General features: G+C 51.1%; 49 protein-coding genes, 3 tRNA genes and 3 rRNA genes (1 of these 55 running past the window's edge). 32 read left to right on the top strand and 23 right to left on the bottom strand.

Features of this window, described 5'->3' with window-relative positions; translation table 11 throughout:
- The 3 genes in view from xerD to Q9L42_RS00630 are tightly spaced (at most 39 nt apart) and all read left to right on the top strand, a layout consistent with a single transcriptional unit that may run on beyond the window.
- Window positions 1-216, top strand: the 3' portion of a protein-coding gene (gene xerD, locus Q9L42_RS00640) for a site-specific tyrosine recombinase XerD (RefSeq protein ID WP_305906564.1). The gene continues 675 nt to the left of window position 1, outside the view; only the last 216 of its 891 coding nucleotides appear in the window; its start codon lies beyond the left edge, outside the window; it ends in the stop codon at window positions 214-216.
- A gap of 3 nt (window positions 217-219) precedes the next feature.
- Entirely contained in the window at window positions 220-1,002 is a 783-nt protein-coding gene (gene lpxA, locus Q9L42_RS00635; RefSeq protein ID WP_305906565.1) for an acyl-ACP--UDP-N-acetylglucosamine O-acyltransferase, read from the top strand.
- Between the two features lie 39 nt (window positions 1,003-1,041).
- A complete protein-coding gene (locus Q9L42_RS00630) occupies window positions 1,042-1,302 on the top strand; it encodes a hypothetical protein (RefSeq protein ID WP_305906566.1) in 261 nt (86 codons plus the stop codon).
- 698 nt (window positions 1,303-2,000) lie between these two features.
- Here the strand turns inward: Q9L42_RS00630 and Q9L42_RS00625 are convergent.
- The 13 genes from Q9L42_RS00625 to flgA all read right to left on the bottom strand — a co-directional run bounded on the left by Q9L42_RS00625 (window position 2,001) and on the right by flgA (window position 14,906).
- The gene (locus tag Q9L42_RS00625) at window positions 2,001-2,156 is read right to left on the bottom strand and encodes a hypothetical protein (RefSeq protein ID WP_305906567.1); all 156 of its coding nucleotides are present in this window, start codon (window positions 2,154-2,156) and stop codon (window positions 2,001-2,003) included.
- Between the two features lie 271 nt (window positions 2,157-2,427).
- The gene (locus tag Q9L42_RS00620) at window positions 2,428-2,649 is read right to left on the bottom strand and encodes a hypothetical protein (RefSeq protein ID WP_349431722.1); all 222 of its coding nucleotides are present in this window, start codon (window positions 2,647-2,649) and stop codon (window positions 2,428-2,430) included.
- A gap of 25 nt (window positions 2,650-2,674) precedes the next feature.
- The gene (locus tag Q9L42_RS00615) at window positions 2,675-4,177 is read right to left on the bottom strand and encodes a restriction endonuclease subunit S (RefSeq protein ID WP_305906568.1); all 1,503 of its coding nucleotides are present in this window, start codon (window positions 4,175-4,177) and stop codon (window positions 2,675-2,677) included.
- 3 nt (window positions 4,178-4,180) lie between these two features.
- A complete protein-coding gene (locus tag Q9L42_RS00610; RefSeq protein ID WP_349431721.1) occupies window positions 4,181-4,774 on the bottom strand; it encodes an endonuclease domain-containing protein in 594 nt (197 codons plus the stop codon).
- Entirely contained in the window at window positions 4,771-6,465 is a 1,695-nt protein-coding gene (locus tag Q9L42_RS00605; protein ID WP_349431720.1) for an N-6 DNA methylase, read from the bottom strand. The genes Q9L42_RS00610 and Q9L42_RS00605 overlap by 4 nt, the downstream gene beginning before the upstream one ends.
- Before the next feature lie 79 nt (window positions 6,466-6,544).
- Window positions 6,545-7,243, bottom strand: coding sequence for a nucleotidyl transferase AbiEii/AbiGii toxin family protein (locus tag Q9L42_RS00600; RefSeq protein WP_305906573.1), 699 nt, complete (start codon window positions 7,241-7,243; stop codon window positions 6,545-6,547).
- Window positions 7,240-7,872, bottom strand: a complete 633-nt coding sequence (locus Q9L42_RS00595; protein ID WP_305906574.1) for a hypothetical protein — start codon at window positions 7,870-7,872, stop codon at window positions 7,240-7,242. Before Q9L42_RS00595 ends, Q9L42_RS00600 begins: the two co-directional genes overlap by 4 nt.
- A gap of 185 nt (window positions 7,873-8,057) precedes the next feature.
- Complete coding sequence (gene hsdR / locus Q9L42_RS00590; RefSeq protein WP_305906575.1) at window positions 8,058-11,585, bottom strand: type I restriction-modification system endonuclease; 3,528 nt, start codon at window positions 11,583-11,585, stop codon at window positions 8,058-8,060.
- Between the two features lie 475 nt (window positions 11,586-12,060).
- A tRNA-Arg gene (locus Q9L42_RS00585) sits at window positions 12,061-12,137 on the bottom strand.
- 365 nt (window positions 12,138-12,502) lie between these two features.
- Entirely contained in the window at window positions 12,503-13,291 is a 789-nt protein-coding gene (locus tag Q9L42_RS00580; protein ID WP_305906576.1) for a flagellar brake protein, read from the bottom strand.
- 33 nt (window positions 13,292-13,324) lie between these two features.
- Window positions 13,325-13,819: a flagella synthesis protein FlgN gene (locus Q9L42_RS00575; RefSeq protein WP_305906577.1), complete on the bottom strand. Its 495-nt coding sequence runs from the start codon at window positions 13,817-13,819 to the stop codon at window positions 13,325-13,327.
- A gap of 2 nt (window positions 13,820-13,821) precedes the next feature.
- Window positions 13,822-14,127 carry a flagellar biosynthesis anti-sigma factor FlgM gene (gene flgM, locus Q9L42_RS00570; RefSeq protein ID WP_305906578.1) on the bottom strand — a complete coding sequence of 102 codons (306 nt, stop codon included), beginning with the start codon at window positions 14,125-14,127 and terminating at the stop codon, window positions 13,822-13,824.
- A gap of 77 nt (window positions 14,128-14,204) precedes the next feature.
- Window positions 14,205-14,906 carry a flagellar basal body P-ring formation chaperone FlgA gene (flgA, locus tag Q9L42_RS00565; protein WP_305906579.1) on the bottom strand — a complete coding sequence of 234 codons (702 nt, stop codon included), beginning with the start codon at window positions 14,904-14,906 and terminating at the stop codon, window positions 14,205-14,207.
- Between the two features lie 299 nt (window positions 14,907-15,205).
- Between flgA and Q9L42_RS00560 the strand changes: the two genes are divergently transcribed.
- The 13 genes from Q9L42_RS00560 (at window position 15,206) to flgL (ending at window position 28,256) form a co-directional block, all read left to right on the top strand.
- Window positions 15,206-16,141: a chemotaxis protein CheV gene (locus Q9L42_RS00560; protein WP_305906580.1), complete on the top strand. Its 936-nt coding sequence runs from the start codon at window positions 15,206-15,208 to the stop codon at window positions 16,139-16,141.
- Window positions 16,142-16,406: 265 nt separating this feature from the next.
- Window positions 16,407-17,228, top strand: a complete 822-nt coding sequence (locus tag Q9L42_RS00555; protein WP_349431719.1) for a CheR family methyltransferase — start codon at window positions 16,407-16,409, stop codon at window positions 17,226-17,228.
- A 334-nt stretch (window positions 17,229-17,562) separates the two neighbouring features.
- Window positions 17,563-17,958 (top strand): flagellar basal body rod protein FlgB, encoded by a 396-nt coding sequence (flgB, locus tag Q9L42_RS00550; RefSeq protein ID WP_305906582.1) that lies wholly within the window; start codon window positions 17,563-17,565, stop codon window positions 17,956-17,958.
- 2 nt (window positions 17,959-17,960) lie between these two features.
- On the top strand, window positions 17,961-18,377 hold the full coding sequence (gene flgC, locus Q9L42_RS00545; protein WP_305906583.1) for a flagellar basal body rod protein FlgC: 417 nt from the start codon (window positions 17,961-17,963) through the stop codon (window positions 18,375-18,377).
- A 9-nt stretch (window positions 18,378-18,386) separates the two neighbouring features.
- Window positions 18,387-19,061 (top strand): flagellar hook assembly protein FlgD, encoded by a 675-nt coding sequence (locus tag Q9L42_RS00540; protein ID WP_305906584.1) that lies wholly within the window; start codon window positions 18,387-18,389, stop codon window positions 19,059-19,061.
- A 14-nt stretch (window positions 19,062-19,075) separates the two neighbouring features.
- Window positions 19,076-20,419, top strand: coding sequence for a flagellar hook protein FlgE (gene flgE, locus Q9L42_RS00535; protein ID WP_349431718.1), 1,344 nt, complete (start codon window positions 19,076-19,078; stop codon window positions 20,417-20,419).
- Between the two features lie 104 nt (window positions 20,420-20,523).
- Entirely contained in the window at window positions 20,524-21,264 is a 741-nt protein-coding gene (flgF, locus tag Q9L42_RS00530; protein WP_305906585.1) for a flagellar basal-body rod protein FlgF, read from the top strand.
- A gap of 49 nt (window positions 21,265-21,313) precedes the next feature.
- Window positions 21,314-22,102 carry a flagellar basal-body rod protein FlgG gene (gene flgG / locus Q9L42_RS00525; protein WP_305906586.1) on the top strand — a complete coding sequence of 263 codons (789 nt, stop codon included), beginning with the start codon at window positions 21,314-21,316 and terminating at the stop codon, window positions 22,100-22,102.
- A gap of 14 nt (window positions 22,103-22,116) precedes the next feature.
- Window positions 22,117-22,788 (top strand): flagellar basal body L-ring protein FlgH, encoded by a 672-nt coding sequence (locus tag Q9L42_RS00520; protein ID WP_305906587.1) that lies wholly within the window; start codon window positions 22,117-22,119, stop codon window positions 22,786-22,788.
- A 4-nt stretch (window positions 22,789-22,792) separates the two neighbouring features.
- Window positions 22,793-23,890, top strand: a complete 1,098-nt coding sequence (locus Q9L42_RS00515) for a flagellar basal body P-ring protein FlgI (protein WP_305906588.1) — start codon at window positions 22,793-22,795, stop codon at window positions 23,888-23,890.
- A gap of 12 nt (window positions 23,891-23,902) precedes the next feature.
- A complete protein-coding gene (gene flgJ, locus Q9L42_RS00510) occupies window positions 23,903-24,850 on the top strand; it encodes a flagellar assembly peptidoglycan hydrolase FlgJ (RefSeq protein ID WP_349431716.1) in 948 nt (315 codons plus the stop codon).
- Window positions 24,851-24,906: 56 nt separating this feature from the next.
- Window positions 24,907-26,610, top strand: a complete 1,704-nt coding sequence (gene flgK / locus Q9L42_RS00505) for a flagellar hook-associated protein FlgK (protein ID WP_305906589.1) — start codon at window positions 24,907-24,909, stop codon at window positions 26,608-26,610.
- A gap of 8 nt (window positions 26,611-26,618) precedes the next feature.
- Window positions 26,619-28,256: a flagellar hook-associated protein FlgL gene (gene flgL / locus Q9L42_RS00500; RefSeq protein ID WP_305906590.1), complete on the top strand. Its 1,638-nt coding sequence runs from the start codon at window positions 26,619-26,621 to the stop codon at window positions 28,254-28,256.
- A gap of 4 nt (window positions 28,257-28,260) precedes the next feature.
- Here flgL and Q9L42_RS00495 read toward each other — a convergent pair whose 3' ends face one another.
- Window positions 28,261-28,995 (bottom strand): flagellar brake protein, encoded by a 735-nt coding sequence (locus Q9L42_RS00495; protein WP_349431715.1) that lies wholly within the window; start codon window positions 28,993-28,995, stop codon window positions 28,261-28,263.
- Between the two features lie 84 nt (window positions 28,996-29,079).
- On the opposite strand from Q9L42_RS00495, the gene Q9L42_RS00490 reads away from it, so the two are divergent.
- The 4 genes from Q9L42_RS00490 (at window position 29,080) to rimO (ending at window position 32,037) form a co-directional block, all read left to right on the top strand.
- Window positions 29,080-29,400, top strand: a complete 321-nt coding sequence (locus Q9L42_RS00490) for a DMT family transporter (RefSeq protein ID WP_305906592.1) — start codon at window positions 29,080-29,082, stop codon at window positions 29,398-29,400.
- Window positions 29,400-29,693: a sulfurtransferase complex subunit TusB gene (gene tusB / locus Q9L42_RS00485; RefSeq protein WP_305906593.1), complete on the top strand. Its 294-nt coding sequence runs from the start codon at window positions 29,400-29,402 to the stop codon at window positions 29,691-29,693. The genes Q9L42_RS00490 and tusB overlap by 1 nt, the downstream gene beginning before the upstream one ends.
- The gene (locus Q9L42_RS00480) at window positions 29,684-30,016 is read left to right on the top strand and encodes a TusE/DsrC/DsvC family sulfur relay protein (RefSeq protein ID WP_305906594.1); all 333 of its coding nucleotides are present in this window, start codon (window positions 29,684-29,686) and stop codon (window positions 30,014-30,016) included. Before tusB ends, Q9L42_RS00480 begins: the two co-directional genes overlap by 10 nt.
- 710 nt (window positions 30,017-30,726) lie before the next feature.
- Window positions 30,727-32,037, top strand: coding sequence for a 30S ribosomal protein S12 methylthiotransferase RimO (gene rimO / locus Q9L42_RS00475; RefSeq protein ID WP_305906596.1), 1,311 nt, complete (start codon window positions 30,727-30,729; stop codon window positions 32,035-32,037).
- Window positions 32,038-32,090: 53 nt separating this feature from the next.
- On the opposite strand, the gene Q9L42_RS00470 is transcribed toward rimO, so the two are convergent.
- The 5 genes from Q9L42_RS00470 to hypF form a co-directional block, all read right to left on the bottom strand.
- Window positions 32,091-32,300, bottom strand: coding sequence for a cold-shock protein (locus Q9L42_RS00470; protein ID WP_305906597.1), 210 nt, complete (start codon window positions 32,298-32,300; stop codon window positions 32,091-32,093).
- Between the two features lie 458 nt (window positions 32,301-32,758).
- A complete protein-coding gene (hypE, locus tag Q9L42_RS00465) occupies window positions 32,759-33,805 on the bottom strand; it encodes a hydrogenase expression/formation protein HypE (protein WP_305906598.1) in 1,047 nt (348 codons plus the stop codon).
- Window positions 33,798-34,886 carry a hydrogenase formation protein HypD gene (hypD, locus tag Q9L42_RS00460; protein ID WP_305906599.1) on the bottom strand — a complete coding sequence of 363 codons (1,089 nt, stop codon included), beginning with the start codon at window positions 34,884-34,886 and terminating at the stop codon, window positions 33,798-33,800. The genes hypE and hypD overlap by 8 nt, the downstream gene beginning before the upstream one ends.
- Window positions 34,883-35,125, bottom strand: coding sequence for a HypC/HybG/HupF family hydrogenase formation chaperone (locus tag Q9L42_RS00455; protein WP_305906600.1), 243 nt, complete (start codon window positions 35,123-35,125; stop codon window positions 34,883-34,885). The genes hypD and Q9L42_RS00455 overlap by 4 nt, the downstream gene beginning before the upstream one ends.
- Before the next feature lie 23 nt (window positions 35,126-35,148).
- A complete protein-coding gene (gene hypF / locus Q9L42_RS00450) occupies window positions 35,149-37,425 on the bottom strand; it encodes a carbamoyltransferase HypF (RefSeq protein WP_349431714.1) in 2,277 nt (758 codons plus the stop codon).
- A 100-nt stretch (window positions 37,426-37,525) separates the two neighbouring features.
- Here hypF and secA point away from each other — a divergent pair, with 100 nt between their 5' ends.
- The 3 genes from secA (at window position 37,526) to trmL (ending at window position 43,390) form a co-directional block, all read left to right on the top strand.
- Entirely contained in the window at window positions 37,526-40,279 is a 2,754-nt protein-coding gene (gene secA, locus Q9L42_RS00445) for a preprotein translocase subunit SecA (protein WP_349431713.1), read from the top strand.
- Between the two features lie 127 nt (window positions 40,280-40,406).
- Complete coding sequence (locus tag Q9L42_RS00440; protein WP_305906602.1) at window positions 40,407-42,908, top strand: glycogen/starch/alpha-glucan phosphorylase; 2,502 nt, start codon at window positions 40,407-40,409, stop codon at window positions 42,906-42,908.
- Window positions 42,908-43,390 carry a tRNA (uridine(34)/cytosine(34)/5-carboxymethylaminomethyluridine(34)-2'-O)-methyltransferase TrmL gene (gene trmL, locus Q9L42_RS00435; protein WP_305906603.1) on the top strand — a complete coding sequence of 161 codons (483 nt, stop codon included), beginning with the start codon at window positions 42,908-42,910 and terminating at the stop codon, window positions 43,388-43,390. Before Q9L42_RS00440 ends, trmL begins: the two co-directional genes overlap by 1 nt.
- Before the next feature lie 56 nt (window positions 43,391-43,446).
- Here trmL and Q9L42_RS00430 read toward each other — a convergent pair whose 3' ends face one another.
- Window positions 43,447-44,304 carry a sulfurtransferase gene (locus Q9L42_RS00430; RefSeq protein ID WP_305906604.1) on the bottom strand — a complete coding sequence of 286 codons (858 nt, stop codon included), beginning with the start codon at window positions 44,302-44,304 and terminating at the stop codon, window positions 43,447-43,449.
- Window positions 44,305-44,306: 2 nt separating this feature from the next.
- Window positions 44,307-45,284, bottom strand: a complete 978-nt coding sequence (locus Q9L42_RS00425; protein WP_305906605.1) for an NAD(P)H-quinone oxidoreductase — start codon at window positions 45,282-45,284, stop codon at window positions 44,307-44,309.
- Between the two features lie 88 nt (window positions 45,285-45,372).
- Between Q9L42_RS00425 and argC the strand changes: the two genes are divergently transcribed.
- Window positions 45,373-46,404 (top strand): N-acetyl-gamma-glutamyl-phosphate reductase, encoded by a 1,032-nt coding sequence (gene argC, locus Q9L42_RS00420; RefSeq protein WP_305906606.1) that lies wholly within the window; start codon window positions 45,373-45,375, stop codon window positions 46,402-46,404.
- Window positions 46,405-46,776: 372 nt separating this feature from the next.
- Complete coding sequence (gene erpA, locus Q9L42_RS00415) at window positions 46,777-47,109, top strand: iron-sulfur cluster insertion protein ErpA (protein WP_305906607.1); 333 nt, start codon at window positions 46,777-46,779, stop codon at window positions 47,107-47,109.
- On the opposite strand, the gene Q9L42_RS00410 is transcribed toward erpA, so the two are convergent.
- Together Q9L42_RS00410 and Q9L42_RS00405 are read right to left on the bottom strand one after the other, a co-directional pair.
- A complete protein-coding gene (locus Q9L42_RS00410) occupies window positions 47,092-48,216 on the bottom strand; it encodes an anhydro-N-acetylmuramic acid kinase (RefSeq protein ID WP_349431712.1) in 1,125 nt (374 codons plus the stop codon). The two genes, erpA and Q9L42_RS00410, sit on opposite strands and share 18 nt — an antisense overlap.
- Before the next feature lie 3 nt (window positions 48,217-48,219).
- Window positions 48,220-49,548 (bottom strand): OapA family protein, encoded by a 1,329-nt coding sequence (locus tag Q9L42_RS00405; RefSeq protein WP_305906610.1) that lies wholly within the window; start codon window positions 49,546-49,548, stop codon window positions 48,220-48,222.
- Window positions 49,549-49,716: 168 nt separating this feature from the next.
- Between Q9L42_RS00405 and tyrS the strand changes: the two genes are divergently transcribed.
- From tyrS to rrf, 7 genes are all read left to right on the top strand, one after another.
- Entirely contained in the window at window positions 49,717-50,901 is a 1,185-nt protein-coding gene (gene tyrS / locus Q9L42_RS00400) for a tyrosine--tRNA ligase (RefSeq protein ID WP_305910130.1), read from the top strand.
- A gap of 167 nt (window positions 50,902-51,068) precedes the next feature.
- Window positions 51,069-51,263: a hypothetical protein gene (locus Q9L42_RS00395; protein WP_349431711.1), complete on the top strand. Its 195-nt coding sequence runs from the start codon at window positions 51,069-51,071 to the stop codon at window positions 51,261-51,263.
- Between the two features lie 147 nt (window positions 51,264-51,410).
- Window positions 51,411-52,949 (top strand): 16S ribosomal RNA (locus Q9L42_RS00390).
- A 64-nt stretch (window positions 52,950-53,013) separates the two neighbouring features.
- Window positions 53,014-53,090, top strand: a tRNA-Ile gene (locus Q9L42_RS00385).
- Window positions 53,091-53,348: 258 nt separating this feature from the next.
- Window positions 53,349-53,424: transfer RNA gene (locus Q9L42_RS00380), tRNA-Ala, on the top strand.
- Between the two features lie 278 nt (window positions 53,425-53,702).
- Window positions 53,703-57,382 (top strand): 23S ribosomal RNA (locus Q9L42_RS00375).
- Window positions 57,383-57,544: 162 nt separating this feature from the next.
- Window positions 57,545-57,660: ribosomal RNA gene (rrf, locus tag Q9L42_RS00370) — 5S ribosomal RNA — on the top strand.
- The 16S, 23S and 5S rRNA genes sit together here with 2 tRNA genes alongside, the layout of an rRNA operon.
- The last annotated feature ends 11 nt before the right edge of the window (window positions 57,661-57,671 follow it).

Raw genomic sequence — 57,671 nt, 5'->3', positions numbered from 1 at the left:
ATCAAGCGCTACGCCAAAAAAGCCGGCATCGACAAGGAAATGTCGCCGCATACCCTGCGCCACGCCTTCGCCACCCATCTGCTCAATCATGGCGCCGATTTGCGCGTGGTGCAATTGTTGTTGGGCCATTCAGATTTGTCGACCACGCAGATATATACTCATATCGCCCAGGAAAGGTTAAAAGATTTGCATGCAAAATTTCACCCGAGAGGATAAAACATGACTCGAAACATTCATCCGACTGCTTACATCGCCGACGGTGCGATATTGGGGGAGCATGTCAAAGTCGGTCCGTTTGCCGTGATTGAAGATGATGTGACGATCGGTGACCACTGTCAGATCGGCGCTCATGCCGTGGTGCAGCGTTATGTCAAGATGGGGGAGGGCAACATCCTGCATCCTCACGCGGTCCTCGGCGGCTTGCCGCAAGATGTCGGTTTCGACCCGGAGTCGGTGTCCTGGCTGGAGGTTGGAGATGGGAATGCCTTCCGCGAAGGCTTCACCGCGCACCGGGCGACACAAATTGGCGGCGCCACTCGGATCGGCTCCGGCTGTTTTTTCATGAACAACAGCCATGTCGCCCATGATTGTGTGATCGGCGATAAAACCATTTTCGCCAATAATGTCGCAATCGGCGGTTTTGTCGAAGTCGGCAGCAATGTGTTCATGGGCGGTGGCGTCGTCGTGCACCAATTTTGCCGCGTCGGTTCCTATGCCATCGTTCAGGGAACGACCGGTTTAAATAAGGATGTCATACCATTCATGTTGATCGGCGGTAGGCCCGCCAAGCATTATCGCTTGAATACGGTCGGTTTGAAACGCGCCGGGATTAACGGAGCGCGTTACAAAGTCTTATCTTCCGCCTTTCGTCTGCTGAAAAAGAAAGCCAGCCTCGATGAGCTGGAGCAGACCGAAGAGTTGGAATTGCTGAAACAATGGCTGGCGGTAGACAGCAAACGCGGTTTGCATGGTTTCATCGATGTGAAGCGAATCGAAGACTGATCGTGTAATAGTGGTGCTGGTTTCTGCCTGGAGATAAAAATGGATAACGACACGTTAATCAATCAGGCCCGACGTCTTTATACGGCATTGTCCGTCGAACAGTATCTACGGTCCTTGGAAAATAAAGATAAGTTTAATCGTCTGGACCGGCTGGTGATCTGGGCTTATTGTCGTTACCAGCGCCGCCTTAACCGTTGCGTTTTATGCTATCAACACCGGAAAGAGGACTGTTCCCGGGAGCCTGAACAAAACAAACGGCGTTTATGTCCGGCCCTCAATAACAATCGCTCATCGCGATAGCCTGGTAAATGCAGTTAATCATCTCAGGTTTGGACTCAACTGCATATCCATTTTTCCCTTCATTGAATTATTCGTCGTGAGGTTCCGATTAGGAATCAGAAGTCTCAGGTTTTATGCTATTCGTCATGTATGCCTGTCGGCTATCCGTGGGACTCTGTGGGAATGCTAATGTTAATTTCTGTTCATCAACGAGTTCTGTCAAATACTGCTGTCTAAGTCAGTACGGGTCCCGCTTAACAAGTTGTGCAAGACATTGGCGAGTGATGAACTGATCTTTACATAGATCTATCAATACCTGCCGCATTACCTCTTTGGGCAAGCGTTTTTTTGTTCAGGGTTCCCTTGCTCTAGCTTCAAGTCGATCCCGAAACTCCGGCGTCAACTTGGCCAGGTCATGCACGACTGGTGCAGAAAGCAAGTGGCTCAGCAAGCGGCCAAATTCATCCATATCTTCGGAGCTCAAAGACAAATCTTCGGAGCTTGGTGGCAAATCTTCGGAGCACGAAGTTAAATATTCGGAGCTAGGGCGCAAATCTTCGGAGCCACTTTTCCCCAATAAATCAAATAGCACAGATTCTCCAAAAACCTGTTCTGGGGAAATGGGTGTGGGGAAATGGGGACAGATTTATTTATCGGCCCTCCAGAAAATAAATCTGTCCCCTTTTCTGAATCTGTCCCCTTTTCTGCATACTTTGGGATTAAATCCAGCCCTCATCGACCCTTTTTGTCGATGCAAACATCCAGTCGTCTTTATCAATGTCTCCGCTGCCATGCGCCAGTAGCGTAGCCCGTATGTAGTGTAGCGAAATACGGGGATAGGCAAACCACGCCATCCCGGATTCCGCAAGCTTCATCCGGGCTACTTCGTTGCGGGAATAAAGTGGTAGAAGTGGTCATGCCGTCATTTTCCTCTCACGGGGTTTCTTTTTTGGCCGTATGGTTTCTCGCTCGGCTTTGATTTTTGCCAATAAGGATTCAGCGCTGTTGTCGCCGCTGATCAGGTCGGGGTTGTCTTTGCGCCATTGCTCGGTGAGTTCGCCCCGGAAGGCTTTGGCGAGGATAGCTTGGCTTAGGTTATTGACCCGCGCCAGGGCGTTTTGTACTGGGAAATGGGGACAGATTTATTTATCGGCCCTCCAGAAAATAAATCTGTCCCCTTTTCTGAATAAAATTCGATTTGCCAGCGCCGTTGGCTCCGATCAACACATTGAGGCAACCCATTTTTAGTTCGCACTTTGAGATAGATTTATATCCTTCAATGACTATCCAGCTTAATTGATCACTACTATTTACTGGTTTCATGCCGTTACCTTTTGTATTTTTGGTGTTGCAGCCGGATTCCTGCATTGTCGTAATGAAATGCTAAAAAGCCTCATGCCGTCACCTTCCTCGCACGGGTTTTCTTTTTCGTCGGTTGCATGGCTTCGCGTTCGGCTTTGATTTTTGCTAATAGGGCTTCGGCGCTGTTATCGCCGCTGATCAGGTCGGGATTTTCTTGGCGCCATTGTTCGGTGAGTTCGCCACGGAAGGCTTTGGCGAGGATGGATTGGCTTAGCTTGTTGACCCGCATTAAGGCGTTTTGCACTTGTTGTTCTATGGTGTCGGCGTAGGCGAATAATTGTTCGACACGGTTGACGATTTCGGTTTGTTCTTCGGTTGATGGTAATGGCAATACAAATGCACCAAGTTTTTGAGCATTGATATTTGATTGGCTAACCCCATCAGATTTAACTTGTCGACAATAGTCTTTACCATAAAAACTATTCAGAGCATAGTTTAGATAATCAGGTAAAAGTAGCTCTAAGCAACGAGCCTTTATCAAGTAACCTGCATAAATAGCTTTTCTTTCACCTTTATATATTGCTGTTTTACCAACTAGCTCCGGGCTATTTGTACGATTGAAAAGCACATCACCACTGGACAGCTTATATTTTTCAATTTCTTGCTTATCAGACGTATAAACAAGATTACTCCAATCAAGCTGCCCATTTTGCAAATTACCCATTCTCAGAACAGGAATTTCACCATCCGATTTTGACTTAGCAGAAGTACCATAGCTAAAAGGTTCGCAAAGTTTTGCTAGATTACAAATTATCCAGTTCTTAGGTACATTAACAGTAAGTAAAATTGGTTTCTCTATTTCAGAGTAAACTTTCGACAGTTTTATTTTCTGTGCATTTGTTGGGGCATTTGCAACGACACTGTCTGCTACTCGGTGTAATTCGTCAACGAGATTGGGGTAGTGATTTTGCGCCTCTCTCCACTCCTCCGTCAACTTTCCGCTCACCGCATCAGCGAGGACGGATTGACGGAAGCGTTTGAGGATTTTAGGGATGCGTTCGAGGCGGGCTTTGCTGCTTTCCACCTGCGCCAGCAGGATGTCGAGTTTGTCGGCGATGACTTTTTGTTCGGCGAGAGGAGCTACCGGAAATTCCAATGCCTTAATATTCTCAAGCCTGATGCCTTTAACAGTCGTACCTGTACCTAATTGTTCGATTTGCCTAGTAATTGAACGATACCAATAAACCAAGTAATCACTAGATGTACTCGCTGAAGGAAATAATGCCTTTAGATCTTGGTTAATAGCCGAATCAAACTTAGCCATAACAATTTTCCCAAGGCTCATACGCGTTGCAATTATTGGCGTACCTGCTGGAATTACATTCGTGCTACTGTTATCAACGGCTTCTTGACTGATATGATCAATTGTATCCACAAGGATATTTTTATTCATATCCTTAACACTCATCCAAGGAATATTTCCCTGATAGTAACTTAGGTTTGATTTGCTTGGTGTACCGCCACCAACGATGCACAGCAAAATACTGTTCAAATCAGAAACTATCCAACTTTTCGGCAATTTCACCTCCGCCATTATCTATTCCCATCCAGTGTATTTATCAATCGAATCTTCATTTTTAGGCTGGTCGTTGGTCGGGCTATGGTTTTGTTTAATCCCCCCTAACCCCCCTTTTTCAAAGGGGGGGACTGGGTTTTGGGTTTCTTCGGTTGGGAGAGGCGAGGCTTGGTTTGTTGCCAAAGGATAAGCATGGTTATCGACAGATGATGGTATCGATGATAAATCAGTGGCGTTATCTCCCCCCTTTGAAAAAGGGGGGCTGGGGGGGATTCGTCTAATAACTTCCAATACAGCCTCAGTTTCCGCTAACACTTGCCGATTATCAAACCGTAAAACCGTTAGACCCAAGCTGCGCAAATATTCATCCCGATTCTGGTCAGCTTCCCGGTGTTGAGCTTCAAAATGCTGGCTACCGTCGAGCTCCACAACCAATCGAGCGGCTGCACAATAAAAATCGACGATATAAGGTCCTATGGGTTTTTGCCGGTAAAACTGCCAGCCGTTGATTTGTTTACGGCGTAGGCCTTGCCAGAGTTTTTGCTCGGCGTCGGTCAGGTTGCTGCGCAACGCACGACTATTGGCTTTAAGTGCTTTGTCGTAAGGAAGAATCATATCTCGTTACCAGTGTCCAGAATTTCGGCCAACGGGTTTTTTTGTACTTGTGCTTGACCGCCAGCCCCTAACGCCAACATCAACCCATCCAATTCCCGTAAAGCTTCGGTCAGTTCGCTCATCGCTTCACCAGCCAACACGGCAGGTTCAGGCAAATTGGCGGCATCGACACTGTCGGCATCTTTCAGCCAACTGATATCCAGCGAATCGCCTTTGTGTTCGGCTATCCATTGGCGGCTAAAGCAGCGCCAGCGGCTGTGGGCTAGGCGGTCGTCGACGTTTTGGTTTTCGTCGGTTTTTGGCGTTTCAATTTTTTGCGCGTCGAATGACCATTCGCCTTCTTTTCTTTGTTTAAGAAAGTCCGTGGCGTATTCACCCTCTCCCCCGGCCCCTATCCCTTCTAGGGAGAGGGGAGTGTAGGCTTTTTCAAACGGTTTTAAATGCTGTTCGCCGAAGGGGTTTCGTTTGCCGAAGCTGGGCATATTGGTGCGCAGGTCGTAGACCCAGACCTTCTCGGTGCAGTTTTCTTCCTGGTGCTTGTCGCCGGCCGAACCTTTGCTGAAAAACAGCACATTGGTTTTGACGCCCTGGGCGTAGAAGATGCCGGTCGGCAGGCGCAATATGGTGTGCAGGTTGCACTTGTTCATTAAATCACGGCGAATCTGTGTGCCTTGTCCGGCCTCGAACAAGACGTTGTCCGGCAACACCACCGCGGCGCGTCCGCCGGGTTTCAGGTTGCGGTAGATGTGCTGCAAAAAGGCCAGCTGTTTGTTACTGGTTTTATAGGTCAGGTCATCGCGGGTGATGCTGGCTTCGCCACCCTTGGCGGTGCCGAACGGCGGATTGGCCAGAATCACGTCGGCCTTGGCCAATCCTGCACCGGCTAGGCCCAAGGCATTGCCCAAATGCACGACGCCTTCGTCGTCGCCTTCCATGCCGTGCAGCAAACAGTTCATCAACGCCAGACGCCGGGTGGAGGGCACCAGTTCGACGCCGATGAAGGCCTTGTTTTTTTGGAACTGTTGCTGTTGGGCATTCAGATCGAACAAGTCGTCGGTTTGCTGTTTGATGTATTGGTCGGCGGCGATTAAAAAGCCGGCGGTGCCGGCGGCCGGGTCCTGTATCAGTTCGCCGGCCTGCGGCTTGATGCAGCGCACCATGCTGTTGATCAGGGCGCGCGGGGTGAAGTATTGGCCCGCGCCGGATTTGGTCTCGGAGGCGTTTTTTTCCAGCAAGCCTTCATACAAATCGCCCAGGCCGTCTTTTTGTGCACTGAACCAGTCGATCTGGTCCAGGGTTTTGATCATTTGTTCCAAGTGGCGCGGTTCGCGCAGGCGGGTTTGCGCATCGGTGTAGATGGCGCTGATCAGCGGGTCGTCATGCACTTGCACCTCTACAGTTTTGCCTTGTTCGTCCGGGTCGGCTTCGGTGCGCTTGCCGGTTGAAAGAGCCAGTAATATTGCTTTGTAATCATTAAGCAAGTTGATGCCGGATTTAGAGTTCAAATCGGTCCAGCGACAGCCTTGGGGCAACGGGTGTTTTTTCAGCGTACCGGCTTCGGTGTTTTCATGCACCATCTTGATAAACAAGAGCAGCACCAGCTCGGTGACGTAATCGCTGTAGTTAATACCGTCGTCGCGCAGTACGTCGCACAGGTTCCAGAGTTTTTGGACAATATCGTTGTTAGTCATTGTTGTTCTCGTTATGTATAGAAAATCCCGTTTTCTATATGTGTTGCATCTGTCATGTATAAATTATGCTGTTTTCTGCTTATTTGAGGGCGGCAATTTGTTCCCAGCGGTCAAAAAACAGTTCGCTTCGGCCGGCGTCCTGCAGGTTTCCCAGAACAGCATATTCAAAGTCGGGGTGTTGTAGCAGTCCGGCAAACTGTTTTGCAATATAATGCCGCACGTTTTCTTCTGCCTGCTGAAGTTCATTCAATAGTTCGATGCGGCCATCCACAAGATTGATGATGTCTTCCAAATCGTGGCTGCCCATCGGGTCGTTATTGCCCCGACCATGGTAGGCTTCCAACTTAGTAGCAATGAAATATTCCGGAGCCAGCAGATTTATGGTGATCTGATCCGTTAGTGGATAGGGACGCGCATTGGTCAATGCGGCATGATACCAACAATTAGTAAAGCCAAGGATAGAGGCGTCAGCAGGCATGAAGTCGACCTTTAGCGCTCCCAGCATCATGCGGCAGGTGAGGTTTTCCTCCATGCTTTCTTTAAAGCCACGTTCACGCAGTTGCTGCTGAAAGCGATGCCATTGGGCGCGGCCATCGATGTCGAGTATCAGATCCACGTCTTCGGTAAACCGTACCGCATGACGGGTTATGGGATCACTAATTAAAAGCGCCGTGGTACTGCCACCGACAAAGGCAACATAAGGTAATAGTTCATCCCCCAACGCTTCGGCAACAGGGACCAGCATTTGCAGCATCTTTTGTGGAATATCCGCAGTCATGCTTTTAGTCTCTTTTCTAATAAATGCCGGGCCAACCCGGCTTCACGGGGATTGCCAAGGCGGATGGCGTCAATCAATGCCAAGCTGGCATAGAGTTCGGGGTCGCGCCTGACGGCATGTGGAACACTTTTATAAAGGGGCAAAAGCGACTGGCCCATCTCTTTGCCTATCGGATCCGGCCAAACGTAGATATATTCGCTGGCGCTAATAAGTTCTCCCTGTAAAACGGGGGCGGCGGCGGCCGTCGGAATACCACGCATCATGGCGCCTGGTTCCGCAGCAAAGACATATTTCAGGCCGTGACAAATAAATTCGATTAGACAAGGGATATTCGCCTTTGGGTATCCGGTTTTACGATCCTTGAGTATCAACCCGGTACGTTGGCTGCGTTTGATGGAGGCGTTCACCTCGCTCTTGCTGATGCCTAGGGAAGCCTCCAAGCCTCGTACAGTGAATTCTTCCGCCAGCAGGCGAACAATAGGTTGTTCGTCTATCTGTTCTTCAATTTCATCATTCCAGCCTTGCCAATCAAAGGGCTCCGGCGAGTTTTGGTGAAAGCGTTCTACACCCCGTAATTGTTGATGTAGTGAAACCAATTTCAATAGAACTACAATATCTTGACTTTTCATTTTATTACGAAACCTACTGTCCTTTGTTTGAGGACAGAGGACATTGTAGGTCCCCTAGCTACAAAAAGGCAAGATGAATATATAAAAATCGACTGCCGTTCAATGTGGTTACTAGGCGATGAGGTAAGGGCTTGTATCATTGATGTCGATGCTATCGACATGACAAGTTGCTTTTTACTGAATCCTTAGAGACTCTGAGCAAACCAAATACCTTCGCTCAACTCATCCAACACCGTATCCAACTGATTGCTCAACACTCTATCCAACTGTTTAGCGCCGCCATGATCGGCGAAACGGTTGTTGACGAACTCGCGGTCGATGATGACTTCGTGTACCAATTGTTTGGCCAGGCGTTCCAGCCACTTGCGCTGCGCCGGTAGCCAGTTGTGTTGGGTGTAAATACTGTCCATTGCTTTCGCCACCCGCTGTTCGAACGGAATCAAGGCTTCGCCTAGGGCCGCGCGGCGTATATGGCCCACGATGCTGGCGGCAATATCCTGGTTGGTTTGGTTGCGTACGGCGGTTTGCAGTTTGGCCTCGCTGAAGCCTGCGCCATCGAGCAGCAGTTTGATTTCCTTGAGTTGTTCGCGGGTCAGATCTCTGGGTTTGTTGACCACGACGGCCAAAGCCGTGGATAGGTTGAGCTGTTCTTTAATGAATTGATTGAAGCTGTCGAGATAGTCTTCCGGTCGGTTATCGGGGCCGTAACTCTGGTTGCGATCGCGGATTTCATCATGATGCTCCGAGATAATCGGCTGACGTTCGCTGCCGAGCAGGGCATTGACTTCCGCCAACTGATTCATTAAGCCGGTATGTTGCTGAATGAAGTGTGCGGCTTGTTTAGGACCGAGTTCATGCAAGTGTTTGTGCAGCGACTTGGGCTCGACGCCCCAGAGTTGTTGCAGTTCCGAAAGCTTTTGTTTCAGGGCTGGTTTGCTTTCCGATTTCTTTTCCGCCTTGCGCAGTATCCGCATCAGCTTCTGGCTGAGCTGGCTGAGCACGACATCGGCATGGGTTTCTCCCGTCTGCTCGCCCGGGCTATTAAGCGCTTGTTCCAGTCGATCGGAGTTGGTCAGTTCGTCCATCAGCTGGTCTATCGTGATATTGGGATCTTTGACCAGCGGTTTCATCGTATTGACGTCTTGCAGGGCGGCATAAATATCCACCGGATCGTAAATCCGGAATACCGTTTTGCCGATTTCATCGCAACGGCGGGTGGCGCGGCCGATCATTTGTTCATACAGGATGCGCGATTTGACCCGGCGCATGAACACCAGATGGCAGATTTTGGGCACGTCGATACCGGTGGTCAGCAAATCGACGGTAATAGCAATATTGGGGTAACGCTCATTTTTATACTGACGTATCAATTGCTCCACCTTGTCGCTTTGGCCGGTGATTTTGGCGACGGCGGCCTGATTGTATTCGCCGTTGTAGAGGTCTTTGAAAGCATCATCCAGCAGCCGTTTAACCATGTCCGCATGCAGGTCGGTGGCGCAGAAGATCATGGTTTTTTCGTCGCCGAACGGGTCCAGCTCCTGCACCAGCTGTTCACAGATGACCCGGTTAAAGTTTTCGTTGATGACACGGCGGTTGAAAGTATCTACCTCGAAATTCAGCTCGTCTTCCAGTTCGGCCGTTTCGACTTCACCGGTTTGAATGTTGATGGCGCTGACCTTGGCGCCTTTCTCGAACTGGATGCCGTTTTGCGTCAGCAAGGTTTCGTAGCGGATCGGCGGCTCGTGGTCGATCAGCCAGTCGTCGGCGACGGCTTCGCGATAGGAATAGGTGTAAACCGGTTTGCCGAAGATTTCACTGGTATGTTTTGCCGGTGTCGCAGTTAAGCCGACTTTGACCGCATCGAAGTATTCCAGCACCCGTCGATAGGTCGACAGGTATTGACCGGCATCCCGCGTAGCCAGTTCGCCTTCTGTCATTTCCTGATCGAGCGTATAACCTCTGTGGGCCTCGTCGATGATGATGCAGTCGAACTGATCGATAGGAGGTGGGTTATCCGATACGAAAATGCGTTTGACCATGGCTTGCACGGTCGCGACTTGCACACGGGTTTCCGCTTCGGCAGCCATGTCGCCGAGCTCAGCCACATTGTAGATTTTGGATAGGGTCTGGCTTTGCTCCAGCGGGGCTTCGTTAAACACATCGATGGCCTGCTGACCGAGAGATGTCCTGTCCACTAAAAACAGAATGCGATTGAAGCGTTCCGATTTTAGAAAACGGTACATCAGACCGATGACGGTGCGGGTTTTTCCGGTGCCGGTGGCCATCGCCAGCAAAGCCGTGTGGGCGTTTTGAGCCAGGACATTTTCAACCGCCGTAATGGCGTTTAGCTGGTAGTCGCGCAGTTTTAGATAGCCAAAACCTTCTTGCTTGAGCGCCTGTTCTGCTTGTTCTTTACTGCGTTTGAGCTGGTCCAGCAAGCCTTGTGGGGTGTGGAATTGTAAGAGCGCCCGCTTAGTGTTGCTGGGTTCTCTGACATCGCGAAACCAAGTGCCGGATTTCTCGGCCGACTGCTGAATGTAAGGGCGACCATTGCAGGAATAGACGAATGGCGCCTTGTAGTGGCTGTCTTCATCATCCGCCCAGGCTATGGTTCGGCCAGCCAGATCCCAAGCACCTATCATCGGCGGCGTAACTTGAAATCCTTTGCTGTAACGTTCCGCTTGCGGAATTTTACCGGCCACATTAGTGTTTTCTCTTTTCGCCTCGACTACGGCCATCGGCGTTAAACCGCAAAACAGCACATAATCCGCCCGTCCTCTCTCGTCCTTGTATTTCGTCGGCCATTCGGCGATGGCCTTGTTGGTCCCTTTTTCCGGACGGGCGCCGCTTTTGTAGGTCAGTTCCTGACTGTCCGCTTCCCAGCCTGCTTCGGTCAGTTGCTGGTCGATCAGCAGGCGGGTGAGCTCTTCGTTTAAAACGATAGACTTGCTGGCGGAACGGGTTTTGTTGGCGACTTGTTGCCGTTGCTCGCTAACAGCCTTGTCATCTTGTTGGGTAAGTTGGCTTTGCAGGGCTTTAAGCTTTTGTTCGTATTCCTGTTGTTGCGCTTTGAGATCTTCTTCATGCGCTTTAGCCTGCTCTGCCAGTTGGCGAGACTCTTCATCCATCGCCAGCGCTAGGGCTTCGAACTCTTCTTTTTCTTTAGCGATCAGATCGTTAAGTTGTTGACTGGAGTCCAATTGGATATTGGTTTCAGTCAGATCATGTTTCAGTCTTTCGATCTCGTTTTGTAATTGCCTGAGTTGCCGGCTTGGGTCGGGTGGTGGAATGAATGAGCCCGCTTTAAATGCCGTGCCTGATTTGCCGAATGATTGGTGAAACCAAATAGACAGCGTTCTGGCAACTTTTAAACAAGCCAATGCTTCTTTATGCTGGGTTTTGAATTGGTGGGTGGCTTTGTTGCCTTCAACGCGGAGGGTATGGAATAACTCGCGAACGACCGGTTCGAACTTTAATTCTCGATTGAGGCGGTATAGAAGGTCGTTTTGTGAAGTTTGTTCATTAAACTCGATACCGGCCAGCGCGGCGATATGCTGGGCCAATGCCTCACCAAGCTGCCGAAGTTTAATCAGGGTGGTATTCGGATCACTAGAAAATGCTTTTTCGGCGGAAGAAGCGATTTGCACGAACAGCGGATCATGTTCCGCCAGAAAACCAAAATTGGCTGATTCAAGGTTATCTGATGGCTTCAATGTACAACCTCCATTTGCTTCTAACGGTATACCGATTAGCTATTAAGTCTTTTTAAAAAATCCTCTGTGAGGGATTTCTGTTAAAGGTAAGCATGTAACCCAAAATTATCGTTAGCAAAGACAAGATAGAAGGGCTCTTTTTGTTGTGACGGTTTGTTGACGATGGAGGTTATTTTTTATAAAAGTGCCCCACCAGTATCCTAGGAATAGAAATATGAAATTCTATTGGATTATAAATTATCCTGCTTACTTATAACTTTCAGCTACTTGGCGAGTGTTCGGTGGCTTGATCTGCAAGTGTGTGAGGCATGGATGCCGAACCCAAGCTTATAGGGATATATTCACAGCGTCTTGCAGAGCGAGTTACCGAATGCTCGTTTTTCACCTATCTTAGCAAGTACGCTTAATGCAGTTAATAATTATTCTTTAAAGTTGGCGGAAACTTATGGGTAATCAGGTAAATTATTGATTTAAATGGCGTCCCGAGGAGGATTCGAACCCCCGGCCTGCCCCTTAGGAGGGGGCCGCTCTATCCTACTGAGCTATCGGGACAAAGATCGCTATTTTAACATAACCAGCGTCTCAGTTAGCAAGCTTGCGAGAATACAGCAATTCCCAGTTTGAACATTTTTGCTGTGTTTAGGGCATGGGGTGTGTCTATCGAGGAGCGCCGTTCACCCAGCACCTAAATTATCCTGGAATGTAAAATATACTCCAGTAGCCATGGAATTTAGGTGCTGGGTAAACCCATCCCTGGGGGCTTGACGGCAGCATCCTTGCTGCCGACATCCTCGTCAAACACACCCCATGCCCTTTTTGAACGCCAAAGTGATGCTGGCGAGAATATGTCGTTGGCGATTGCTGCGAAGCTTGATGTTGAGATTGCTTTGAATATCAACGGGCTTGTTGTCTCGGCGCTAGGCTTTTTGTTTTCTGATTTCTTCTCGTTCCAAGGCGGTGATGAAATACGACAGCTTGTTTTGGCTTTTAGTGGAAAGATTTTCAAAATAGCCGCCAAAGGTGGTTTGTGTTCGGCTGCTACCGCCTTTCTTTACAAATCTCACCGTTAAATCAAAATCCACGCGATAGCCCTCGACGACAATGCTACATTTTTTGATGCGATCGCCGCGTTGTATGCGCGATCGGTTGTCCGGCAGATTTATGCCAATCCCGGTGCGGGACAGATCGAAGACATGACCGCCTAGCGAAGTATTGTTTTTGCTGGCGATGCCGGTGAATGGAATTTTGATTGTGATTATTTCCAGTCGCGGGGCTTTTCTACGTTGAGGGTAATAAATACGCTCCGGAAAGCGGGCTTTATAGTAGGTGAGGCCGTTTGAGGAGCCGAACTGGATTTTTTCGAGTTTAAACGCCAAGTGTATGCCGTTGCAATAAGTCGATAATTTCAGTGATCTTTTATGATGCAGCAGGTTGTTGCCATATTCCGGTAACAACTCGTCGAGGATGATTTTATTTTCGCCGGTTTTGATATCCAAAATCGATGAGCTGAATTCTTCGCTGGAGCCGTCAAGAGTGATGGTGCAAAGCGGCGCTGTGCTTTCAATATCCTTTAACAAGCGGGTTATTTTGCACGGCTCGGTTAAAAAATTCGGATTAGAGGACGATTTGGGTTGGTATTGTTCTTCCGAGCTGAAGCGATTTGCGTTTTGCTTCTTTCTGAATAGGCTTTTTAATGTCCTTAACATTGGATGAAATCGCGACCATCGTGGGCTTACAGTCTACACTGAAACCAAGGATTGAGAAAAGCGTTCGGTGCGAGTCGAGCCGTCAGGGCCGTAGGTGGCTGGAAGTTGCGATTTTCCAGTGAGGATTTGCAGTGAGCGATGATTGTGGCGCATCAGTAAATCGATGCTGGCGCCGTTTTGTTCATTCAGCCGCTGGCATTTCTTGCCCATTTCGGTGATTTGCCGCCAATGCTTTACGCCGTCGGCCACAGGCAATCCGGCGGAATGAGCTATTTGAAAATATTTTTGGATGTCGGCCGGGCTCAATGTCAGCTGTTCAGTAGCCATGACCTGCGATAACTGATTGGAGAATTGCTCCAGTTGGGCGACGGTTTCTTTTTTGCTGTTGGCGAGAATGGGCAGGGATTGGAGCGCGGAGCGGCTTTGTAAATTTTGACTTTCCTGCGAGAGCAGCTCAAATAATTTATGGCTGAGCGTCAATCCTTTATCCAATAGTTTTTCGGTAATGGGATAAGTTTTTTCGATCATAGTTAGTTATTGTCAAAGTGGCGATCGAGTTGCAGCATTTTTTCGGCGATGCTGTCGGCGTTAATCTGATAATTGCCGTTTTGCAACGCCGCTTTGACGGCGGCAACTTTGTCATGATCGATCGCCGGGGTTGATGAGGCGGTCTCAAACGCTTTTTTTATCTCTTGGGTCAGCGAAGTAATATCGATTTTGTCTGTTTTTGTGCTGTCCGCGCCAATTTTAGATTCGTTTTCTGGCTTTTCTTTTTTGTTTTCGGTCGCCGTTAACGCGACATTGTTGGTCTTACCGGTTATTGAATTGATGGCCATGTCAAAATTCCTGTCTATATTTATCTGATACTGTTAGCGGCATTTTAATCAATAACTTTAGTTGAACCGAAATTCTTTTAATAGACCGACACTAAACCAGGTTCTACCACGGTCGCCTGAACGATGCGTTTGGAATTAATGTTTTTCACTCGGATATTTTGACCCTTATGGCCATCCATTAATGCGATTCCCGCCATGCTGATGGTGAAGTACGGCGAGGAAGCTTGTATGTTGACTCTTTCTCCTCTGTTAATCAGTGTGGGTTTGCTGAAGTGACTGCGGTTGATGACTGTGCCGGCTGCGAGGTTTCTTGTTGCTTGTTGATTGATGACTCGTTTAGGGTTGAGCAGATAGCCGCGGCGCAGGTCGCTTAAGTCCTCGGTTTTGTAACTGAGATGGCGTTCACTGATAATGTCGCCACGCCGCAATGGTTGGGATAAGACCAAAACTTTGCGAAAGGCCTTGATTTGCGCCACCGTGTAAATAGTCCATTTTTGCCCGGTGGGGCAATGGATGCCGATGGTGTTCCGTCCGGCTTCGAGCGCGCCGCTTTGACTGAATACCTGCAAGGGCTCGTCGCATAACGATAATCTCAAACGGGGATCAAGTTGCATCAAGCTGTATTCAAAATTCTCAACCGCTTCGAAATTATTATTAACGAAGTTGGCGATGGCTGTCTTTATTGAAGAAATGGGTTGTAAGGCTCTAGTTGCGGCAACAGCACTCTGCGTATAAGCGAACAGTAAAATAGCCAGGATGTGATAACGAAAAGCATTCATAATATCGGCGTCAAAAATAAGTCTTGTAAGATTTTATGCAGGAAATAGGCCAACTAAAATTCTAAAGTAAAATGCTGGAAAGTCGTTATAATTGAAAAAAATGTGACTATTTGGCGTAAATTTTTGGACAATAGGCGGGCGATATATCGAGCCGTCTGTCAGAAGAATTGCATAGCAAGCCGACATCATCAATAACAAGAGCGCTAGGCGATGGTGTGGGTAGCTAAAAGCGTTGTCGACTAAATCGTTTAAGGCGATAGGTAAAATAGTGTTGAACAAATTGAGATGAAGGAGGGGCTATGGCTGGGGTTTTGGATGGCGTCGATCAACGTACTAAGTTAGCCGGACATAATAGATTTGAATTGTTGTTATTTAAGTTAGCTGGCCGTCAACGTTTTGGCATCAATGTCTTTAAAGTTCAGGAAGTGATTCAGTGTCCCTCTTTGACCCGGATTCCTAAATCCAATTCAGTCATTTGCGGCGTCGCTCACTTGCGCGGAAAAACGATACCGGTATTGGATCTTTCTTTGGCGATAGGTCTGCCTCCGATAAAAAGAGGGACGGGAGCTTATGTGATCGTGACTGAATATAATCGCGCTATTCAGGGTTTTTTGGTTAATTCGGTCGATAGAATCATCAATATCGGCTGGGATGCCGTCAAGGCCCCGCCTAAGGGCGTCGGCAAGGAAGGTTATTTAACGGCCGTAACCAAAATTGAAAACGACTTGATAGAAGTCATCGATGTGGAAAAAGTCATGAAGGAGGTGATGGGCGCCCGGGAAGAGGCGGCGGATGAGCTGATTGATGCCGAAGTCAGAGGAGGTAATGATCATATCATGATCGTCGACGATTCATTGGTGGCCAGAAACCAAGTCAAAAAAGTCTGCGATCAGGTTGGCGTGACCTGTTCAATGTTTAAAGATGGCCTGCAAGCCTGGGAACATTTAGCCGAGTTGGTTCGCGACGGCAATGACATATCGAATTACTACAGCATGATTATTTCCGACGTCGAAATGCCGCGTATGGATGGGTATACGCTGGCGACTAAAATCAAGAACGATCCTCAAATGAAAGACGTGTATCTCGTCTTGCATACTTCCTTAAGCGGCGTATTCAATACGGCGATGGTGGAAAAAGTCGGGGCCAATGAATTTTTGGCGAAATTCGAACCAGATGAGTTGATTGTAACGGTGCAGCGGCAGTTGAAGAGACATCAACAACAATATGCACAATGAGCAATGACTGTTTAGCAGTGATTTATCAGCAATTCCCGCTTTGGCGTTCAAAAAGGGCATGGGGTATGTCTGTCGAGGAGCGCCGTAAACCCATCCCTGGGGGCTTGACGGCCGCATCCTTGCTGCCGACATCCTCGCCAAACACACCCCATGCCCTAAACACAGCAAAAATGCTCAAACTGGGAATTGCTGGTGATTTATAGTTCTTGTTGACTGGATGACATTAAGGATGTTGATCAATAATAATGATAACCTTCATAAAAGAATGGAAATTTCCGCGGCCGAATACAAAGCGATACGCGATTTTTTAAGCGATTCTTCCGGCATCGTGCTGGGTGATAGCAAGCAGTATCTAGTGCAGAACAGGCTTTCTTCGTTATTGAAAAAATTTGACTTGGTCTCTTTTGCTGATTTGGTTGCCGCCCTGCAATCGAGGTTGCCGTCGGCGCAACGAGTAAAAGTCGCCGTGGTGGACGCGATGACGACGAATGAAACTTTCTGGTTTCGCGATGTCATGCAGTTTAACGCGTTGTCGCAAGCGGTCTTGCCCGAGTTGTTAACAAAAAAAGCCGGAACGATCCGGATTTGGTCGGCGGCTTGTTCTTCAGGTCAGGAGCCTTATTCGATCAGTATATGCGCCGAAGAGGCGATACGCAGTTTTGGTCGGGGTAGAAATATTCAGATTATCGGCACGGATATTTCCGAAACGATTTTGGCCGATGCCAAGAATGCCGTTTACTCCGATCTCGCTTTATCGCGGGGTATCGACGCAGCGGCTAAAGAGCGATTTTTTTTGAAAACGCATGACGGATACCGGTTAAAAACGGAAATTAGCCAAAAAGTGCGTTTTCAGCAGTTCAACCTCTTGAAACCGTTTTCGGTGTTGGGCAGCTTTGATGTGATTTTTTGTCGTAATGTGCTGATTTACTTTTCCGATGAGGTCAAAAGGGACATTTTGCGCCGCATGGCTGGCTCGCTAGAACCGGGTGGCTATCTTTTTCTCAGCACAACCGAATCGATGCCGTCAGGACTCAAGGAATTTGAGCCGGTGAAAGGCGTGACGCGCTATTTTAAAAAAATCGCGTAAGCAAATGACGGGTTTTTGACGTTGTTTCCGGTGATCGCCGCACGGACTTTTCGTGTAAAGCGGCTAGAATTTGCCGGTTCTGACGACATGGCGGCAATCCTCTTCTCCATTCATTCCCCTATCGATCCTCTCCAGTGTTGTTGCACTTCTATCAAGGCGCCGTAGCGACCGCTATCACGCTGTTTCAAGCGCACTAATTCAAACTTGTCCTCAATCGCCGACCCTACCCCAGGAAATATCCCGACGACGTCTTAGCTTATTGAAATGCCAAGATAAATAAATTTTGGTACATAAGCTGCTTATTATTTTGTATCGAAATAGTAAGGTGGCGAATATGGCTATAAATTTTGACAATGCCTTGGGCATACATCCCCAGGCTTTAGCATTGCGGGAAAAACGCAGCGAGTTGTTGGCCTCGAATCTGGCGAATGCCGACACCCCCAACTATAAAGCGCGCGATCTGGATTTTAAAGCCGTGCTGAACAATACCTTGTCCACTTCGGCTCAATCTCTAGAGCGTACTCATGCCGGACATCTTGCCCCTCAACGAGACGTGCTTGGCGCAACGGTCGGGTACCGCAATCCGGTTCATGCCTCGCTGGACGGCAATACCGTTGAATCGCATATCGAGCAGGCCAAATACTCGGAGAATGCAGTGCAGTATCAGGCCAGTTTACGTTTTATTAACGGCAGATTTTCCGGTCTCATGACCGCGATCAGAGGAGAATAATCATGTCATCGATGAATATTTTTAATATTGCCGGAAGCGGCATGAACGCCCAGTCATTAAGGCTGAATCTGGTGGCCAGTAATATTTCCAATGCCAACAGCGTCAGCAACAGTGTCGATGGGGTTTATAAGTCGCGGCAACCGGTTTTTGCCGCAGAGCTGAAGAGTATCATGGATAAAAATGACGCGGCCAGCCGTGTCAATGTGTTAGGGGTCGTCGAGAGTCAGGCCGAGCCGGTCATGGAATACGCTCCCAATCATCCGATGGCCGACCAAGCCGGCTACATCTATAAGCCCAACGTGAATACCGTGGAGGAAATGGCGAATATGATGTCGGCGTCGCGCTCCTATCAGAATAATGTCGAGGTACTGAATACCACTAAGGAGCTGATGTTGCAAACCTTGCGTATGGGGCAATAGGAGGAATAGATGGCGATTAATGCTTTGGAAACGTTTAAGGACTTAGGCTTATCGACGATCGAAAAAGCCAAGAAAGAAGATCAATCATTGCAACAAGAGCAGTTTTTGGAATTGCTGACCACACAGTTGACCCATCAAGACCCCCTAAAGCCGATGGAGAATGGCGAGTTCCTGGGACAGATGGCGCAATTCAGCACTGTTTCGGGAATTCAGGACTTGCAGGCCTCATTCAAGGATTTCGCTAGCTCGATTAGTTCGGATCAGGCCTTACAGGCCGCCTCATTGGTCGGCCGTTATGTGTCTGCGCCGGCGACCGAAGGCTTGTTGTCCGCCGGTGGAACGATTTCAGGAGAATTTGAATTACCGTCCAATGCCACCGAGGTTAACTTGAAAGTGACCGATTCGTTGTCTGGCGAAGTGGTCAGGAGCATCGATCTGGGTAATCAGTCGGCCGGCGATGTGGCGTTCGCCTGGGATGGCATGACGGCCGAAGGCGAGTTTGCCGATCCGGGGGTATACAAGGTTCAGGTAGAGGCCAAGATCGACGGCAACAATACCGTCTTGCAAACTCAGATCAAGTCCAAGGTTGAAAGCGTGACGATGGCGAACAGCAATCGCGGCTTGCAAGTCAATCTGGCGGGCATCGGTCCAGTCAATTTTAATCAGATTAAGCAAATTCTTTAACAGGCAGGTGTAACATGGCTTTTACGACAGCATTAAGCGGCTTGAGTGCCGCCTCCAACAATTTGGCAGTGACCGGCAATAATATCGCCAATGCCAATACCACCGGTTTCAAAAAATCCCGTTCCGAGTTTGCCGATGTCTATGCCAACAGTCTGGGTGGCGTCAGCGCCATCACGCCCGGCAGCGGCGTCAGAGTGGCGAATGTCGCTCAGCAGTTCAATCAAGGCAATCTGCAATTTACCGACAATAATTTGGATTTGGCGGTCAGCGGCGAAGGCTTTTTCACCTTGGCGGCCAGTTCCGACCCTAATGATATCAACGACCGCTCCTATACGCGGGCCGGCGAATTCAAGCTCGATAAAGACGGTTTTATCGTCAACAACCAGGGTCAGGCTTTGCTGGCGTATCGACCGAACGGCACCGAGGTGTCGGACGGGTTCAGCACCGGGGTGTTGCAGACCTTGCAAATCAATACCATTTCCGGTCAGCCGCAGGCAACGGACCGAGTGGATATGACGCTTAATCTGGATCAGTCGGCGACAACTGATTTGAATCCTACCTTCGATCCAAAAGATAGCGACTCCTATAACGACCAAACTTCGGCGACTATCTATGATTCGTTTGGCAATAGCCATATATTGACCACTTATTATGTCAATAAAGGAACGCAAGATGACCTAACAGGAGCAGTAGATGCTTTAGGAGATCCGATTCAAGTTCCAACCTGGGAGGTGTCTCACTATATAGATGGTAATGAGCCCAGCAATCGTGTGCCGTTGGAGGGAGGCGAGCAGTTCGCGACATTGCAATTCGATTCGGTGGGCAACTTAAAGTATCCGGTAAACGGCGATGGCGTGGTCGACGGTTTGGTCGACCTGCAGGCTTATTCGATTCAGCCGGACACCGGCGCCGAGCCTCTTGATATTAGTCCGATTAATTATTTCGGCACGACGCAATTCAAGCAAAAATTCAGTGTCAACACGCTGACGCAAAACGGTTTGCCGGCCGGGCAACTGACCGGCATCGATATCGATGATGAAGGGGCGGTTTTCGCCCGTTTCAGCAACGGCGGATCGAAAACGTTGGGTCAGGTGGCGTTAACAAGATTCTCCAATCCGCAAGGGCTGGCGAAACTCGGCGACACGACCTGGGGACAGAGCGCCAACTCCGGCGAGGCGGTGGCCGGCGAACCCGGCGCCAATAATTTTGGTTTAATCCAGTCCGGCTCATTGGAGGCTTCCAATGTCGAATTGTCGGCGCAGCTGGTCAATCTGATCGTCGCGCAGCAGGCTTATCAGGCCAATGCTCAGACCATCACCACCGAAAACACCATCATGCAGACCATACTTAATATTTAGTCGCTTGCCCACTATCAACTACTGATGTAGCGCATCGAGAAATCTTGGATATAGACCCCAGGATGGGAGTTTTTGGTTTTTAACGAATTAAGCGGAGAGCGGTTATGGATCGCAGTCTTTATATCGCGATGAGCGGCGCCAAGCAGACCTTGCTGGCGCAAACGGCCAACGCCAATAATCTGGCCAATACTCAGACCACCGGTTTCAAGTCCGATTTCGAGCAATTCCGCGCAATGCCGGTATTCGGTCCCGGTTATCCGGCTCGTGTCTATGCGATGACTGAACGGCCCGGCAGCGACTTGAGCATGGGGCCGATTCAGACCACCGGCCGTGAACTGGATGTCGCGGTCAAGGGCGAGGGCTGGCTGGCCGTCGACGGCAAGGACGGCGCGGAAGCCTACACCCGCGCCGGCGATTTGCGGGTGACGCCGGAAGGCTTGCTGCAGACCGGTTCCGGTCGGCAGTTGCTAGGCGAAGACGGGCCGATCGCGATACCGCCCTACAACAAGATAGACATCGGCCGGGATGGTACGATCAGTATCGTGCCCCAGGGGCAAAATGGCGCCACTTTGGTCGTACTCGACCGGATCAAGCTGGTCAAGCCGGATGTGAATAACCTGGAAAAACGCGATGATGGTTTGATCTATCTGAAGCAAGGGCAGCCGCCAGCGCCAGATGCCGATGTGACGTTGGTTCAGGGGGCACTGGAAGGCAGTAACGTCAATGCGATTGGCGCGATGGTCGATATGATCGAACTGGCTCGTAATTTCGAGCTGCAAACGAAGGTGATGAAAGATATTGACGATAATTCCGCGGTGACGGCTAAGTTAATGCAGATGGCATAGAAAATGCTTTACTTCTGATAAGACAAAAAAATGTCATCAGGAGGGCATTATGACAGAACGAGCACTTTGGGTGGCCAAATCCGGTTTGGATGCCCAGCAAACCAGAATGGCGGTTATTTCCAATAACCTAGCCAATGTCAACACCACCGGCTTCAAGAAATCGAGGCCATTATTCGAAGACCTGGTTTATCAGAATATTCGCCAGGTCGGGGCCCAATCCACACAAAACACCGAACTACCTTCCGGGCTGCAATTGGGGACCGGCGTCAGAACCGTCGCCACCGAAAAATTGCATACCCAAGGCAATATCCAACAAACCGAGAACTCCTTGGATGTGGCGATCAGCGGGCGCGGTTATTTCCAGGTTTTGATGCCGAACGGCGACCTCAATTACACCCGCGATGGTTCATTCAAACTCAACTCCGACGGTCAAATCGTGACGGCCGGCGGGCTGGAACTGGAGCCGGCGATTACCGTGCCGAACGATACCATCAGCATTACCATCGGCCGGGACGGCACCTTGTCGGCTTTGCAGCCGGGCAACCCGACGCCGGTGCAGCTGGGGCAAATCGAATTGGCCGATTTCGTCAACCCGACTGGCTTGGAGCCGATCGGCGAAAACCTGTTTCGTGAATCGGTCGCCAGCGGCGCGCCGATCATCGGGATCCCCGGTGAGGAAGAATACGGCAGTCTGTTGCAGGGTTCGCTGGAAACCTCCAACGTCAATGTCGTCGAAGAGCTGGTCAATATGATCGAGACGCAAAGGGCCTATGAAATGAATTCCAAGGCGATTTCCACCACCGATCAGATGTTGTCGTTCGTCACTCAGCAGCTCTGATCTAGGAGGCCATCATGAGTTTCCGTAACTATCTGTTCGCGCTGTCGGCCTTATTGCTGGTCGGTTGCGACACCCTGCCGAAACGCGATCCCGATTTCTCGCCGGTGCAGCCGGCCGATTTAAGGCCGCCGAGACAGAGCAACGGCGCGATTTATCAATCGGGATACGATATGCGTCTGTTCGAAAATCACGCCGCCAGGCGGATCGGTGACATTCTGACCGTGACGCTGACCGAACGGACGCGGGCCCAAAAAATCTCCGACCTGGACGCCAGCAAGGACAATTCTATTTCCGTCAGCGCTCCGACCCTATGGGGGGTTGCCAGCCAGGCCCTATTGGGTCATGACCTGGAAACCAGCATGTCGTCGTCGCATGAATTCATCGGCGAAGGCGAAGCCAATCAAAGCAATAGCCTGACCGGCGATATTTCGGTGACCGTGGTCGATGTCTTGCCGAACGGCAACCTGAAGATCCGCGGCGAAAAACGGGTGACGATGAATGACGGCAGCGAATATATCCGTTTGTCCGGCATCGTCAGGCCGCAGGACATAAGCGTCGGCAATACGATTCCATCGACCAAGGTGGCCGACCCGACCATCATGTATACCGGCGACGGTTCGGTGGCGAATTCCAGCAAAGTCGGCTGGTTTGCCCGTTTTTTCCTGAGCCCGCTGTTTCCATTCTGAGGGGATGAAGATGAACAAGTTTGTTATTGCCTTCTGTCTGTCGCTGTTTTGTACGGCGGCGCAGGCCGAACGGATCAAGGATTTGGCGGCGGTCGCCGGTGTGCGTAACAACCAATTAGTGGGCTATGGTCTGGTGGTCGGGCTGCCGAAATCTGGCGACAAGACCAAATTCACCGGGCAAAGCCTGGTCAACATGCTGACTCGGCTAGGCATGACCTTGCCGCCCGGTATCGATCCCAAGGCTAAAAATGTCGCGGCGGTCGCCGTCAATGCCGAATTGCCGCCCTTTGCCAAGCCGGGACAAACGATCGACGTCACCGTGTCATCGATCGGTGATGCGAAAAGTTTGCGCGGCGGCACCTTGTTGATGAGCCCGCTGAAAGGGGCGGATGGCAATGTTTATGCGGTGGCGCAGGGAAACCTGGTGGTCGGAGGCCTCAGCGCTTCGGGGCGGGATGGTTCCAAGATCACCGTGAATAACCCGACGGTCGGCCGTATCCCGAATGGCGCCACGGTCGAACGTAGCGTGCCCAGTCCGTTTTCCCAGGGCAATGCCTTGATTTTTAATCTGCATAATGCCGATTTCACCACCGCGAACCGCATGGTGAAAGCGATTAACCGCGTCTTGGGACCGGATACCGCCAGCGCGATGGATGGAACTTCGGTTAAGGTCAGAGCGCCTTCCGAGCCTTCACAACGAGTGGTTTTTGCCTCCATGATCGAAAATATGACGGTGCTGCCCGATGATGCGCCGGCCCGGGTGATCGTCAACTCACGCTCCGGCACCGTGGTGATCAACAGCAAGGTAAGAGTGCAGCCCGCCGCCGTTTCCCACGGCAGCCTGACCGTCACGATCAGCGAAAATCTTCAGGTGAGCCAGCCGGCGCCGTTGTCGGGAGGGCAAACGGTCGTGACGCCGCAGTCCGAGGTCAAAGTCGAAGAGGAGGGGGCCAATCATATGTTTGTTTTTAATCCGGGGGTGTCGTTGGATGAGATCGTGCAGGCGGTCAATAATGTCGGCGCCGCGCCCAGCGATCTGGTGGCGATACTCGAAGCGCTTAAATCGGCCGGCGCGTTGCGGGCCGAGTTGATTGTTATCTAACGGGAGATTGCGATGTTGAATGTGCAAAGTGCCGATGTTTACACCGATTTCAATGGCTTGGCTAAATTAAAAAGCCAAGCCAGAAACGACAGCCCGGAAGCGATCAAGCAGGTCGCCAAGCAGTTCGAGTCGGTGTTTTTGACGATGGTGCTGAAGAGTATGCGTCAAGCTAAATTGGCCGACGGTCTTCTCGACAGCGATCAAAGCGAATTTTACCGGGATATGTATGATCAGCAAATGGCGCTGCATCTGTCGGGAGAACCAGGTATCGGCTTGGCCGAGTTGATCGCCGAGCAATTGAGTCCTAAAAAAAATGAAGCGCAAAGTAAGTTAAGCGTCGAGGACTATCTCAACCGCTCGGTGGCGGCGCCGATAAAGTCTCATCCGGTTAAAAGCCATGATGTCCAAGCGCTATCACGCAAAAGCGGCGCGACAGAGGTCAAGAAAACCGTCGATCAGCCGATAGCCAGTCAGGAGCAGTTCGTTGAACAGTTACGACCTTATGCCGAACAGGCTGGCGCCGAATTGGGCGTCGACCCGGATATTTTGTTGGCGCAGGCCGCCCTGGAAACCGGGTGGGGGAAGTCGGTGCTTAAACATCGTGACGGCGCTAGCAGTTTCAATCTGTTCAATATCAAGGCGGACAAGTCTTGGCGCGGCCAGCAGGTCAGTCAGGCGGCATTGGAATTCTCCGATGGCGTGGGGCGGAAAAAAATGGCCGCCTTCAGAGCCTATGATTCTTATCAAGCCAGTTTCGACGATTATGCGCGTTTCATTAAAGACAATCCGCGTTACGGCAATGCGCTAAAGAAGGCGGCAGATCCGGGGCGATATATGCGTGAATTGCAACAGGCCGGTTATGCGACCGACCCGAATTACGCCGCCAAGGTGCTGCGCATCTACCGCGGTGACGCGATTAACGGCAATGCGGCGATGGTGGCGATGGTGGCGATGAAATGACCCGCGATCGCATGGCTTTGTTTAATGTACTTGCTAGTCTCGGATAGGGGGCGCATATGGCAACAGGAATTTTGGGAACAGCGGTTTCGGGGCTTATGGCCTTTCAGCGCTCGCTGGATACGACCAGTCACAATATCGCCAATGTCAATACCGAAGGCTACAGCCGTCAGCGTGTCGAGTTGGGGACGATGCCGGCTCAGTATACCGGCGCCGGTTATGTCGGTAATGGCGTCAAGATCGAGAATATCGCCCGCAGTTATGACCAGTTCATTAACAATCAATTGCGTTCCAGCACCTCGGCATTTGGCGAGGCGGACCGCTTCAGTCACTTGGCCGCTCAGGTCGACAATCTGGTCGCCGATCCGACCATCGGCATGTCGCCGGCGATCAAAAGCTTCTTCAATGCCGTCAATGAAGTGGCGGATGATCCGGCCTCGATTCCGGCGCGTCAGGTGTTGCTGTCCGAAGCCGAAATTCTGACCCAGCGGTTCACTACGATGAATGGGCGTTTCGAGGAATTACGTTCTCAGGTCAATCAGGACCTCAATGTGACGGTCGACAATATCAATGCCTATGCGGAAGCCATCGCCGATCTGAATGTTAAAATCGCGGCCGAATATGGCCGACCTAGCGGCGACCAAAAGCCCAATGATCTGCTCGATGAACGCGACCGCTTGCTGAACAAACTGGCGGATAGGGTCGATGTCGCGGTGGTGCCCAGCGATAGCAATATGGTCAGTGTCTTTATCGGCCAAGGTCAATCGCTGGTGTTGGATGGCGCCTATAATGAATTAACGACTCAATCCTCCGAGTTAGACCCGTCCCGTCTGGAAATCGGCCTGAAACAAGCTGGCGGCAATGTTCAGGTTATCACCCGGCAACTGTCCGGCGGCGAGCTATCGGGGGCGTTGAGATTCCGAGATGAGGTGTTGGATCCGGCCCAGCAGCAATTGGGAGCGGTCGCCGCCAGCATTGCGATGGAATTCAACGGCATACATAGTGTCGGTTATGATCTCGACGGCGAGCAGGGAGGGGATTTCTTTAGCGGGGTCGACGAGGTGCCAGTTACCGCTGACCCCGGCAATACAAACGGCTCGATCACCGTGGCCTATGATCCCGCCAATATCGCTAACATCGATGCCAGCGACTACCGTCTCGATGTTTCAGGTGCGGCTCCGGCGACCACCTATACCTTGACCCGGTTGAGCGATAATACGTCGATTAATCTGACCAACGATGGGACGAATCTGGTGTCCGATGATTTGCCGGGCATTACGATTGCTTTGGGAGCACCGGAACCGTCCGATGGCGATGCGTTTTTGATCAGGCCGGCTTATTGGGCCGCTCAAGATATCGGGGTCAACATCAGCGACCCGCGTGATATCGCCGCGGCGACCAATATCGATGCGGATGGCGTTTCCGTGATCAATGGGCCTATGCCCGGGGATAACCGTAATGCGCTGGCGCTGGCGGGCCTGGAAAACAAGCTGGGGATGTTGGGCGGCAATGCGTCATTTCAGGACGCCTACGGACAGATGGTCTCCAAAGTCGGTACGCTGACGAATGCAGCGCGCGTCAGCGCGTCGGCTCAGGAAACCCTGTTGAATAATGCCAAGGAGTCCCGGAGTGAAGTGTCCGGCGTCAATTTGGATGAGGAAGCGGCCAATTTGATCAAGTTTCAACAATCTTATCAGGCTGCTGCGCAGGTGGTGGCGATCACTAATACCCTGTTTGACTCGCTGCTGAGCGGCTTGAGATAGGAGGAGCGATGAGAGTTTCAACGGCGTGGAGCCAACAGTTGGGCGTCAATGCGATGCTGGAGCAGCAGGCCAAGTTGACCAAGACGCAGATGCAGTTATCCACTGGAGTCAAAGTCCTGACGCCGGCCGATGATCCGATCGCGGCGGCCAGAACGTTGGATCTCCAGGAAAGCATCGATAAGACCGCGCAATATCAGGATAACATCGCCACGGCGAGAGCGCGCCTGAACATCGAGGAAGGCAGTTTGGACAGTGCCGAAAACATTCTTTTTCGCGCCAAGGAGCTGGCGATACAGGCGCTGAACGCGCCGCTCAACGAGAATGATCGGCTGTCGATCAAATACGAAATCGATCAATTGCTCGAAAACATGGTCGGCGTCGCCAACACCAAGAATGCTAATGGCGAATATATCTTCGCCGGCGATTTGTCCAATATCCAGCCGTTTGTCTGGAACGGCGACGCGAACGGCTATGTTTATCAGGGCGGCGTCAATCAGCGCACGCTGGATATTGCATCGGAACGGCGGGTCGCCGACGGCGACCTGGGGTCCGAGGTGTTTCAGTGGGTGCCTTCGGTCAGTCAGGAGGGTGATGCGATCTTCGACGGTCAGGAGATCGGCAGTCGCAGCATCATGGATACGCTGCAGACGCTGTCGGAAGCATTGGCCAATGATTATGACATTCCCCGCGCCTCGATCGTCGGCAGCCGCTTTGCCCGTTATGGGGCGGATTATTCGGGAGGCAACAGCACGTCATTCGACTTGACCTTGACCGACAATACAGATGGTTCTTCGAGCACCGTGACGGTCAATTTGCCTGTTGCTCCGGATAACGGTGATTATCAAAGCCTAGATGAGGTGGTGAGTGCGATTAATGCACAGCTGGGCGGTTCGAATATGCAGGCGATCGCCGACGGCAATCAGCTTGAATTCGTTTCGTCAACGGGTGGACAGGCCTACACAATTTCGCTAGCCGAAGCTAGCGGCAGTTTTTTAACGGATTTCGGTTTCAAAGATGGCGTCAGCGGAACCGGCGCCGATTTAGGCGGGGTGCTTAGCGGAACTAAAACGCTGACGTCGGCTTCCTATGTTAGTTCGCCTTCGTCGTTCGAGCTGGTCGCCGCTGATGGCGCTAAGGAAACGATTATTCTGGATCAAGATTATGCCGATGTTGATGCACTAATAGCCAATATACAAGGGCAGATCGATGGTTCGGACTTGGCGGGCAAAGTTGTCATTGACCCGGACGCCAATCCGCTGGAGTTCTTAGCACTTAGCGACGGCAGCGCTGCGTCGGTGACGATTAACGAAATCAGCGGGACTTTTCTCAGCGATGCGGGCTTCAGCGATGGCCAAACGGGGCGGGTATTTAACCAAACCGCCAATGATGTGTTGAGCGATCTGGATGCCGGCCTGGAGAGTTTGTTAAAGGCGAGAACCAGTGTCGGCGCCAGACTGAATGCGCTGGATGATCAGGAAATCCAGCATGAAAAATTCACGTTGGATATGGAGTCGACGTTATCGGAGACCCGGGATCTCGATTATGCCGAAGCGATCAGCCGCTTCAATCAGCAGAACGCTTCCTTGCAAGCGGCGCAGCAAGCCTTCGCCAGGGTGCAGAATCTGTCCCTGTTCAACTATATTTGAAGCCTTATAATAGGTTTCTTTGCTCTCGCTCGATCGTCTGCATGTAGCGCTGGATATTTGATTCACAGGCGGGCGTGATGTTCCCGAACGCGCAGCCGACCCGTTGTCCTTTGTCTGGTTTGTCCGGGCTGATATTGAATTTGTTTTTGACGATAAACGAGATGATTGGGTCGCCGGCGCCGTTTAAATGGAGCGTGCAGTCAGAAAATTCGTCGGTGGGGATTAGGTCATGGGAAAATTGCGGCTGATCGTTTAGAAAAGAAAATCCGGAAATGCTGATGTCCAGCAATTTATATCGTACTCTCTGTTGCTTGCCTTGATCCTCGTCGGTGAAGCTGATTTCGCAATAGCTATCATGAGCGAGAGGCACCTTGACGCGATAGAACTTACGGCGCTGCATCCATAACAAGGCGTTTGGGATCGGCATGGTGAACGCTGCCTGGCCCTTGGTGAGTGATTTGGTGATTTTTTCACCGAGGAAAGAGACCTTGATGCCGTCAAACTCGGCGCGAAATTCAGTCTTGGGCGATTTTAACAGTTGTTTGTTCTGATATTCTTTGGGGCCATAATCAAAGCTGAGGCGGTTTTTTTTTGCATCGATGCCGGTCAGGGTGGTTATGAACGAGTCGTTATGATCGCCGAAATGAACCGAAATCAAGCAGCTTTTTTTTAACAACTGATTCAGGTGGGTGTGGATTTGTTTGGCGTTTTTGACGTAGAATTGCGAATTTTTTTCCATAAAATGAACAAAATAGATTACAGGCTTTTTGGTTCGTTATTGTAGAATATTTGCCCTTTTGATGCAGGAATAAAGGAAGGTTTTATGGGATGGCTTTTGTTATTCAGCGCGGGTTGTTCGGAAATTGTGTTTGCCTTAAGTCTTAAATATAACGAAGGCTTCACCAAGTTATGGCCAAGTATCGCCACGATGATTTTCGGTGGGGCCAGTTTTTATTTGCTGATGTTGGCGATTAAAACGTTGCCTTTAGGAACCGCCTATGCGGTCTGGACCGGTATGGGGGCGGTCGGTGTGGCTATTTTGGGCATTATTCTGTTCAAGGAGTCGGCCGAGCTGGTTCGACTGGCTTCTATCATGATGATTATCGTCGGCATCGTCGGTTTGAAACTGACCCATGTAGATTGATGTTGCATTTGATTGGGAGAACGCCGGTGGACTGCGCCATTCTTGAGCGTATCGACAGCGGCGATGATGTGGTTTTTCAGCAAGTCGCGGTTTGGAGCGCATTAAAGGGGCATGCCTTGCGGGGCCAACTCCGGCGATTACTGGAGAATAATAGTCGTCTGCATGTATTGCGAGATGATTTGCTCGCCAACGGCATCGAGGTCGAGCAATTGCAGGCGGGCGTCGAGGTGATCGATTATTCGGGGCTGGTGGAATTGGCGGTTGCCAATAAGGTTTGCAAGACATGGCGTTGATCGTCGACGGAGTTGAGCTGGAAACCACCGAGGAAGGATTTTTGCGTGACTACCGACAATGGAATGAACGAGTGGCGGAGGCGATCGCCTCGCAAAATGACATTGAGCTGAGCGAGGCCCACTGGGAGATCCTGTTTTTTATTCGCGATTATTATCAGCGTTTCAAGCATCTGCCCAATGCGCGGGTTTTTACCAAGGCGGTACGCAATGAATTGGGTGAAGACAAGGGCAATAGTCGTTATCTGCATAAGCTGTTTCCGGACGGGCCGCTGAAGTTTGCCAGTAAATGCGCCGGCTTGCCGAAGCCGCCTACTTGTTTGTGATCATTTAGTTGCAAGGGGATGTCAATTGATTGGGGGGTGGGCGGCAATTCCCTGTTTTAGCGTTTTAGCATCGTAGGGCGGCTTTGCGAAGCAAGCCGCCAAAGACCGCCACCGGGGCAAAATTGGCCGTTGTGCGTATCCAGGCGGATTGCCTGGCGGCGAATCCTGTTGCATGCCAATGTAGCCTTGCCTTCGGATGTGCTGAACAGCGTGAAGCGCATCAAAAATGGTGTGCTTCCTCTCGTCAGCACACCCTACCCACATCCCCGTGAGATGGATCACGCGCAGCGGATCGGCTAAAAGCATTCAATGCGCGCGGGGCGGGTTATTTAACACACTCTAAACGTTTAACTTACTTTAGGCGTATTTGTTCAGTAATTCCCAGTTTAAGTATTTTTGCAGGGTTTAGGGCATGAGGTGTGTCTGTCGAGGAGCGCCGTAAACCCATCCCTGGGGGCTTGACGGCAGCATCCTTGCTGCCGACATCCTCGCCAAACACACCCCATGCCCTTTTTGAACGCCAAAGTGGGAATTGCTGGTATTTGTTGCTAATTTTCTGTTTTGCCACTCATTCATTTAATGAGGTAGCCCAGCACCTAAATTCCATGGCTACAGGACTATATTTTACATTCCAGCATAATTTAGGTGCTGGGTGGGGGTTCTGAATTGAGGTAAAATGGTCCGTTTTTTTACTTATTTGAGATGTATGTATGAGTAATCCCCGTGTCGGCTTTATCAGCTTGGGTTGTCCGAAGGCGCTGGTTGACAGCGAGCAAATTCTAACTCGTTTACGCATGGAGGGCTATCGGGTTTCACCTAATTATCAGGAATCGGATCTGGTCATCGTCAATACCTGCGGTTTTATCGACGCCGCCGTCGAAGAATCGCTGGACAGCATCGGCGAAGCGTTGGCGGAGAATGGCAAGGTGATAGTCACCGGCTGTCTGGGCGCCAGGCAGGATGAGATTCTGGAGCGTCATCCTCAGGTATTGAAAATTACCGGCGCCCATGCCACCGATGAAGTAGTGGAGGCGGTGCATGAATATTTGCCGCCGGCCCATCATCCGTTCACCAGTTTGATTCCGCCGCAAGGCGTTAAATTGACGCCTAAGCACTATGCCTATCTGAAGATTTCCGAAGGCTGCAATCATCGCTGCACTTTTTGCATTATTCCTTCGATGCGCGGCGACTTGGTCAGCCGGCCGGTGGCCGATGTGCTTTCGGAGGCGGAACGTCTGGCCGCCGCCGGCGTCAAAGAGTTGTTGGTCGTTTCCCAGGATACTAGCGCCTATGGTCTTGATTTGAAATATCAAAGCCGGGACTGGAAGGGGCATAGCGTTAAGACGCAATTTTATGATTTGGCCGAAGCGCTTGGCGAGTTAGGTATCTGGGTCAGGATGCACTATGTTTATCCTTATCCGCATGTCGACCGGGTGATTCCATTGATGGCGGACGGCAAGATTCTGCCTTATCTGGACATTCCGTTTCAGCATGCCAACAGTCGTATTCTCAAGTTGATGAAAAGACCGGCGGCAGCGGAAAATAATCTGGACAGGATTCGGGCTTGGCGCCAAATTTGTCCGGATATCACGATACGCAGTACCTTCATCGTCGGCTTTCCCGGGGAGACCGAACAGGAATTTGAAGAATTATTGCAGTTTTTAAGCGAAGCGCAAATGGACAGGGTGGGCTGTTTCGCCTATTCGCCGGTTAAAGGAGCGGCGGCCAATCAGTTGCCGGATGCCTTACCGGAACAGGTCAAGGAAGAACGCTTGGCGCGTTTCATGGCTCATCAGGCGGAAATCAGTGCGGCGAGATTGCAGCGGCGTCTCGGCAAAACAGAAACGGTGCTGGTTGACGAGGTCGTCGAAGAAGGTTCGGTCGCGCGCAGTAAGGCGGATGCGCCCGAAATCGATGGTCAGGTATTTATCGACGGCGCTACGCAACTAAAAGTTGGCGACTTTGTTGATGTCGAGCTGGTAGAAGCCGATGAATACGACCTGTGGGGTAAGCTCGTCTAACTGTTGTAAATGGCAGTCAATCAACCGTGACTGACTGCCGCTACAGTATTCTCTTATAAAGGCGTTACATTTTCCGCTTGAGGGCCTTTCTGGCCCATGCTGACTTCCATAGTCACGCGCTGTCCTTCGGTTAATGATTTACGACCGCTGCCATTGATTGCGCTAAAATGAACGAATACATCCTTGGAGCCTTCTTGCTCGATGAAGCCGAAGCCTTTTTCATCGTTGAACCATTTTACGGTGCCTTCTACTAGATCTGACATAATTTACTCTTACTTAAAAATTTCTTGCTAAAAATTGCCGGTTTTCACTGACATGGGGTTGGGTTTAATAAAGCGGGTACTGGAAAACTATGACGTTGATCCGATTGAAGACCAAATAGGCAACAATCTCTTACCTTGCTATATTTAGGTGTCATTATACATGGCAATTCCGCCGTGTCACATAGAATAGAAAGATTCTGCACGTTAAGCTTGCATTTTTTTGTTTGATTTTGTGCCGCTTATATCGCGTCTTTATGTATTTTATTTATTATTCAGTGGTTTATGTGTTTTTCGTTGGGGCCGTTTAAATCGATAGAGCGGCGGCGAACGGATGAAATTTTGCTTTCAGGAGCGCAATTACCGGCATTAATTGGCGTTTCAATCGCCGGTTTTAACGCGGATGGGCGGGTGAGGCAATGGCATGATAACGGAGGATTTTGTCGTTACCGCATAAGTATTCAACAAATTCTCGGCAACTGTTCTCCGCTTAACAATTCGAGTATGCGGCTGATGCCCATCGCGGTTTGCAATATGACCCGACCATCTGCATGTTCTTCGCTCACCGTGCCGATTTGCACCGCCTGTTGGCTGTTGCTGTGTTTTTGCAACGTGGCGATCGCTGCGCCGGCCTGGGATTGCGGAACAAAAAGTACGAAACAGCCTTCGTTGGCGATATAAAGAGGATCGAACCCCAGTAATTCACAGGCGCTGCGAACGTCTTGTCGCACTGGCAGGCCTTGTTCGCGGATTTCAAATTGCCGGCCGCAAACAGCGGCTAGTTCGATCAGGCAACTGCTCAAGCCGCCGCGGGTCAAGTCACGCAGGCAATGGACATCGATGTTGGCGTCGAATAAGGCCTGAACGGGCGCCGCCAAGCTAGCGCAGTCGCTGTCGATGGCGCTAGCGAAATCCATTCCTTCCCGTTGCAGCATGATGGCGATGCCGTGTCGCCCCAGGTCGCTGTTGACGATGATGGCGTCGCCGGTGCGGATATTGTTGGGCAGTATCGAGGATTCTGTTTCGATGACGCCGACCCCGGCGGTGTTGATGTAGAGACCGTCTCCCTTGCCATGCTCCACGACCTTGCTGTCACCGGTGACGATTTTGACACCGGCTTCGTCGGCGCTGGCGCGCATCGATTGCACGATGCGTTGCAGGTCTTTAATGGCGAAGCCTTCCTCGATGATCAGTGAACAGCTGATGTACAAGGGTTTTGCGCCGCTCATCGCCAGATCGTTGACGGTGCCGCAAACGGCCAGTTTGCCGATGTCGCCGCCGTTGAAGAATAACGGCTTGATCACATAGGAGTCGGTGGTGAAGGCCAGTCGATTCGCCGGGATATTGATGATCGCGCTGTCATGTTGCTGCGCCAGGATGTCATTGTCGAAAGCCGGGCGTATGATCTTGTCCAACAGTTGTTGCATCATGCGGCCGCCGCCGCCATGGGCCATGACGATTTGCTCGTAATTCAGCGGCAGCGGACAGTTCAATTTCGGCTCAGTCATGATTGCGATAGCGGTAGTAGGCGGCGCAGGCGCCTTCAGACGAGACCATCGTCGCGCCTAGGGGATGTTCGGGCGTGCAGCTTGTGCCGAATTCCGGACAGTTCACTGGTTTCAATAAGCCTTGTAGAACTTCGCCGCTGCGGCAAGCGTCAGGTTCGACGGTGTCGATGGCATCGACGGCGTATCGTTGCTCGGCATTCCAGGGCGAGTATTCCTCTTTTAACGCCAAGCCGCTGGCGGCGATGCTGCCGAGGCCCCGCCAGTCTTGTTCGACCACGTCGAATACTTGGCGCAACAATTGTTGCGCCGGTTGGTTGCCGGCTTGAGTGACGATGCGCTGGTATTGATTTTCAACAACATGACGATTTTCTTCCAGCTGCTTGATGCAAAGATACAGGCCCTGCAGGATATCGACCGGTTCGAAACCGGTAATGACGATCGGTATCTTGTATTGCTCAGCCAGCGGTAAATATTCGTGGTAACCCATGATCGAGCAGACATGGCCCGCGCCCAGAAAGCCCTGCACGGCATGATCGGCGGAACTCAGTAAAGCTTCCATCGCCGGCGGTACGCGGACATGACAGATGAGCTGGGAAAAGTTGGTCAGTTTCAATTGACGGGCCTGATAGGCGGCCAGCGCGGTGGTCGGGGCGGTGGTTTCAAAGCCGACGCCAAAAAAGACGACTTCCCGGCCGGGGTGTCGCCGGGCCAGCTTCAGCGCATCCAGCGGCGAATAAACGATGCGTATATCGGCGCCCTGGGCTTTCAGGCCCAATAAGTCCTGGCGCGAGCCGGGGACGCGCAACATGTCGCCGAAGGAGCAGAAAATGACATTATGTTGTGCCGCAATGGCCAGCGCCTTGTCGATATATTTCAGCGGGGTCACGCAGACCGGGCAGCCGGGGCCGTGGATCAGCCGGATCTGTTCCGGCAGTAACTGGTCGATGCCGTGCTTGATGATGCTATGAGTTTGCCCGCCGCAGACTTCCATGATATTCCACGGTTTGCTGCTAAGCTTGGCTATCGCATCGACCAGTTTGCGGGCCGTTTTCGGGTCGCGATATTCATCGACGAATTTCACGGCGCCGCCTCGATGTCGTCTAACTCCTGAAAGGCTTGAAGGCTGGCTTGCGCTTCCTCTTCGTCGATTAAGGCGATTGCCAAGCCGGCATGCACGATGACATAGTCATCGGCCTTGGCTTCCGGCAGGTAAGCCAGGCTGATTTCTCGGGAGACGCCGGAAAAATCGATTAGACCGGTGCGCAGTAAGGGTTCGTCATCGGAAATACGGATGATTTGGCCGGGAACAGCTAAACACATAGAGTTTAATCCGAATAATGAGGTTAAGCGGGACGCAGCCAGGCCGTCGCATAGGCTTGGCCGACGGCGAGTCCGCCGTCATTAGGCGGTATTTTTTCATGCGTATAGGTCTGAAAGCCAGCCTTTTTTAGTTTTTTTATCGTGCCGTCGATCAACAAGGCGTTCTGGAAACAGCCGCCGCTTAATACCAGTTTGATCTGTCCGGCCGTTTGCGCAATCGCCACAGCGATGTCGGCTAGGGTGTTATGGAAGCGGGCGGCAATATCTTCCGGATTCTGCTCGCCGAGTTCGCGGATGATCTGTCGCATCATCGGCCGCCAGTCTATTTCGATCGGTTTATGCGCCGACAGCTCGAATGGGTAGCTGGTCGTCACCGTCGAGTTGCTCGCCGCCTGTTCCAGCCGCATGGCCGCCTGGCCTTCAAATTCGTTTTCCTGACAGAGATCCAGCAGGCTGGCGACCGCATCGAACAGCCTGCCCATGCTGCTGGTTTGCGGGCAATTTATCCGCTTGTTCAGAATCTGTTTTAACAGACTGAGTTGTGATTCGGTAAATGCCGACAGCGGCGCTAAATCAGTGCGCAGAAACGCGTCGTCGCCAAGCATGGCATGTAGTAGGCCTAGCGCCAAACGTTTCGGCTCCTTGGCGGCCTGGTCGCCGCCCATCAGCGGGAAACGGCGCAAATGGGCGTAACGATGAAAGCCTTGGTGGGTAACCGTTAAGACTTCTCCGCCCCAAATGCCGTGATCGCTTCCCAAGCCGGCGCCATCCCAGGCGAAACCCAAGACCGGTGGCGCCAGGTCATGTTCGGCCATGCAGGCGAGGATATGGGCGTGATGATGCTGCAGGGGCAATTTGGCTTGCGTTTGCCGGCGGGCGAACTGGCTGCTGCTGTAATCAGGGTGTAGGTCATGACAGATCAGCGTCGGTTCGAAGCGGTAAAATTGCCGCAGATCGGCAATGCTGTCGGCGAATTGCTGTTGCGTTTCGGCGGCGTTCAAATCGCCGTGATGTTGGCTGACGATGATGTGCCGGTCGCGGGCGATGGCGACGGTGTTTTTGAAATAGCTGCCGGTCGCCAGCGCATCGGGTAGGGGGCGGCTGATCGTGATAGGCAGTGGGGTGTAGCCTCGGGCCCGACGCAGTACGGTGATTTTGTCGCCCAGCAGGCGTACGATCGAATCATCCAGCGGTCGCAGGATCGGGCGATTGTGAGTCAGGAAGCAATCGGCGATGTCGCCTAACTTGTCCAGGGCCTGTTGGTCGTCTATACAGATAGTTTCGTTTTGTCGATTGCCGCTGGTGGCGACCAGGGGCGCGTTGAAAGCACGGCAAAGCAGGTGATGTAGCGGTGAGGCGGGAAGCATCACGCCCAGTAAGGAATTGTCGGGGGCGACTAAGTCGGCAACCGGGGCGTCGCCGCGGCGACGCAGCAACACGATAGGGGTCGACGGAGAGCACAGTGCCTGTCGTTCACTGGCGTCGATAAAGCCTAGTTGCTCGGCGCTACCCAGGTCCTGAGTCAGTAATGCCAGCGGTTTTTTCGGGCGTTTTTTTCGCTCGCGCAGGCGATGTATCGCCGCTGAGTTGCTGGCGTCGACCAATAATTGAAAGCCGCCGACGGCTTTGATCGCGACAATTTTTCCTGCCTGTAATTGTTTGATCGTCGCCTCCAGCGCCTGACTCGCATCAGCCAGCCGCTGGCCGTCGCTGGACAGCAGCGCCAGCTGCGGGCCGCAGGAGGGACAGGCGATGGTCTGAGCGTGAAATCGACGGTTGTTCGGCGCGCGATATTCGGTCTGGCATTGCGGACAGAGGGGGAAATGCGCTAGGCTGGTGCGTTGTCTATCGTATGGCTGGCTGGCCATGATGCTGTAACGCGGGCCGCAAAAACAACAGCTGGTGAAAGGGTAGCGGTAATAGCGGCTGTTGGGGTTTTCGATTTCGCTAAGGCAGGACGGACAAGGCGCGATATCGGGCAAGACAAACAGCGAGGAGGTATCGTTGACGGTACTGGTTTTGATCTGAAAGGATTGGAAATGGGCGGGCGGACCTTCGTCGATTTGTAGTGACTTGATTTGCGCGTAGGGCGGAAGTTGGTTTTTTAAGTCGTCGATAAAGTGTTGTTGGCGCTCGGGCTCGCCTTCGATGGCGATTTCGACGCCGGCGCTGCAATTGGCGACCCAGCCGTACTGCGCATGGTTACAAGCGAGCCTAAAGACAAAAGGCCGAAAGCCGGTGCCTTGCACAAAGCCTTGGATATGGATATGAAGAAGTTTTCGCTCGATAAGGGCGCTCACAATAGGGTTTATGGGTTTTAGCTGGTCACTGAGTTTCGATACAGTATATAATCTACAGATTTTGAATCAATTTTTATAGTAATTCTCACCGGAAATAAACATGCTGGGTAAGCTGGTTAAATTTGTTGTTGGCAGCCGTAACGACAGGCTGATAAAGAAAAAACGGAAGCTGGTAAAGAAGATCAATGCGCTAGCGTCTGATTATGAAAAACTGTCTGATGAAGCATTGAGGGCAAAAACGCAGGAGTTTCGTGACCGTCTCGAGCAGGGTGAGAACCTGGACAGTTTGCTGCCGGAAGCGTTCGCCACCGTGCGCGAAGCTTCAACGCGGGTGTTCGGCATGCGTCACTTCGATGTGCAGCTGATCGGCGGTATGGTATTGCATGACGGCAAAATTGCCGAGATGAAAACCGGTGAAGGTAAGACCTTGATGGCGACGCTGGCGGCTTATCTGAATGCCTTGCCGGGACGCGGTGTGCATGTGGTGACGGTGAACGATTATCTGGCCAAGCGGGATGCCGAATGGATGGGGCAACTGTATGAGTTTTTAGGTTTGAGCACCGGCGTCATCGTCAGCGAGCTGGGTCATAATGAGCGTAAGGAAGCCTATGCAGCCGATATCACCTACGGCACCAATAACGAGTTCGGCTTCGATTATTTGCGCGATAACATGGCCTTCAATCTGGACCAGAAGGTGCAGCGCGATCTTAGCTTCGCGATTGTCGACGAGGTGGACTCGATTCTGATCGACGAGGCCAGAACGCCGTTGATTATTTCCGGCCCAACCGAAGAAAGCACCGAAGTCTATCTGAAAGCCAACGCCATCATTCCTTCGTTGACCCGCCAGGAAAAAGTCGAGGATCCGGAACAACAGGAGAAGATGCCAGGCGACTATTATGTCGATGAAAAAACCAAGCAGATCTATTTGACCGAAGAAGGTCATGAGCATGTCGAGCGGCTGATGGTCGAACACGGCTTGATGGAAGAAGGCGCCAGTCTCTATGACGCCGCCAATATCCGTTTGATGCATTATTTGAATGCGTCATTGCGCGCTCATGTGCTGTTCCAGAAAGATGTCGATTATGTCGTGCACAACAACGAAATCATCATCGTCGATGAATTCACCGGCCGTATGATGACCGGAAGACGCTGGTCCGAAGGCCTGCATCAGGCGGTGGAAGCCAAAGAAGGCGTGCCGATTCAGAATGAAAACCAGACCCTGGCGTCGATTACCTTCCAGAATTACTTCCGTCTCTATGAAAAGCTGTCCGGGATGACCGGTACCGCCGATACCGAAGCGTTCGAGTTGAATAAGATTTATGGTTTGGAAGTCGTCGTCATTCCGACCCATAGGCCGATGATACGTGAAGACCGAGGTGATTTGGTTTTCCTCAGCGCGCGGGAAAAATATAATGCAATCATCGAGGATATCAAGGGTTGTGTGCAGCGAGGTCAGCCGGTATTGGTGGGCACGACGTCGATCGAGAATTCTGAGCTGATCTCATCGCTGTTGAGCCAGCAGAATATCAGGCATGAAGTCTTGAACGCCAAACAGCATGAGCGTGAGGCGCATATCATCGAGATGGCCGGCATGCCGGGCGCGGTGACGATCGCCACCAACATGGCCGGTCGCGGCACCGATATCGTGCTGGGCGGCAATCTGGACGCGGAGCTTAAGGCGTTGGGCGAGGATGCCAGCGAAGAGCAAAAGCAAAAAATTCGCGGCGCTTGGCTGGACCGCCATGAACAAGTGTTGGCCAGCGGCGGTCTGCATGTGATCGGTTCCGAGCGCCATGAGTCTCGCCGGATCGACAATCAGTTGAGAGGGCGATCCGGGCGTCAGGGCGATCCCGGCTCTACCCGCTTCTATCTATCGTTGCAAGATGATCTGATGCGCATTTTCGCATCGGAACGGGTGGCCGGCCTGATGCAGAAACTCGGTATGGAGGAAGGGGAGGCCATCGAGCATCCTTGGGTTACACGCTCCATCGAAAATGCGCAACGCAAGGTGGAAAGTCGCAACTTCGATATGCGTAAGGAGATTTTGGCTTATGACGATGTCGCCAATGACCAGCGCAAGGTGATTTATGCTCGTCGCAACGAACTGATGGCGGCCGACGATATCAGCGAGACGATCAAGGCGATTCGTAAGGATGTGATCAACAATGTGATTACGCAGTATATCCCCCCGAAAACGATGGAAGAACAATGGGATATTCATGGACTGGAAGATCATCTGCAACAGGAATTCAATCTGTCGCTGCCGTTGCGGGAAATGTTGGAACAGGATCATTCCCTGCATGAGGAAAGTCTGCGCGAGCTGATCGTCGATAAAATGGAGGGGGTCAGTCAGGACAAGGAAGAACAGATCACCCCCGAAGTATTCAGGCATTTTGAGAAATCGGTGATGCTACAGGTCCTCGATAATAGCTGGAAAGAACATCTGGCGGCGATGGACCAGTTGCGTCAGGGTATCCATTTCAGAGGTTATGCGCAAAAAGATCCCAAACAGGAATACAAGCGTGAATCTTTCGATATGTTCGCCAGCTTGTTGGATCATATCAAGTATGAAGTTGTCGGCATTCTGGCCAAGGTTCAGGTGAGTCAGGAAGAAGACGTGCAGGCCATCGACGAACAGCGCCAGGCGCCTCAGGAAATGCATTTTGAACATGCCGAGGCCAGTCCGGTGCAGCAGGCCGAAGAGCCGCAGCAGGCTATGCCAGAGGAGGCGGCGGCTGCGGAGACTGTCTCCGAACAGCCGTTTGTCAGGGAGGGTAAAAAGGTGGGGCGCAATGATCCTTGTCCTTGCGGTTCCGGGAAAAAATATAAACAATGTCACGGCAAGCTGAAATAACTATTTGGCTTGAGTTGACAAATTAGCCTTAATTTACCCGATCAGGCCGGATATAATCAGATGATTCTGATTATATCCGGCTTTTTAGGTTGTGCGAATTCAAAAACTCATCTTACAGGTAATGACTATGCCCTCAAGTATCTTTCAGAAAAGTAATCCCGCGGCTGATATCACCTTGCTGCCAAAGCTGGGAATGTCGAAGAAAGAATTTATTGCTGATTTCAAACATTATTACAGCCATCGCCTGGGCCGTGATGAAAACTGTCGCTCTCCCCATTATGCCTATGAGGCATTGTCGATGGCCATCAGCGACAGGCTGGTCGAGCGCTGGAAAAACACCTACAATGCCTGTCGCATTCAGAACTGTAAAACCGCCTTTTACCTATCGATGGAATTCTTGATGGGGCGCTCTTTGAGTAACGCCATGCTGAATCTGGGTGTTAATGATATCGTCAGCGAGGCGCTTTATGAATTGGGCCTCGATATCGAGGAGCTGATTGATGCGGAACCCGATGCCGGCTTGGGCAATGGCGGTCTGGGGCGTTTGGCGGCCTGTTTCATAGACAGTTGCGCCACGTTGCAGTTGCCGGTGACCGGTTATGGCTTGCGCTACGAATACGGCATGTTCTGCCAGAACATAGAGAATGGTGAGCAGGTCGAAAGACCGGATCATTGGCTGCGCAATGGCAATGTGTGGGAAATCGAACGGCCGGAATATACCCATCGGGTCAAATTCGGTGGCCATACCGAATCGCACATCGACGAATTGGGCCGCAAGCGGTCGACATGGGTCAATACCCAGGACGTCTTGGCCGTCCCTTATGATACGCCGATTCCCGGTTATCAAAACGGCACCGTCAACACCTTGCGGCTGTGGAAGGCGACCGCGACGGAAGAGTTCAATTTGCAGGAATTCAATGCCGGCGATTATGCCGAGTCGGTTGCGGAAAAAAACACCGCCGAAAATATCACCATGGTGTTGTATCCGAATGACGCCAATGAAAACGGCAAGGCGTTGAGACTGCAGCAACAATATTTATTGGCTTCGGCCAGCTTGCAGGATGTGATCGCCAACTGGGTGGGCAGGCATGGCAATGATTTCACTCATTTCGCCGATAAAAACTGTTTTCAACTGAATGACACCCATCCGAGTATCGCCGTCGCCGAATTGATGCGTTTGCTGGTCGATATCCATGGTTTGGACTGGGACGAGGCTTGGCGGATCACCCGTAAAACGATGGCCTATACCAACCATACGCTGTTGCCGGAGGCGCTGGAAAGATGGTCGGTCAACCTGATGCAGAGCTTGTTGCCGCGCTTGATGGAAATCATCTTCGATATCAATGCCCACTTCTTGGCCGAAGTCTCCGCGCATTGGCCCGGCGATTTCGATCGGATGAGACGCATGTCCATCATCGAAGAGGGGCATGAAAAGCAGGTGCGTATGGCTTATTTGGCGATCGTCGGCAGTTTTTCGGTAAACGGCGTCGCGGAACTGCATTCCAAGCTGCTGCAAGAAGGTTTGTTCAAAGATTTTTACGATTTTTGGCCGGAAAAATTCAACAATAAGACCAATGGCGTGACGCCTAGGCGCTGGTTAGCAGCCTGTAACCCGGAACTGGCTGAATTGATTACCGACACGATCGGCGATGGGTGGGTTACCAATTTATCGGAATTGGAAAAACTGAAGCCTTATGCCGATGACGCCAAATTCAGGCAAAAATGGTACGAACTGCAACAAGCCAGTAAACAGCGTCTGATCGACTTCAATAAAGAAGAGCACGGCGCTGAATTGAATGTCGAATCCTTGTTTGATGTGCAGGTGAAACGGATTCATGAATACAAGCGGCAAATTTTGAATGTGTTGCATGTGATTCATCTGTATGAACGTATCAAGCGCGGCGACACCGCAAACTGGACCAACCGCTGCGTGTTGATCGGCGGTAAGGCGGCGCCGGGTTATGTGATGGCGAAGAAGACGATCAAGTTCATCAACAATGTCGCCGATGTCATCAATCATGACCCCGATGTCGGTGACAAGTTGAAGCTGGTGTTCTTGCCGAATTATCGGGTGTCGGCGATGGAGAAAATCTGCCCTGGTGCGGATTTATCGGAGCAGATATCGACGGCTGGCAAGGAGGCGTCCGGCACCGGCAACATGAAGTTCATGATGAATGGGGCGTTGACGATCGGCACGTTGGATGGCGCTAATATTGAAATCAGAGAGGAAGTGGGTGACGAGAATTTCTTCCTGTTCGGCTTGACCGAGGAGGAAGTTGAAGAAATGCGTCAAGACTACAATCCTCAAGCCATTATTGACGAGGATGCCGATTTGCAAGGGGTGATGAGATTGCTGGAGTGCGGGCACTTCAATCAGTTTGAGCCGGGTATTTTTGACGACATCATCGCCTCGATCATGAGTCCGCATGATCCGTGGATGACTATCGCCGATTTTCGCAGTTACATCGATGCGCAAAGAAGTGTAGAAGAGGCTTATCGCGACAAGGAGCGCTGGACTCGGATGAGCATCATTAATACGGCTTCCAGCGGCAAGTTCTCCACCGATCGCACGATCAGCGATTACAACGAGAATATTTGGAAGCTGACGCCGGTTAAAGTCGACTTTTAATGCTCGATATCGTGCTTTATCAGCCGGAAATTCCGGCCAACACTGGCAATATCATCAGGTTGTGCGCCAATACCGGCGCACAGCTGCACTTGATCCATCCGTTGGGCTTTGATCTGGATGACAAGAAGTTGCGGCGCGCCGGACTGGACTATCACGAGTGGGTTAATGTCAGGCAATATGCGTCATTGCAGGATTATATCGAGAAGGTGCAACCGAAACGGCTGTTCGCTATGACCACCAAGGGGACGATCGTCTATAGCGACGCCGCTTTTCAGCAAGGCGACGCCTTGCTGTTCGGCCCGGAAACGCGTGGTTTACCCGATGCATTTTTGTCTCATCATGACCCGGCTCTGAAGCTTTATTTGCCGATGAAGCAGCAAAGTCGCAGCCTCAATTTGTCCAATACTGTCGCGATCGCGCTTTATGAGGCCTGGAGACAACTGTCTTTTTCAGGCGCCGTTATCAAACAGCAGAATTTATAGAATAGGTAAGGGTTATACTTTCCCTTATTGAATGTAAGGCCGGCTCGGTCACTCGCTTAACAGGGCTGTGGTTTTGCGGCGATGGCGCGGTTCTGGTTCCGTATCCATTCGCTCCAAGATCCGGCGTACAATTTCGAACCGTGCAGGCCTGCGATCTCCATCGCCAGCAGATTATGACAAGCCGTAACCCCGGAACCGCACATATGCGTGATTTGACTCGGAGCGAAATCGTCGATCAGTTGGCGGAATTGCCGTTTCAGCTCGGCGGCCGGCAGAAAACAGCCTTGAGGGTCCAGATTCAATTGAAAAGGCCGGTTCAAGGCCTTGGGTACATGGCCGGCAACCGGGTCTATCGGCTCCTGCTCGCCTCTATAGCGTTCCGGCGTTCTGGCATCGATTAATTTGATGTTGGCGGCAGCCAGGCCGTTTTCGATCTGACTGGCTGACAGCCATTGCGAGTCATCGAGATAAACTCGGAAATGACGGGGCTCAATGTTAGGCAGGGCGGTGGTCAGAAGGTGGCCTGCCTTGCGCCATTGCGCCAAGCCGCCATCGAGCACGGCGACCTGCTCATGCCCCATGCAGCGCAATAGCCACCATAGTCTGCCGGCAAAGGCGCCGCCGGTATCGTCATAGGTGACAACCTGGCTGTTGTTATGCACGCCCCAACGGCCCAGTTTCGCGGTCAACTGCGAAAAGTCCGGCAGCGGGTGGCGGCCAGTGTAATCGCGGACGGCCGACGATAAATCTTTATTTAGGTCAACATAACGCGCCCCTGCGATGTGGCCAGAGCGGTAGGCTTGGGCGCCGGCTTCCGCATCGGACAATGAAAAGCGACAATCAAAAATCACCCAGTTTCGGTCGTCGAGATTTTGCGCAAGCTCTTGGGCTGAAATGATGGTTTTGTATGACATGTTTATACCGTTAAGATGATTTTACCTGTATGCAGGCCGCTTTCCATGAGCTCATGGGCGGCGGCCGCTTCGGTTAAAGGATAGCAGCGGTGTATGACCGGCTTGATGGTTCCTGAGGCCAATAAGGGCCAGACCCGTTGTCGGAGTTGTTCGGCGATTTGGGTTTTGAATTCGTCATCCCGGCCTCTTAATGTGGAGCCGGTAATGGTCAGACGCTTCTTCATTACCGACCATAAATTGATTTCGCTTTTGGCGCCGTGTTGTATGGCGATTTGCACCAAGCGGCCCTCGATGGCCAATGATTTCAGATTGCGGGGAAAGTAATCGCCCGCCACCATATCCAGGATGACGTCGACCCCATCACCATCGGTCAGTTTACCGACTTCTTCGGCGAAATCTTGTCTTTTATAATCGATGGCGGAATCGGCGCCTAATTGGCAGCAAAAACGGCATTTTTCGGCGCTGCCGGCGGTAGCGATGACGTTGGCGCCGAACGCCTTGGCTAATTGAATCGCGGTCGTGCCGATGCCGCCGCTGCCGCCGTGAATTAACAGCGTTTCTCCGGCCTGCAATTGGCCTCGATCGAACACATTGCTCCAGACGGTGAAAAATGTTTCCGGCAACGCCGCTGCTTCGATGAAATCAAGCGTTTCTGGAATGGGCAGGGCGAGGCTGGCGCGAGCCAGGCAATATTGCGCATAGCCGCCACCGGCGACCAGCGCGCAAACCCGGTCGCCTATTTTTAGATGGCTGACCTGATTGCCGATTGCGACGACGGTGCCGGCTACTTCCAGGCCCGGGATGTCGGAGGCGCCGGGCGGCGGCGGATAGTGGCCCTGGCGTTGCATGATGTCGGGGCGATTGATGCCGGCCGCGGCGACTTCGATCAGCACTTGATTATCGCCCGCTATCGGCATTGCGCGTTCGCAGGGTTTTAATACGCCGGCGCCGCCGGGGGCGGTAATTTCTATCGCAATCATGATTATTTATTCAGTTAAAAGGCTGAGAAGACGTATTATATGCAGTAAAATTAAGCGTGATAAATTTTTTAGAGAGATAAGGCATAACATGATTAGAGCGGGCATTGTCGGAGGAACCGGCTATACAGGCGTAGAGTTATTGAGACTTTTGGTTTTGCATCCAGGCGTTGACGTGACGGTCGTCACCTCGCGTTCCGATGCCGGTATGCGAGTCGATGCGCAATACCCTAGCCTGAGAGGTTTGTGCGATGTGTCGTTTACGGAACCTGAAGTCGATGCATTGGCCGACTGTGATGTGGTGTTTTTTGCGACGCCGAACGGCACGGCGATGCTGATGGCGGAATCGTTGCTGGCGCACGGAGTAAAAGTCATCGATTTGTCTGCGGATTTTAGAATCAAGGATGCTCTGGAATGGAGTCGCTGGTATGGGATGGAGCATGCTTGCCCCGAACTGATTGCCGAAGCCGTATACGGTTTACCCGAGGTCAATCGTGAACAAATCAAACAGGCCCGTTTGTTGGCCTGTCCGGGGTGTTATCCGACTGCCGTGCAGTTGGGCTATTTGCCGTTGATCGAGCGGCAATTGATCGACTTCGAACATCTGATCGCCGATGTCAAATCAGGCGCCAGTGGCGCCGGTCGCAAGGCGCAGGTGCCAACATTGATGAGCGAAACCGGGGAAAGCTTTAAGGCCTACGCCGTTGCCGGCCATCGTCACTTGCCCGAAATCAGCCAAGGTTTGGCAATGATGGCGGGAAAACCAGTGGGGTTGACCTTCGTGCCACATTTGATCCCGATGATACGCGGCATACATGCGACCTTATACGGCCGGTTGACCGGTGACGCGGAAGAACTGCAAGCCTTGTACGAGGAACGTTATGCCGAAGAGCGTTTCGTTGATGTCTTGCCGGCGGGGGCGCAACCCGATACCCGCAATGTCAAAGGCAGCAACAATTGTCAGATCGCGATTCATCAGCCGCAGGGCAAGGATACCGTCGTCGTATTGGCGGTAATCGATAATCTGGTTAAGGGCGCCGCAGGCCAGGCGGTGCAGAATATGAATCTGATGTGTGGACTGGATGAAAGCGTCGGCTTGGATATCGTGGCGCTGTATCCATAACCTGAGTTCGGGTTAATAAACCAGCCTGTATCAGCTATCTCTTCCAGAAGAGGCCGTGAACGCGGAATCTGACAGCCAAGGATGGTGGAAATGCCGCGCACACTTCTTCCAGAGCTACCTGATACCGTCTTAACCCTTTGTTTGCAATATATGATTCTTTTATCCCGAACTGAGGTTATCCATAAATCCAGCAATTCTACATTTGAGCATTGTTGAGCTGTTTAAGATGGAGACGAGGAATGCGATTATCCCTCGTCAAGCCTTCTCCCGTACTCTTTGGTTTCTAAACTGGGGCTGCGGTCATAAATCTTGACTAAAATGCTTGGTAAAGTCATAATTGCCGTCAACCTAACTTAATCGATAAGTTTTTTTATGGCAGATCCAATTATTTTTACAGACAGCGCCGCAGAAAAAGTCGGCGCGTTAATCGCCGAAGAAGGCAATGATAATCTGAAACTGAGAGTCTATATCACCGGCGGTGGTTGTTCCGGTTTTCAGTATGGCTTTACCTTCGATGAGGAGGTCAACGAAGACGACACTAAAATCGAGAACGGTGGCGTCACGGTGTTGGTCGATTCGATGAGCGTTCAATATTTGACTGGCGCCGAAATCGATTACAAAGAAGACCTGTCCGGCGCTCAGTTCGTCATTCGGAATCCTAATGCGACGACCACCTGCGGTTGTGGCTCATCCTTTTCCGCTTAATCCCTTTTTACCGGGATAAATTCCCCCCAAAATCGCGGGGGCGTTCGCTCCCGTCGCCTTGTAAAGATTGCCGGGTTGGTTGAGCAGCGTTTGCCTGGCCAGCCAGGCAAACGCGACCGCTTCGACGTGATCCGGGTTGATGCCGTAATCGCCGGTGGAAGACACCGAGTGTTGCAGGTTTTCAGCAATCAACTGGACTAAATGATGATTATGGCAGCCGCCGCCGCAAATCAGCGTTTCTTGGGCATCCGCCGCATATTGACTGATATCATCGGTGATGGTGTCTGCGGTAAGCTGGCAAAGCGTTGCTTGGATGTCTTCGGACGGAAGTTCCGGGAACTGATTGATTTTATGTTCTAGCCAGAAGCTGGAGAAATATTCCTTTCCGGTGCTTTTGGCGGGCGCTAATTGAAAATAGGGATCATTTTTAAACTGAGCCAATAACAGCGGGTTGACTGTGCCGCTGCGCGCCCAATCTCCGTTCCGATCATGGCTTTGATTCAAGTTTTTTCTAATCCAATAATCCATCAGCGTGTTGCCGGGACCTGTGTCGAATCCCAGTACGCAATCCTTGTTGATTACGGTGATATTGGCGATGCCGCCGATATTGACGACGCAGAAATTTTCTTTATGTCGGCTAAAAAAGCTTTGGTGGAAGGCCGGCACCAATGGTGCGCCTTGTCCCTGTGCGGCGATGTCGCGTCGACGCAAGTCGGCGACGGTGGTGATGCCGGTGGTTTCGGCAATGATGTTGGGATCGCCAATTTGCAGCGAAAACGGAAACCGGCTTTGCGGAGCATGGAAAACGGTCAAGCCGTGACTGCCGATCGCGTTAATCGACTCGGCCGATAGTGCGGTTTTTTTTAGCAGCGCGATCACCGTTTCGGCGAACAGGCGTCCTAGGCGCGTGTCCATGCTGCCATAATCGGCGAGCAGGATAGGCTGTTCCGGTTGGCTGAGATGGCGAATTTGTTGCTTCAGCGATTCGCTGAAAGGCAGATAGTGGAAGTCGACGACCCTGCATTGGTCATCGCTAAAATCGACGAGACCAGCGTCGATTCCATCGAGGCTGGTCCCTGACATGAGGCCGATATAAAGTTCAGACACGCGTCACTGTTGGTTTTGCGCCAGTAATGTGCTTGCCTTGGCTTTATCCAGTTGCGCCAATAAAGGAGCCGTTTGCGCCTTGAATTCGGCTAATAGTGATTTATTGATCGGGTTGGCTTTTGGCAGCTTGACCGTTAACGGATTGCGATGCACGCCATTGACGCGGAATTCATAATGTAAATGCGGTCCGGTCGCCAAGCCTGACATGCCGACATAGCCTATGACTTGGCCTTGTTTGATGCGGTTGCCGGTTCTTTGACCTTTTCTGAATTTAGATAAATGCGCATACAGTGTCGTATAGGTTTGACCGTGTTGAACAATGACGACATTGCCATAGCCGCCTTTTCTGCCGCGGTAAATGATTTTGCCATCGCCGGTAGACTTGATCGGTGTGCCGGTGCGGGCGGCATAATCGACGCCTTTATGGGCGCGTATCCGATTCAATACCGGATGTTTGCGTTTTAGATTGAAGGGCGAGCTGATGCGGGCAAAGTCGACCGGGGTGCGCAGAAAAGCCTTGCGCATGCTATTACCGTCGGGGGTGTAATAGTCGGCATTGCCTTTCGGATCTTCGAAGCGCACTGCGGTATAGACGTCGCCTTGATTGACGAACTCTGCGGAAATGATTTCACCGCTATCGAATTCTTGGCCGTCGACGAATAATTTTTCATAAACGACGGTAAATTGGTCGCCGTCGCGCAAGTTCAGTGCGAAGTCTATGTCCCAGGCAAAAATATTAGCCAGTTCCATGATCAACTTATCGGAAAGTCCGGCGTTTTTGCCGTCCAGGAACAATGAGGAGTGTATCGTAGCTTGGGCGCTGGTGACTTGTTTGTCTATTTGCTTGCTCAGCTTCTCGACCTTGAAGTCGTCGTCGTGTCGACTTGCGAATAAGGTTTCGATCGAGTTCTTATGATATAAAAGCTCTTCCAGTTGACCGTCGCTATTGACCTTGGCGACTAGGTCCTTGCCGGGGTTGAGCGAGGCAAATAATTTGCCTGTGTCATTGGCGTGGATGATTTTGTGTAAATCCGTTTTGCTGAGATCCAAGTCGGAGAAAATCGTGGATAAGCTTTCGCCGTTTTTGACGGTGTGTATGATCTCCTTGAATTTATCGCCGGTGTCCTCAATCGCTTCAAGCGCATCATCACTGGCCGCATCAGCGACAATCGGGCTGTCGATTTTAAGCGTCGCGGGTTCCGCAACTACGCTGACTTCAGTCAGCGATTCACTATTGTTGTCACTAGAGGGGGAGATCAGTGCGTAACAGGCACTTGCCGCGACTATCGTGCTGCCGCCGAATAACAACGATTTGAATATTTTATTTTTCACTGGACTGAGCTCGATTGATATTAATTGAAAACCGCATATCGCATGCAAATTAATAAATGTTCGGATTGATTATAGCTCAAATAGGATTTTTGTTCTTAAGAGCCACTTAAACGGCATATAATAAACTAATTTTTTTTAGATGACAGGGGAAAAAAATTGCAGCAAGAAATGTTGGAGCAACTCCGTCGGGGTGTTGATGAAATATTGGTTGAATCGGAATTTATCAAAAAGCTGGAAGAGGGAGGTTCGCTCAGAATCAAGGCGGGATTTGATCCAACGGCTCCGGATTTGCATTTAGGGCATACCGTACTGATCAATAAATTAAAGCAGTTCCAGGACTTAGGTCATCAGGTGCTGTTTTTGATTGGTGATTTTACCGCGATGATCGGTGATCCGACCGGCAAGAATGTCACCCGCAAGCCATTGACCCAGGAAGAGGTGGTCGAGAATGCCAAGACCTATCAGGAGCAGGTGTTCAAGATACTGGATCCGGATAAAACCGAAGTCTTGTTTAATTCGACCTGGCTGAATTTCATGACGCCGGCGGATATGATTCAATTGGCGGCCAAGCATACCGTGGCCAGGATGCTGGAGCGCGATGATTTTAGCAAGCGGTTCAAGGGCGGTCAGGCGATTGCGATTCACGAATTCTTGTACCCTCTGTTGCAGGGACATGATTCGGTGATGATGAAAGCCGATGTGGAATTAGGGGGCACCGATCAGAAATTCAATCTGTTGGTCGGTCGCCATTTACAGGAAATTGATGGGCAAAAACCGCAAACAATCCTGACGATGCCGATTCTGGAAGGATTGGATGGTGTGCAGAAGATGTCCAAATCGCTGAATAACTATATCGGTATTTCCGATACGCCGGATGATATGTTCGGCAAGATCATGTCGATTTCCGACGAATTGATGTGGCGTTATTATGAATTGCTCAGTTTTAAGCCGATGGAGGATATCAATCGTTGGCAGCAGAACTGTGCAGAGGGGGCTAACCCAAGGGAATACAAGGTTGCCTTGGCGCAAGAGATTATCGAAAGGTTTCATAGCGCCGACGCGGCCAAGAAGGCCTTGGAAAGTTTCGAGGCCCGTTTTCAACGCGGTGCGATGCCGGAGGAAATGGATGAGATGACGTTGCAGGCCGGAGAAAGCGGCATGCCGATTGCGAATCTATTGAAAGAGTCCGGTTTGACCAAGAGTACATCCGATGCGATGCGTATGATCAAGCAAGGTGCGGTCAAAATCGACGGCGAAAAAGTGGCGGATCCTAAATTGCTGATAGCCGCCGGCACCCAGCAGGTCTATCAGGTCGGCAAAAGAAAATTTGCTCGAATTCAAATAAGTTCTTGACTCTGTCGAGGGGAGCTGTAAAATACGCCTTCTTTCGTTGATTGGGTTCGACGGAAGGACGCAGGAAGCGGTTGGAGCTGAAAGTTGGCTGGGGTTTTTGAGGGTCGCCGGGAGGCGGTTCGAAAGGGCCGAAAAAAACTTTTGACAAACGGATTTGAGGCTGTATAATGGCCGGCTCTTTCGAGGTGATCGAGGCGGAGCTTGCTCTGTCGGATCGTTTCGAAGTCGCCAGGACGGCGGCAAAAAAAGTTGAAACGGAGGTTGACAAGTTGAGATTCTGCTGTAAAATAGGCGAGCTCAACAGGGCTTCGGTCCTCGGCCGGTTGATCCGGTCACGCTCTTTAACAAACAAGTCGAAATAATTTGTGTGGGTACTTGTGGTGGATATTTTAGACTGTATTAAGATATTCGACACAGATATTCGCGTCAATACATGTTTTATGAATTTACGTACAATTCTGCGTCGAGCCAAGATTGGATACTCGTCTTATTGAGTATCAAGCATTATTAAACTGAAGAGTTTGATCATGGCTCAGATTGAACGCTGGCGGTATGCTTAACACATGCAAGTCGAACGGCAGCGCGGAGAGCTTGCTCTCTGGCGGCGAGTGGCGGACGGGTGAGTAATGCGTAGGAATCTGCCTAGTAGTGGGGACAACTCGGAGAAATCCGAGCTAATACCGCATACGCCCTACGGGGGAAAGCGGGGGCTCTTCGGACCTCGCGCTATTAGATGAGCCTACGTTAGATTAGCTAGTTGGTGGGGTAAAGGCCTACCAAGGCGACGATCTATAGCTGGTCTGAGAGGATGATCAGCCACACTGGGACTGAGACACGGCCCAGACTCCTACGGGAGGCAGCAGTGGGGAATATTGGACAATGGGCGAAAGCCTGATCCAGCAATACCGCGTGTGTGAAGAAGGCCTGAGGGTTGTAAAGCACTTTCAATTGGGAGGAAAAAGCATCGGCCAATACCCGGTGTCTTGACATTACCTTTAGAAGAAGCACCGGCTAACTCCGTGCCAGCAGCCGCGGTAATACGGAGGGTGCGAGCGTTAATCGGAATTACTGGGCGTAAAGCGTGCGTAGGCGGTTGTTTAAGTCAGATGTGAAAGCCCCGGGCTTAACCTGGGAACTGCATTTGAAACTGGGCAACTAGAGTTGAGTAGAGGGGAGTGGAATTTCAGGTGTAGCGGTGAAATGCGTAGAGATCTGAAGGAACACCAGTGGCGAAGGCGACTCCCTGGACTCAAACTGACGCTGAGGTACGAAAGCGTGGGTAGCAAACAGGATTAGATACCCTGGTAGTCCACGCCGTAAACGATGTCAACTAACCGTTGGGCGCATTAAGTGCTTAGTGGTGGAGCTAACGTATTAAGTTGACCGCCTGGGGAGTACGGCCGCAAGGCTAAAACTCAAATGAATTGACGGGGGCCCGCACAAGCGGTGGAGCATGTGGTTTAATTCGATGCAACGCGAAGAACCTTACCTACCCTTGACATCCTCAGAACTTGTTAGAGATAACTTGGTGCCTTCGGGAACTGAGTGACAGGTGCTGCATGGCTGTCGTCAGCTCGTGTCGTGAGATGTTGGGTTAAGTCCCGTAACGAGCGCAACCCTTATCCTTAGTTGCCAACACGTGATGGTGGGAACTCTAGGGAGACTGCCGGTGATAAACCGGAGGAAGGTGGGGACGACGTCAAGTCATCATGGCCCTTATGGGTAGGGCTACACACGTGCTACAATGGCCGGTACAAAGGGCAGCGAACTTGCGAGAGTCAGCAAATCCCAGAAAGCCGGTCTTAGTCCGGATTGCAGTCTGCAACTCGACTGCATGAAGTCGGAATCGCTAGTAATCGCGAATCAGAATGTCGCGGTGAATACGTTCCCGGGCCTTGTACACACCGCCCGTCACACCATGGGAGTGGGTTGCAAAAGAAGTGGGTAGTCTAACCTTCGGGAGGGCGCTCACCACTTTGTGATTCATGACTGGGGTGAAGTCGTAACAAGGTAGCCCTAGGGGAACCTGGGGCTGGATCACCTCCTTACAAAGACAGCTAAACGCCGTCATGAGTGTCCACAACAAATTATTTCGATTGAAAGTATGAGCCTGGGCCTGTAGCTCAGTTGGTTAGAGCGCACCCCTGATAAGGGTGAGGTCGGAGGTTCAAATCCTCCCAGGCCCACCAATTTTGCGCAGTACGGCGTTCAATGATCACTCGCATACCTAAGTATGCTTCGTCATCATTCGCCTTGTTCTGCACAAAAGCCATTTTGCGTGATTGAGTAGTAATCAGTGCGAATGGACAAAAGCTTGGTTGGATTTTACGCCGGATTTTTTAGGCTAGGCAAGGCGCACGAAGGCGTGAGAGAAGGAGCATACATCAGTATGTGACTGAGCGAGCGACGAGAGCAACGCCGCATAGCGTAAAAAAGACCAGTAAAAAGGGGCCATAGCTCAGCTGGGAGAGCGCCTGCCTTGCACGCAGGAGGTCGGGAGTTCGATCCTCCCTGGCTCCACCATTACACAGACTAACTCTATAAGGTTTGAGAAGACTTTATAGAATTAGGCTTTGTAGAAAGTTTAATAGCTCTTTAACAATGTGGAAATCTGTAAACGAATTAAAGTAAAACCGTAAGGTTAAATTTTAATGAGTTCTCAAGCAGAAAAAAAGCGAAAATGTCAGCTGATTGATATAACACAGCAGACTGGACGCGAAGCGAATCGGGGATTGATCGATTTAGTTTTTAAATTGATTGATCGACGGTAGGCTGAGTGAACAGACTGATTGGGGTTATATGGTCAAGTGAATAAGCGCATACGGTGAATGCCTAGGCAGTAAGAGGCGAAGAAGGACGTTGTAGCATGCGATAAGCTGCGGGGAGTTTGCAAACAAACTTTGATCCGCAGATTTCCGAATGGGGAAACCCAATGGGCACAAGCTCATTATCTTGCTCTGAATACATAGGAGTAAGAGGCGAACCGGGAGAACTGAAACATCTAAGTACCCCGAGGAAAAGAAATCAACCGAGATTCCCTAAGTAGTGGCGAGCGAACGGGGACCAGCCCTTAAGCATTTAGCAAGTTAGTAGAACAGTCTGGAAAGTCTGGCGATACAGCGTGATAGCCGCGTATACGAAAACTTATTAAGTGTGAAATCGAGTAGGTCGGAGCACGTGAAACTTTGACTGAACATGGGGGGACCATCCTCCAAGGCTAAATACTCCTTACTGACCGATAGTGAACCAGTACCGTGAGGGAAAGGCGAAAAGAACCCCGGAGAGGGGAGTGAAATAGATCCTGAAACCGTATGCGTACAAGCAGTGGGAGCCCCGCACCTAAATTGTTTTGGGCGGAGACTCTTCAGCGTTAACTTAACGTCATCGAACACTGAGCGATAGTGCCTAAATAAGGAATTTAGGTGCGGGGCAGGCCCCGCTATGATGACAAAAAATAACAAAGAAGAGACTTGAGATCGAATGTATTATGCTTATGTGCTTCAATCGGAAGCAGAAGATGATAGGTTTTACCTGGGAAGTACGACGGATTTAAAACGTCGTATGCAAGAACATGACCAAGGTAAAAATAAGTCGACGAGAGGATATCAATGGAAATTGGTGTACTACGAAGCTTATCTATCTGAAGCCGCATCTAGAGAACGAGAACATAAACTCAAGCAAGACGGTCGAGCCAAACGGTTCTTAATGCAGCGCATTAAGACGAGTTTAAAAACAACTTAGGGGCTTGCCCCGCACCTAAATTCCCAATTAGATGCGAGGTAAGTCAATGAATCACAGTGCTCAATAAAGCATTGTAGATATCCGTGCCAGAATAATTTAGGTGCGGGGTGACTGCGTACCTTTTGTATAATGGGTCAGCGACTTACATTTTGTGGCCAGCTTAACCGACTAGGGGAGGCGTAGCGAAAGCGAGTCTTAATAGGGCGTTTAGTCGCAAGGTGTAGACCCGAAACCGGGCGATCTATCCATGGCCAGGTTGAAGATCAGGTAATACTGATTGGAGGACCGAACCCACTTATGTTGAAAAATGAGGGGATGAGCTGTGGATCGGAGTGAAAGGCTAATCAAGCCCGGAGATAGCTGGTTCTCCTCGAAAGCTATTTAGGTAGCGCCTCGTGTATGACTGCTGGGGGTAGAGCACTGTTTCGGCTAGGGGGTCATCCCGACTTACCAACCCGATGCAAACTCCGAATACCAGCAAGTTTGAGCACGGGAGACACACGGCGGGTGATAAGGTCCGTCGTGGAAAGGGAAACAGCCCAGACCGTCAGCTAAGGTCCCCAAATCTATGCTCAGTGGAAAACGATGTGAGAAGGCCCAGACAGCCAGGAGGTTGGCTTAGAAGCAGCCATCCTTTAAAGAAAGCGTAATAGCTCACTGGTCGAGTCGGCTTGCGCGGAAGATTTACCGGGGCTAAGCATAGTACCGAAGCTACGGATTCAGACAACGTCTGAGTGGTAGAGGAGCGTTCTGTACGCCTGCGAAGGGAAGTTGAGAAGCTTCCTGGAGGTATCAGAAGTGCGAATGCTGACATGAGTAACGATAATGGAGGTGAAAAACCTCCACGCCGAAAGCCCAAGGTTTCCTGCGCAACGTTAATCGACGCAGGGTTAGTCGGCACCTAAGGCGAGGCCGAAAGGCGTAGTCGATGGAAAACAGGTTAATATTCCTGTACTTGTTATAACTGCGATGGGGTGACGGAGAAGGCTAGGTCAGCTGCCTGTTGGAATAGGTAGTTTAAGCGTGTAGGGAGTGAAATTAGGCAAATCCGGTTTCACAATCCTGAGGCGTGACGACGAGTCTCTTTATAAGGAGACGAAGTGATTGATGCCCTGCTTCCAAGAAAACCCTCTAAGCTTCAGGTTATGACGAGCCGTACCCCAAACCGACACAGGTGGGTGGGATGAGAATTCTAAGGCGCTTGAGAGAACTCGGGTGAAGGAACTAGGCAAAATGGTACCGTAACTTCGGGAGAAGGTACGCCCTTGTTAGGTGAAGGCCCTGCGGCTGGAGCTGAAGAGGGTAGCATTAAACTGGTGGCTGCGACTGTTTAGCAAAAACATAGCACTCTGCAAACACGAAAGTGGACGTATAGGGTGTGACGCCTGCCCGGTGCCGGAAGGTTAATTGATGGGGTTACCCCTCACCTAGATTATTTAGAGCCATGTATTACGTTTACGTGCTGTATAGTCGGACGGAAGATGAATTTTATCTGGGTTCGACGATTGATTTAAAAAAACGTCTGCGCCAACACAGGCAAGGCGAGAACAAATCGACAAAAAAAGCACAGGACTGGATCGTATCTTATTATGAAGCCTACTTAACAGAGCAGGCGGCAAAAGGACGGGAAAGTCAGTTAAAACGAAGTGGCAAAGCGTATCACAGCTTAAGACAGCGGATACGGGAAAGCATAGATAATCTAGGTGAGGGGGAAGCTCTTGATCGAAGCCCCGGTAAACGGCGGCCGTAACTATAACGGTCCTAAGGTAGCGAAATTCCTTGTCGGGTAAGTTCCGACCTGCACGAATGGCGTAACGATGGCCACACTGTCTCCACCCGAGACTCAGTGAAATTGAAATCGCTGTGAAGATGCAGTGTACCCGCGGCTAGACGGAAAGACCCCGTGCACCTTTACTATAGCTTTACACTGGACTTTGAGCCTACTTGTGTAGGATAGGTGGGAGGCTTTGAAGCGGCGACGCCAGTTGTCGTGGAGCCATCCTGAAATACCACCCTGGTATGTTTGAAGTTCTAACCTAGACCCGTTATCCGGGTTGGGGACAGTGTATGGTGGGTAGTTTGACTGGGGCGGTCTCCTCCCAAAGAGTAACGGAGGAGCACGAAGGTACCCTCAGCATGGTCGGAAATCATGCAATGAGTGCAAAGGCATAAGGGTGCTTGACTGCGAGACGGACAGGTCGAGCAGGTACGAAAGTAGGTCTTAGTGATCCGGTGGTTCTGAATGGAAGGGCCATCGCTCAACGGATAAAAGGTACGCCGGGGATAACAGGCTGATACCGCCCAAGAGTTCATATCGACGGCGGTGTTTGGCACCTCGATGTCGGCTCATCACATCCTGGGGCTGAAGCAGGTCCCAAGGGTATGGCTGTTCGCCATTTAAAGTGGTACGCGAGCTGGGTTCAGAACGTCGTGAGACAGTTCGGTCCCTATCTGCCGTGGGCGTTTGAGATTTGAGGGAAGCTGCTCCTAGTACGAGAGGACCGGAGTGGACGATCCTCTGGTGTTCCGGTTGTCACGCCAGTGGCATTGCCGGGTAGCTATGATCGGACAGGATAACCGCTGAAAGCATCTAAGCGGGAAGCCCCTCCCAAGATGAGATCTCACTGGGACCATGAGTCCCCTGAAGGGCCCTAAGAGACTATTAGGTTGATAGGTCAGGTGTGGAAGTGCAGTAATGTATGAAGCTAACTGATACTAATTGCCCGTGAGGCTTGACCATATAACACCCAATCGGTTTGATAATCGAAAGCGTGTGATAGGCAGCCTGACAAGACGCTTTTCAATGCACGAGAACGAACGGATACAGATTTCCATGGATCAACCTAGACGTTGATCATGACAGTTGGTAAGACGACCCGTCGAAACCAGCTAAACACCTTTGCTTGGTGAACATAGCGAGAGTGAACCACCCGATCCCATCCCGAACTCGGCAGTGAAACCTCTTAGCGCCGATGATAGTGTGGCAGGTTGCCATGCGAAAGTAGGGAATCGCCAAGCTTTATTGAAAA

It is taken from the genome of Methylomarinum sp. Ch1-1 (assembly GCF_030717995.2).
In the GTDB taxonomy this organism is placed as follows: domain Bacteria; phylum Pseudomonadota; class Gammaproteobacteria; order Methylococcales; family Methylomonadaceae; genus Methylomarinum; species Methylomarinum roseum.
The sequence above is the reverse complement of the archived record's forward strand: the minus strand, read 5'-3'. Positions and strand labels throughout refer to the sequence as shown.

Excerpts from the sequence above, each read along its gene's own strand:
- lpxA (WP_305906565.1), top strand. The coding sequence starts at position 220 with ATGACTCGAAACATTCATCCGACTGCTTACATCGCCGACGGTGCGATA.
- Q9L42_RS00630 (WP_305906566.1), top strand. The coding sequence starts at position 1,042 with ATGGATAACGACACGTTAATCAATCAGGCCCGACGTCTTTATACGGCA.
- Q9L42_RS00625 (WP_305906567.1), bottom strand. The coding sequence starts at position 2,156 with ATGAAGCTTGCGGAATCCGGGATGGCGTGGTTTGCCTATCCCCGTATT.
- Q9L42_RS00620 (WP_349431722.1), bottom strand. The coding sequence starts at position 2,649 with ATGCAGGAATCCGGCTGCAACACCAAAAATACAAAAGGTAACGGCATG.
- Q9L42_RS00615 (WP_305906568.1), bottom strand. The coding sequence starts at position 4,177 with ATGGCGGAGGTGAAATTGCCGAAAAGTTGGATAGTTTCTGATTTGAAC.
- Q9L42_RS00610 (WP_349431721.1), bottom strand. The coding sequence starts at position 4,774 with ATGATTCTTCCTTACGACAAAGCACTTAAAGCCAATAGTCGTGCGTTG.
- Q9L42_RS00605 (WP_349431720.1), bottom strand. The coding sequence starts at position 6,465 with ATGACTAACAACGATATTGTCCAAAAACTCTGGAACCTGTGCGACGTA.
- Q9L42_RS00600 (WP_305906573.1), bottom strand. The coding sequence starts at position 7,243 with ATGACTGCGGATATTCCACAAAAGATGCTGCAAATGCTGGTCCCTGTT.
- Q9L42_RS00595 (WP_305906574.1), bottom strand. The coding sequence starts at position 7,872 with ATGAAAAGTCAAGATATTGTAGTTCTATTGAAATTGGTTTCACTACAT.
- Q9L42_RS00580 (WP_305906576.1), bottom strand. The coding sequence starts at position 13,291 with ATGTTAAGGACATTAAAAAGCCTATTCAGAAAGAAGCAAAACGCAAAT.
- Q9L42_RS00575 (WP_305906577.1), bottom strand. The coding sequence starts at position 13,819 with ATGATCGAAAAAACTTATCCCATTACCGAAAAACTATTGGATAAAGGA.
- flgM (WP_305906578.1), bottom strand. The coding sequence starts at position 14,127 with ATGGCCATCAATTCAATAACCGGTAAGACCAACAATGTCGCGTTAACG.
- flgA (WP_305906579.1), bottom strand. The coding sequence starts at position 14,906 with ATGAATGCTTTTCGTTATCACATCCTGGCTATTTTACTGTTCGCTTAT.
- Q9L42_RS00560 (WP_305906580.1), top strand. The coding sequence starts at position 15,206 with ATGGCTGGGGTTTTGGATGGCGTCGATCAACGTACTAAGTTAGCCGGA.
- Q9L42_RS00555 (WP_349431719.1), top strand. The coding sequence starts at position 16,407 with ATGGAAATTTCCGCGGCCGAATACAAAGCGATACGCGATTTTTTAAGC.
- flgB (WP_305906582.1), top strand. The coding sequence starts at position 17,563 with ATGGCTATAAATTTTGACAATGCCTTGGGCATACATCCCCAGGCTTTA.
- flgC (WP_305906583.1), top strand. The coding sequence starts at position 17,961 with ATGTCATCGATGAATATTTTTAATATTGCCGGAAGCGGCATGAACGCC.
- Q9L42_RS00540 (WP_305906584.1), top strand. The coding sequence starts at position 18,387 with ATGGCGATTAATGCTTTGGAAACGTTTAAGGACTTAGGCTTATCGACG.
- flgE (WP_349431718.1), top strand. The coding sequence starts at position 19,076 with ATGGCTTTTACGACAGCATTAAGCGGCTTGAGTGCCGCCTCCAACAAT.
- flgF (WP_305906585.1), top strand. The coding sequence starts at position 20,524 with ATGGATCGCAGTCTTTATATCGCGATGAGCGGCGCCAAGCAGACCTTG.
- flgG (WP_305906586.1), top strand. The coding sequence starts at position 21,314 with ATGACAGAACGAGCACTTTGGGTGGCCAAATCCGGTTTGGATGCCCAG.
- Q9L42_RS00520 (WP_305906587.1), top strand. The coding sequence starts at position 22,117 with ATGAGTTTCCGTAACTATCTGTTCGCGCTGTCGGCCTTATTGCTGGTC.
- Q9L42_RS00515 (WP_305906588.1), top strand. The coding sequence starts at position 22,793 with ATGAAGATGAACAAGTTTGTTATTGCCTTCTGTCTGTCGCTGTTTTGT.
- flgJ (WP_349431716.1), top strand. The coding sequence starts at position 23,903 with ATGTTGAATGTGCAAAGTGCCGATGTTTACACCGATTTCAATGGCTTG.
- flgK (WP_305906589.1), top strand. The coding sequence starts at position 24,907 with ATGGCAACAGGAATTTTGGGAACAGCGGTTTCGGGGCTTATGGCCTTT.
- flgL (WP_305906590.1), top strand. The coding sequence starts at position 26,619 with ATGAGAGTTTCAACGGCGTGGAGCCAACAGTTGGGCGTCAATGCGATG.
- Q9L42_RS00495 (WP_349431715.1), bottom strand. The coding sequence starts at position 28,995 with ATGGAAAAAAATTCGCAATTCTACGTCAAAAACGCCAAACAAATCCAC.
- Q9L42_RS00490 (WP_305906592.1), top strand. The coding sequence starts at position 29,080 with ATGGGATGGCTTTTGTTATTCAGCGCGGGTTGTTCGGAAATTGTGTTT.
- tusB (WP_305906593.1), top strand. The coding sequence starts at position 29,400 with ATGTTGCATTTGATTGGGAGAACGCCGGTGGACTGCGCCATTCTTGAG.
- Q9L42_RS00480 (WP_305906594.1), top strand. The coding sequence starts at position 29,684 with ATGGCGTTGATCGTCGACGGAGTTGAGCTGGAAACCACCGAGGAAGGA.
- rimO (WP_305906596.1), top strand. The coding sequence starts at position 30,727 with ATGAGTAATCCCCGTGTCGGCTTTATCAGCTTGGGTTGTCCGAAGGCG.
- Q9L42_RS00470 (WP_305906597.1), bottom strand. The coding sequence starts at position 32,300 with ATGTCAGATCTAGTAGAAGGCACCGTAAAATGGTTCAACGATGAAAAA.
- hypE (WP_305906598.1), bottom strand. The coding sequence starts at position 33,805 with ATGACTGAGCCGAAATTGAACTGTCCGCTGCCGCTGAATTACGAGCAA.
- Q9L42_RS00455 (WP_305906600.1), bottom strand. The coding sequence starts at position 35,125 with ATGTGTTTAGCTGTTCCCGGCCAAATCATCCGTATTTCCGATGACGAA.
- secA (WP_349431713.1), top strand. The coding sequence starts at position 37,526 with ATGCTGGGTAAGCTGGTTAAATTTGTTGTTGGCAGCCGTAACGACAGG.
- Q9L42_RS00440 (WP_305906602.1), top strand. The coding sequence starts at position 40,407 with ATGCCCTCAAGTATCTTTCAGAAAAGTAATCCCGCGGCTGATATCACC.
- trmL (WP_305906603.1), top strand. The coding sequence starts at position 42,908 with ATGCTCGATATCGTGCTTTATCAGCCGGAAATTCCGGCCAACACTGGC.
- Q9L42_RS00430 (WP_305906604.1), bottom strand. The coding sequence starts at position 44,304 with ATGTCATACAAAACCATCATTTCAGCCCAAGAGCTTGCGCAAAATCTC.
- Q9L42_RS00425 (WP_305906605.1), bottom strand. The coding sequence starts at position 45,284 with ATGATTGCGATAGAAATTACCGCCCCCGGCGGCGCCGGCGTATTAAAA.
- argC (WP_305906606.1), top strand. The coding sequence starts at position 45,373 with ATGATTAGAGCGGGCATTGTCGGAGGAACCGGCTATACAGGCGTAGAG.
- erpA (WP_305906607.1), top strand. The coding sequence starts at position 46,777 with ATGGCAGATCCAATTATTTTTACAGACAGCGCCGCAGAAAAAGTCGGC.
- tyrS (WP_305910130.1), top strand. The coding sequence starts at position 49,717 with ATGTTGGAGCAACTCCGTCGGGGTGTTGATGAAATATTGGTTGAATCG.
- Q9L42_RS00395 (WP_349431711.1), top strand. The coding sequence starts at position 51,069 with ATGGCCGGCTCTTTCGAGGTGATCGAGGCGGAGCTTGCTCTGTCGGAT.